This window comes from Geodermatophilus sp. SYSU D01180, assembly GCF_054050415.1.
Genome location: NZ_JBJGZH010000013.1, coordinates 55977 through 113213 on the forward strand (window position 1 = coordinate 55977; position 57237 = coordinate 113213).

Annotated in this window: 52 protein-coding genes and 1 tRNA gene (2 of these 53 running past the window's edge); 16 read left to right on the forward strand and 37 right to left on the reverse strand. The window is 75.1% G+C overall.

From position 1 onward, the window contains the following. Positions 1 to 254, forward strand: partial view of a PAQR family membrane homeostasis protein TrhA gene (trhA, locus tag ACI8AA_RS13600; RefSeq protein WP_457044942.1) — the final stretch only. Its footprint begins 562 nt before the window's first position; 254 of the gene's 816 nt are visible here — the last part of the coding sequence; its start codon lies beyond the left edge, outside the window; the stop codon is at positions 252 to 254. 103 nt (positions 255 to 357) lie between these two features. Here the strand turns inward: trhA and ACI8AA_RS13605 are convergent, their stop codons facing one another. From ACI8AA_RS13605 to ACI8AA_RS13620, 4 genes are read right to left on the reverse strand one after another with little or no spacing between them, the layout of a single operon-like run. Continuing rightward, complete coding sequence (locus ACI8AA_RS13605; RefSeq protein ID WP_457044943.1) at positions 358 to 1608, reverse strand: geranylgeranyl reductase family protein; 1251 nt, start codon at positions 1606 to 1608, stop codon at positions 358 to 360. A gap of 31 nt (positions 1609 to 1639) precedes the next feature. Further along, complete coding sequence (locus ACI8AA_RS13610; RefSeq protein ID WP_457044944.1) at positions 1640 to 2296, reverse strand: maleylpyruvate isomerase N-terminal domain-containing protein; 657 nt, start codon at positions 2294 to 2296, stop codon at positions 1640 to 1642. Between the two features lie 19 nt (positions 2297 to 2315). Further along, a complete protein-coding gene (locus ACI8AA_RS13615) occupies positions 2316 to 2918 on the reverse strand; it encodes a hypothetical protein (protein ID WP_457044945.1) in 603 nt (200 codons plus the stop codon). Between the two features lie 57 nt (positions 2919 to 2975). After that, positions 2976 to 4985, reverse strand: a complete 2010-nt coding sequence (locus tag ACI8AA_RS13620) for a thioredoxin domain-containing protein (RefSeq protein WP_457044946.1) — start codon at positions 4983 to 4985, stop codon at positions 2976 to 2978. A gap of 203 nt (positions 4986 to 5188) precedes the next feature. On the opposite strand from ACI8AA_RS13620, the gene ACI8AA_RS13625 reads away from it, so the two are divergent. Beyond that, a complete protein-coding gene (locus ACI8AA_RS13625) occupies positions 5189 to 5743 on the forward strand; it encodes an AMIN-like domain-containing (lipo)protein (RefSeq protein WP_457044947.1) in 555 nt (184 codons plus the stop codon). Positions 5744 to 5797: 54 nt separating this feature from the next. Here ACI8AA_RS13625 and ACI8AA_RS13630 read toward each other — a convergent pair whose 3' ends face one another. Both ACI8AA_RS13630 and mca read right to left on the reverse strand, forming a co-directional pair. After that, positions 5798 to 6160: a hypothetical protein gene (locus ACI8AA_RS13630; RefSeq protein ID WP_457044948.1), complete on the reverse strand. Its 363-nt coding sequence runs from the start codon at positions 6158 to 6160 to the stop codon at positions 5798 to 5800. After that, positions 6157 to 7044 (reverse strand): mycothiol conjugate amidase Mca, encoded by an 888-nt coding sequence (gene mca / locus ACI8AA_RS13635; protein ID WP_457044949.1) that lies wholly within the window; start codon positions 7042 to 7044, stop codon positions 6157 to 6159. The genes ACI8AA_RS13630 and mca overlap by 4 nt, the downstream gene beginning before the upstream one ends. Before the next feature lie 218 nt (positions 7045 to 7262). Between mca and greA the strand changes: the two genes are divergently transcribed. Beyond that, entirely contained in the window at positions 7263 to 7763 is a 501-nt protein-coding gene (greA, locus tag ACI8AA_RS13640) for a transcription elongation factor GreA (RefSeq protein WP_110907602.1), read from the forward strand. A 14-nt stretch (positions 7764 to 7777) separates the two neighbouring features. After that, positions 7778 to 8098, forward strand: coding sequence for an RNHCP domain-containing protein (locus tag ACI8AA_RS13645; protein ID WP_457044950.1), 321 nt, complete (start codon positions 7778 to 7780; stop codon positions 8096 to 8098). An 81-nt stretch (positions 8099 to 8179) separates the two neighbouring features. On the opposite strand, the gene ACI8AA_RS13650 is transcribed toward ACI8AA_RS13645, so the two are convergent. The 4 genes from ACI8AA_RS13650 to ilvA form a co-directional block, all read right to left on the reverse strand. After that, entirely contained in the window at positions 8180 to 10237 is a 2058-nt protein-coding gene (locus ACI8AA_RS13650) for a M3 family metallopeptidase (protein WP_457044951.1), read from the reverse strand. A gap of 163 nt (positions 10238 to 10400) precedes the next feature. Beyond that, positions 10401 to 11210, reverse strand: a complete 810-nt coding sequence (locus ACI8AA_RS13655) for an ABC transporter permease (protein WP_387987883.1) — start codon at positions 11208 to 11210, stop codon at positions 10401 to 10403. After that, positions 11207 to 12226, reverse strand: coding sequence for an ATP-binding cassette domain-containing protein (locus ACI8AA_RS13660; RefSeq protein ID WP_457044952.1), 1020 nt, complete (start codon positions 12224 to 12226; stop codon positions 11207 to 11209). The genes ACI8AA_RS13655 and ACI8AA_RS13660 overlap by 4 nt, the downstream gene beginning before the upstream one ends. Positions 12227 to 12433: 207 nt before the next feature. Further along, a complete protein-coding gene (ilvA, locus tag ACI8AA_RS13665; protein ID WP_457044953.1) occupies positions 12434 to 13648 on the reverse strand; it encodes a threonine ammonia-lyase in 1215 nt (404 codons plus the stop codon). Positions 13649 to 13733: 85 nt separating this feature from the next. Here ilvA and ACI8AA_RS13670 point away from each other — a divergent pair, with 85 nt between their 5' ends. The 3 genes from ACI8AA_RS13670 (at position 13734) to ACI8AA_RS13680 (ending at position 17922) form a co-directional block, all read left to right on the forward strand. After that, on the forward strand, positions 13734 to 15197 hold the full coding sequence (locus ACI8AA_RS13670) for a sigma 54-interacting transcriptional regulator (protein ID WP_456943295.1): 1464 nt from the start codon (positions 13734 to 13736) through the stop codon (positions 15195 to 15197). A 2-nt stretch (positions 15198 to 15199) separates the two neighbouring features. Continuing rightward, positions 15200 to 17188 (forward strand): hypothetical protein, encoded by a 1989-nt coding sequence (locus ACI8AA_RS13675; RefSeq protein ID WP_457044954.1) that lies wholly within the window; start codon positions 15200 to 15202, stop codon positions 17186 to 17188. A 260-nt stretch (positions 17189 to 17448) separates the two neighbouring features. Further along, entirely contained in the window at positions 17449 to 17922 is a 474-nt protein-coding gene (locus tag ACI8AA_RS13680; protein WP_457044955.1) for a GNAT family N-acetyltransferase, read from the forward strand. On the opposite strand, the gene ACI8AA_RS13685 is transcribed toward ACI8AA_RS13680, so the two are convergent. Then, positions 17870 to 19252, reverse strand: coding sequence for a DUF2252 domain-containing protein (locus ACI8AA_RS13685; protein WP_457044956.1), 1383 nt, complete (start codon positions 19250 to 19252; stop codon positions 17870 to 17872). The two genes, ACI8AA_RS13680 and ACI8AA_RS13685, sit on opposite strands and share 53 nt — an antisense overlap. Before the next feature lie 69 nt (positions 19253 to 19321). Here ACI8AA_RS13685 and ACI8AA_RS13690 point away from each other — a divergent pair, with 69 nt between their 5' ends. Together ACI8AA_RS13690 and ACI8AA_RS13695 are read left to right on the forward strand one after the other, a co-directional pair. Next, a complete protein-coding gene (locus ACI8AA_RS13690) occupies positions 19322 to 20335 on the forward strand; it encodes an SGNH/GDSL hydrolase family protein (protein WP_457044957.1) in 1014 nt (337 codons plus the stop codon). Positions 20336 to 20470: 135 nt separating this feature from the next. Further along, complete coding sequence (locus ACI8AA_RS13695; protein ID WP_457044958.1) at positions 20471 to 21691, forward strand: acetyl-CoA C-acetyltransferase; 1221 nt, start codon at positions 20471 to 20473, stop codon at positions 21689 to 21691. Positions 21692 to 21765: 74 nt separating this feature from the next. Here ACI8AA_RS13695 and ACI8AA_RS13700 read toward each other — a convergent pair whose 3' ends face one another. The 5 genes from ACI8AA_RS13700 to ACI8AA_RS13720 form a co-directional block, all read right to left on the reverse strand. After that, positions 21766 to 23022, reverse strand: coding sequence for an epoxide hydrolase family protein (locus ACI8AA_RS13700; RefSeq protein ID WP_457044959.1), 1257 nt, complete (start codon positions 23020 to 23022; stop codon positions 21766 to 21768). Positions 23023 to 23192: 170 nt separating this feature from the next. Beyond that, positions 23193 to 24119 carry a Bax inhibitor-1/YccA family protein gene (locus ACI8AA_RS13705; RefSeq protein WP_457044960.1) on the reverse strand — a complete coding sequence of 309 codons (927 nt, stop codon included), beginning with the start codon at positions 24117 to 24119 and terminating at the stop codon, positions 23193 to 23195. A 186-nt stretch (positions 24120 to 24305) separates the two neighbouring features. Further along, a complete protein-coding gene (locus ACI8AA_RS13710; RefSeq protein WP_457044961.1) occupies positions 24306 to 25916 on the reverse strand; it encodes a M28 family metallopeptidase in 1611 nt (536 codons plus the stop codon). A gap of 141 nt (positions 25917 to 26057) precedes the next feature. Next, positions 26058 to 26131 (reverse strand) — tRNA-Leu (locus tag ACI8AA_RS13715). A 65-nt stretch (positions 26132 to 26196) separates the two neighbouring features. Continuing rightward, positions 26197 to 26961, reverse strand: coding sequence for a uracil-DNA glycosylase (locus ACI8AA_RS13720; RefSeq protein ID WP_457044962.1), 765 nt, complete (start codon positions 26959 to 26961; stop codon positions 26197 to 26199). A gap of 63 nt (positions 26962 to 27024) precedes the next feature. On the opposite strand from ACI8AA_RS13720, the gene ACI8AA_RS13725 reads away from it, so the two are divergent. Then, positions 27025 to 27318 carry a DUF4235 domain-containing protein gene (locus ACI8AA_RS13725; RefSeq protein WP_456943306.1) on the forward strand — a complete coding sequence of 98 codons (294 nt, stop codon included), beginning with the start codon at positions 27025 to 27027 and terminating at the stop codon, positions 27316 to 27318. Between the two features lie 3 nt (positions 27319 to 27321). Here the strand turns inward: ACI8AA_RS13725 and ACI8AA_RS13730 are convergent, their stop codons facing one another. The 4 genes from ACI8AA_RS13730 to eno are packed head-to-tail and all read right to left on the reverse strand — an operon-like array spanning position 27322 to position 30668. Next, positions 27322 to 28272 (reverse strand): Ppx/GppA phosphatase family protein, encoded by a 951-nt coding sequence (locus ACI8AA_RS13730; RefSeq protein ID WP_457044963.1) that lies wholly within the window; start codon positions 28270 to 28272, stop codon positions 27322 to 27324. Continuing rightward, on the reverse strand, positions 28269 to 28799 hold the full coding sequence (locus ACI8AA_RS13735) for a DUF501 domain-containing protein (protein ID WP_457044964.1): 531 nt from the start codon (positions 28797 to 28799) through the stop codon (positions 28269 to 28271). Before ACI8AA_RS13735 ends, ACI8AA_RS13730 begins: the two co-directional genes overlap by 4 nt. A gap of 44 nt (positions 28800 to 28843) precedes the next feature. Then, entirely contained in the window at positions 28844 to 29383 is a 540-nt protein-coding gene (locus ACI8AA_RS13740) for an FtsB family cell division protein (protein ID WP_457044965.1), read from the reverse strand. Between the two features lie 4 nt (positions 29384 to 29387). Beyond that, complete coding sequence (eno, locus tag ACI8AA_RS13745; RefSeq protein WP_457044966.1) at positions 29388 to 30668, reverse strand: phosphopyruvate hydratase; 1281 nt, start codon at positions 30666 to 30668, stop codon at positions 29388 to 29390. A 156-nt stretch (positions 30669 to 30824) separates the two neighbouring features. Between eno and ACI8AA_RS13750 the strand changes: the two genes are divergently transcribed. The 3 genes from ACI8AA_RS13750 (at position 30825) to ACI8AA_RS13760 (ending at position 33215) form a co-directional block, all read left to right on the forward strand. Then, positions 30825 to 31502: a hypothetical protein gene (locus ACI8AA_RS13750; RefSeq protein ID WP_457044967.1), complete on the forward strand. Its 678-nt coding sequence runs from the start codon at positions 30825 to 30827 to the stop codon at positions 31500 to 31502. Between the two features lie 217 nt (positions 31503 to 31719). Beyond that, the gene (locus ACI8AA_RS13755; RefSeq protein ID WP_457044968.1) at positions 31720 to 33057 is read left to right on the forward strand and encodes a glycosyltransferase family 2 protein; all 1338 of its coding nucleotides are present in this window, start codon (positions 31720 to 31722) and stop codon (positions 33055 to 33057) included. After that, positions 33054 to 33215: a hypothetical protein gene (locus ACI8AA_RS13760; RefSeq protein WP_457044969.1), complete on the forward strand. Its 162-nt coding sequence runs from the start codon at positions 33054 to 33056 to the stop codon at positions 33213 to 33215. The genes ACI8AA_RS13755 and ACI8AA_RS13760 overlap by 4 nt, the downstream gene beginning before the upstream one ends. A 43-nt stretch (positions 33216 to 33258) precedes the next feature. Here the strand turns inward: ACI8AA_RS13760 and ACI8AA_RS13765 are convergent, their stop codons facing one another. Genes ACI8AA_RS13765 through mfd form a run of 3 tightly spaced genes read right to left on the reverse strand, consistent with a single transcriptional unit; the run spans position 33259 to position 38742 of the window. Next, positions 33259 to 34164 carry a MazG family protein gene (locus ACI8AA_RS13765; protein WP_457044970.1) on the reverse strand — a complete coding sequence of 302 codons (906 nt, stop codon included), beginning with the start codon at positions 34162 to 34164 and terminating at the stop codon, positions 33259 to 33261. Between the two features lie 4 nt (positions 34165 to 34168). Continuing rightward, the gene (locus ACI8AA_RS13770; protein WP_457044971.1) at positions 34169 to 35164 is read right to left on the reverse strand and encodes a peptidylprolyl isomerase; all 996 of its coding nucleotides are present in this window, start codon (positions 35162 to 35164) and stop codon (positions 34169 to 34171) included. Between the two features lie 47 nt (positions 35165 to 35211). Then, positions 35212 to 38742, reverse strand: coding sequence for a transcription-repair coupling factor (mfd, locus tag ACI8AA_RS13775; RefSeq protein WP_457044972.1), 3531 nt, complete (start codon positions 38740 to 38742; stop codon positions 35212 to 35214). 281 nt (positions 38743 to 39023) lie between these two features. Between mfd and ACI8AA_RS13780 the strand changes: the two genes are divergently transcribed. Further along, a complete protein-coding gene (locus ACI8AA_RS13780) occupies positions 39024 to 39914 on the forward strand; it encodes a WecB/TagA/CpsF family glycosyltransferase (protein ID WP_457044973.1) in 891 nt (296 codons plus the stop codon). Then, positions 39911 to 41107 (forward strand): glycosyltransferase, encoded by a 1197-nt coding sequence (locus ACI8AA_RS13785; protein ID WP_457044974.1) that lies wholly within the window; start codon positions 39911 to 39913, stop codon positions 41105 to 41107. The genes ACI8AA_RS13780 and ACI8AA_RS13785 overlap by 4 nt, the downstream gene beginning before the upstream one ends. Positions 41108 to 41159: 52 nt before the next feature. On the opposite strand, the gene ACI8AA_RS13790 is transcribed toward ACI8AA_RS13785, so the two are convergent. From ACI8AA_RS13790 to ACI8AA_RS13810, 5 genes are all read right to left on the reverse strand, one after another. Then, positions 41160 to 42056, reverse strand: coding sequence for a hypothetical protein (locus ACI8AA_RS13790; RefSeq protein WP_457044975.1), 897 nt, complete (start codon positions 42054 to 42056; stop codon positions 41160 to 41162). A gap of 2 nt (positions 42057 to 42058) precedes the next feature. Then, positions 42059 to 43396 carry an O-antigen ligase family protein gene (locus tag ACI8AA_RS13795; protein WP_457044976.1) on the reverse strand — a complete coding sequence of 446 codons (1338 nt, stop codon included), beginning with the start codon at positions 43394 to 43396 and terminating at the stop codon, positions 42059 to 42061. Between the two features lie 104 nt (positions 43397 to 43500). Then, positions 43501 to 44484 (reverse strand): glycosyltransferase family 2 protein, encoded by a 984-nt coding sequence (locus ACI8AA_RS13800; RefSeq protein WP_457044977.1) that lies wholly within the window; start codon positions 44482 to 44484, stop codon positions 43501 to 43503. A 2-nt stretch (positions 44485 to 44486) separates the two neighbouring features. Continuing rightward, positions 44487 to 45500, reverse strand: coding sequence for a glycosyltransferase (locus ACI8AA_RS13805; protein ID WP_457044978.1), 1014 nt, complete (start codon positions 45498 to 45500; stop codon positions 44487 to 44489). Then, a complete protein-coding gene (locus ACI8AA_RS13810) occupies positions 45497 to 46840 on the reverse strand; it encodes a hypothetical protein (protein ID WP_457044979.1) in 1344 nt (447 codons plus the stop codon). Before ACI8AA_RS13810 ends, ACI8AA_RS13805 begins: the two co-directional genes overlap by 4 nt. 188 nt (positions 46841 to 47028) lie before the next feature. On the opposite strand from ACI8AA_RS13810, the gene ACI8AA_RS13815 reads away from it, so the two are divergent. Further along, on the forward strand, positions 47029 to 48201 hold the full coding sequence (locus ACI8AA_RS13815; protein ID WP_457044980.1) for a glycosyltransferase: 1173 nt from the start codon (positions 47029 to 47031) through the stop codon (positions 48199 to 48201). On the opposite strand, the gene ACI8AA_RS13820 is transcribed toward ACI8AA_RS13815, so the two are convergent. The 9 genes from ACI8AA_RS13820 to ACI8AA_RS13860 form a co-directional block, all read right to left on the reverse strand. Further along, the gene (locus ACI8AA_RS13820; protein ID WP_457044981.1) at positions 48182 to 49414 is read right to left on the reverse strand and encodes a glycosyltransferase; all 1233 of its coding nucleotides are present in this window, start codon (positions 49412 to 49414) and stop codon (positions 48182 to 48184) included. The two genes, ACI8AA_RS13815 and ACI8AA_RS13820, sit on opposite strands and share 20 nt — an antisense overlap. Beyond that, the gene (locus ACI8AA_RS13825; RefSeq protein WP_457044982.1) at positions 49411 to 50934 is read right to left on the reverse strand and encodes a lipopolysaccharide biosynthesis protein; all 1524 of its coding nucleotides are present in this window, start codon (positions 50932 to 50934) and stop codon (positions 49411 to 49413) included. Before ACI8AA_RS13825 ends, ACI8AA_RS13820 begins: the two co-directional genes overlap by 4 nt. Before the next feature lie 2 nt (positions 50935 to 50936). Then, positions 50937 to 51536 (reverse strand): acyltransferase, encoded by a 600-nt coding sequence (locus ACI8AA_RS13830; protein WP_457044983.1) that lies wholly within the window; start codon positions 51534 to 51536, stop codon positions 50937 to 50939. Further along, positions 51529 to 52674: a DegT/DnrJ/EryC1/StrS family aminotransferase gene (locus ACI8AA_RS13835; protein ID WP_457044984.1), complete on the reverse strand. Its 1146-nt coding sequence runs from the start codon at positions 52672 to 52674 to the stop codon at positions 51529 to 51531. The genes ACI8AA_RS13830 and ACI8AA_RS13835 overlap by 8 nt, the downstream gene beginning before the upstream one ends. Next, positions 52671 to 53363: an acetyltransferase gene (locus ACI8AA_RS13840; RefSeq protein ID WP_457044985.1), complete on the reverse strand. Its 693-nt coding sequence runs from the start codon at positions 53361 to 53363 to the stop codon at positions 52671 to 52673. The genes ACI8AA_RS13835 and ACI8AA_RS13840 overlap by 4 nt, the downstream gene beginning before the upstream one ends. Next, the gene (locus ACI8AA_RS13845; protein WP_457044986.1) at positions 53360 to 54520 is read right to left on the reverse strand and encodes a DegT/DnrJ/EryC1/StrS family aminotransferase; all 1161 of its coding nucleotides are present in this window, start codon (positions 54518 to 54520) and stop codon (positions 53360 to 53362) included. The genes ACI8AA_RS13840 and ACI8AA_RS13845 overlap by 4 nt, the downstream gene beginning before the upstream one ends. Beyond that, positions 54517 to 55515: an NAD-dependent epimerase/dehydratase family protein gene (locus ACI8AA_RS13850; protein WP_457044987.1), complete on the reverse strand. Its 999-nt coding sequence runs from the start codon at positions 55513 to 55515 to the stop codon at positions 54517 to 54519. The genes ACI8AA_RS13845 and ACI8AA_RS13850 overlap by 4 nt, the downstream gene beginning before the upstream one ends. Beyond that, complete coding sequence (locus ACI8AA_RS13855) at positions 55512 to 56573, reverse strand: Gfo/Idh/MocA family protein (RefSeq protein WP_457044988.1); 1062 nt, start codon at positions 56571 to 56573, stop codon at positions 55512 to 55514. Before ACI8AA_RS13855 ends, ACI8AA_RS13850 begins: the two co-directional genes overlap by 4 nt. A 355-nt stretch (positions 56574 to 56928) precedes the next feature. Further along, positions 56929 to 57237, reverse strand: the end of a protein-coding gene (locus tag ACI8AA_RS13860) for a sugar transferase (RefSeq protein ID WP_457044989.1). 1050 nt of this gene lie beyond the right edge of the window; only the last 309 of its 1359 coding nucleotides appear in the window; its start codon lies off the right edge, out of view — the gene reads right to left on this strand; the stop codon is at positions 56929 to 56931.

Genomic DNA, 57237 nt, shown 5'->3' on the forward strand with positions numbered 1-57237 from the left:
ACGTGGGCCTGGGCTGGGTGGCCGTCTTCATCCTCACCGACATCCTGCACATCGCGGGCGTGACCTCGCTCGTGCTGCTGGCGGTGGGCGGCGTGCTCTACACCGTCGGGGGCGTGGCCTACGCGATCAAGAAGCCGAACCCGTGGCCGGGCGTCTTCGGGTACCACGAGGTCTTCCACGCGATGACCGTCGTGGCCGCGCTCTGCCACTACATCGCCGTCTACTTCGCGATGTACAACAGCCCCTTCGTCTGACCTCCGGTCAGACACCGCGGCCAGGTGCCGTGCTCCTGTGGCACCGAGCCCCTCCCCGTCCGACGGCGGGGACCCCTCCGGGGCCCGCTCCGCCGGACCCCGCTCAGGCGAACAGCGGGCGGTCGTCGAAGCGGCGGGAGACCCGGCCGGCCGCGCGCCAGGCGCGGGCGACGACGTCGCGGTCGGCGTCGGTGACCAGGTTGCCCATCACCCGCAGCGCCACGGTCATCAGCGCCCGCGACCGCATGCCGACCGGCCCCGCCGCGGGCAGCAGCCGCGGCAGCGTGAGCAGCCCCGCCAGACGGCGGGCGACGGAGAACGCCTCGCCGTAGTGCCGCCGCAGGGTGGCCGGCCACGCCTCCGACCAGTCCTGCTCGCCGAGCAGGCCGGCCAGCGTCCGCCCGGTCTCCAGGCCGTAGTCGATGCCCTCGCCGTTGAGCGGGTTCACGCAGCCGGCCGCGTCGCCGACCAGCGCCCAGTTCCGCCCGGCGACGCCGGACACCGCCCCGCCCATCGGCAGCAGCGCCGACGCCGGCGCGTGCACCGGGCCGTCCAGCCGCCAGTCCCCGCGGCGGGCGGTGGCGTACGTGTCGAGCAGCGCCCGGAGCTGCACCCCGGCCGGGCGGCGGGCGGTGGCCAGCGTGCCGACGCCGATGTTCACCTGCCCGGACGCCGCACCCAGGGGGAACACCCAGCCGTAGCCGGACAGCAACGCCCCCTCGGCGTCGCGCAGCTCCAGGTGCGAGGAGATCCACTCGTCGTCGCTGCGCCCGGAGGCGACGTAGCCGCGGGCGGCGACGCCGTAGGCGGTGTCGCGGTGCCACCGGCGGCCCAGCACCCGGCCCAGCGGCGAGCGGGCGCCGTCGGCGACCACCAGCCGCTGGCAGCGCACCGTCGTCCGCTCCCCCGCGACGTCGAGGACCACGCCGGTCACCCGGTCGCCGTCGCGCTCGACGTCGACCGCCCGCGCGCCGTCCAGCGGGGTGGCGCCGCCGGCCAGCGCGACCTCGCGGATGCGGGCGTCGAGCTCGGTGCGCGGCACCGCGCTGCCGTGGTCGGGGAAGGCGCCGCCCGGCCAGGGCAGCTCCCACACCTGGCCGAACCCGGCGGCGCGCAGGCCGCGGTTGCGGGCGCGGGCCCGGGCCCAGTCGCCCAGGCCCAGGTGGTCGAGCTCGGCGACCGCGCGGGGGGTCAGCCCGTCGCCGCAGGTCTTGTCCCGCGGGAAGACGGCGGCGTCGGCGAGCAGCACGTCGTGACCGGCGCGCGCGGCCCACGCGGCCGCCGCGGAGCCCGCCGGCCCGGCCCCCACCACGAGGACGTCGGTCGCGGCGGGGACGGCGGCAGCTGCTGGCACGCCGTCCAGTGTCCCTGAGGTGCGCGACGGGCTAGCCGAACAGGGGGAACCGGGTGGCGGCGTCGCCCAGTGCGGCGCGGTCGGCGTCGGTCAGCGGCTCCCGGCCGGTGCCGCGGCGGGCCGCCGTCGCGTCGTCCCACCCGGCCGGCAGCGGGCCGCCGAGCAGCCCCTCGAGCACCCGCCGCACCTCGGCCAGCAGCTCCGGTGCCGGCCCCGGCCGGTCCACGTGCGCCACCAGGTCGAGGTGGTGGACGGCGGCCTCGACGGCGAGCGTGGACAGCAGGTCGTCGACGCGGACGACCCAGCCCTGGGTGCCCACCAGCTCACCGGGCCCGACGCGTCCGGCCGCCACCCCGACCGCGGCCGCCGTCTGGGCGTAGAGCGGCGCCAGCCCGCGCAGGCCGTCCATCACGCTGGCCCGCACGCGGGTCCGCCACAGCGTGTCGTCGTCCTCGGCCGGCGCGGGCTGCCAGGCCCGCCAGTAGGCGACCGCGTCGGTGGTGGCGGGCCCCTCCGCCGGGGTGGCCAGCGCGACCAGGCCCCGGCGGGCGTCGTCGAGCAGGTGCTGGGCGAGGTCGAGGACCGTCCAGCCGGCGCAGCCGCTGGGCTGCCAGGACTCGGCGGGCGTCAGGTCGGCGACCAGCCCGCCGAGGGTGCCGTAGGCCGACCGCAGCAGTTCCAGGCTCACCCCGCCAGCCTGGCAGGGCTCACAGCTCCGGGCCGCGCGCCCGGACCTCCTCCACCGAGGCCATGGCGTCGCGCAGCTCGGTCAGCCAGGCGTCGGCGTGCTGCCCGACCAGGCGCACGGCCCAGACCAGGGCCTCCGAGCGGGAGCGGGCGACGCCGGCGTCGACCAGCGTGTCGAGCACCAGCCGCTCGGGCTGGCGCAGCCGGGTCATCACCGGCACCGAGGCGTTGGTGAACACCTCGCGGACGTCGCCGCACGCGGCGCCCCAGGCCACCGAGCGGCCGTAGCGCTCCTGGGCGGCGTCGGCGATGGCCATCCGCTGCCCGCGGGTGTCCTCGCGGAAGCGGGCGATGCGGCCGGCGCAGGCGGCGGTCGGGTCGCCCTCCCCGGCGTCGGGCTCGGCGAGCGGGCCGACGACGGTGATCTCATCCCGGTCGACGGTGATGTCGGCCGGCCCGGTGAACCAGCCGTCGGGCAGCCGCCCGGCGAACCAGCCGGCGACCTCGGCGCGGTCGACCGGCGGGGTGTCGCCCCCGCGGCCGCCCGGGCCGCGGCGGCGCCAGCCGGGGGCGCCCATGCGGGCGAAGGGTGAGTCGGCGAAGCGGTGGTGGTGTCCGTGCACGACGGCCTCCTCCGGTGCGGTGCTTACGTGATTACACGGTAAGACCGCACGGCGGTGTCAGGAAGAGGTCATCGCTGCGCTCAGAGCGGACACGTCGGTCACCGGCGCGGAGCAGACGAAGCCCCGGCACACGTAGGCGGCGGGGCGCCCGCCGACGACCGGCCGGGCGGCCAGCAGCGGCACCCCGGGGGCGTCGGGCTCCCCCACCACGACGACGGCGCCGGGGCTCGTCGACGCCCGCGCGGCCGCGGCGAGCGCGTCCCGCTCCGGCCCGGCCGGCCCGCTGACGGCGACCTCCAGCGGCCCGGCGAGCAGCGCCTCCCCCACCGCCGCGGCCCAGCCCGCCGCCCGTGGCGCGCGGCGCACCAGCACGCCGAGCTGCCCGGTCGCGGCCTCGCCGAGCTCGCGGTGCCTCGGCGACCCGGCCAGCGCCGCGTAGGTGACGAACGCCCCCGCGGCCGCGGCGACCCCGGCCGGCGTCGGCCCGTCGGCGGGGTCGAACGGGCGGTGCACCAGCGCCTCGGCGTCGGCGGCGGTGTCGTGCCACCCTTCGGCGTCGAGGAACTGCTCGGCGACGACGTCGAGCAGGTCGCCGGCCCACTCCAGCCACCGGCCCTCGCCGGTCGCCTGGTGCAGCGCCAGCAGCCCCTCGGCCAGGTCGCCGTGGTCCTCGAGCACCGCGGCCGGGGTCCCGGCGACGCCGTCCCGCGAGGCCCGCCGCAGCCGCCCGTCCACCCAGTGCACGTCCGCGAGGAGCTCCGCCGCGCGGCGGGCGGCGGCCACCGACGCGGGCGCGCCGGTGAGCACCCCGTGCTCGGCCAGCGCGGCGATCGCCAGCCCGTTCCAGGCGGTGACCACCTTGTCGTCGCGGGCCGGCTGCGGGCGCCGGGCGCGCGCGGCCAGCAGCCGCTCGCGCACGGAGGCGAGGCGGGCGGCGTCCCCGGGGTCGTCGCCGGGGTCGCGGAGCAGCTGCAGCGTGGAGGTGCCGTGCTCGAAGGTCCCGGCGTCGGTCACCGCGAACAGCTCCGCGGCCCAGCGGCCGTCGTCGTTCCCGAGCACCTCGGTGAGCTGGGCCGGCGTCCACACGTAGGTGAGGCCCTCGACGCCGTCGGTGTCGGCGTCCAGCGCGCTGGCGAAGCCGCCCTCGGGCGTGCCGAGGTCGCGGACGAGGAAGGCGGCGGTCGCGTCGGCCACGCGGCGCGCCCACTCCTCCCCGGTGGCCCGCCACAGGTGCAGGTACACGCGCAGGAGCAGCGCGTTGTCGTAGAGCATCTTCTCGAAGTGCGGCACCACCCAGCGCGCGTCGACCGAGTAGCGGGCGAAGCCGCCGGCCAGCTGGTCGTGGATGCCGCCGCGGGCCATCGCCTCCAGCGTGCGGCGGGCCACCTCCAGCGAGCGCGCGTCCCCGCTGCGGGCGGCGTGCCGCAGCAGGAACTCCAGCAGCATCGACGGCGGGAACTTCGGGGCGCCGCCGAACCCGCCGTGCCGGTCGTCGTGGTCGGCGGCCACCGCGGCCGCGGCGCCGTCGAGGTCGGCGGCCGACAGCGGCGTAGGCGGCCCGAGGTCCAGGCGCCGGGAGATGCCCTCGGCGATCCGGGTGCCGGCCTCCTCGAGCTGGTCGCGGCGCTGCGTCCAGGCCTCGGAGACGGCGGTGAGCACCTGGCGGAACGCGGGCATGCCGCCGGCCGGCCGCGGCGGGTAGTAGGTGCCGCAGTAGAACGGCCGCCCGTCCGGGGTGGTGAAGACCGTCATCGGCCAGCCGCCGGAGCCGGTGAGCGCCTGGGTGGCGGTCATGTAGACGCTGTCGACGTCGGGGCGCTCCTCGCGGTCGACCTTCACGCACACGAACCCGGCGTTCATCTGCGCCGCGGTCGCCTCGTCCTCGAACGACTCGTGCGCCATCACGTGGCACCAGTGGCAGGCGGCGTACCCGACGCTCACCAGCACCGGCACGTCCCGCTCGCGCGCCTCGGCGAAGGCCTCCTCCCCCCACTCGCGCCAGTCGACCGGGTTGTCCGCGTGCTGCAGCAGGTAGGGGCTGGTCGCGGCGGCGAGGCGGTTCGGCACGGTCCGGGGATACCCAACGTCACCCCGCGGCAACGGGAAGGCGATGTGCCACCTCGTGTCGCGTCCGGAGAGCCGTTTCCTGTCACTTCTGCACAGCGGAAGAAGCTCAGGATCGACGTCCGTCGGCGATCTGAGCCATGGCCTCCGCGCAGCCGTCGGCGCATCCTCACCTCGTCCGCATCCCCCTGACCCGGGAGCCCGCCATGAGCACCACCCGCACCCGCGCCGCCGTCGTCCTGGCCGCCGCCACGGCCGCCCTCGGCATCGCCCTGCCCGCCGCCTCCGCCGCCTCCTGCAGCACGGCGTGGGGCTCCCTGCCGGAGGCCGTCGCGGACCGCGGCGGCGGCACCCTCGACGACGTCCGCGCCGGCCGGCACGACTGCTACGACCGGCTGGTCCTGGACCTCGACGGGATCGACGCCGCCGACGTCGGCTTCGACGTCCGGTACGTGCCCCGGGTCGTGCAGGACGGCTCGGGCCGGCCCGTGCCCCTGCGCGGGGCCGCCGACCTGCAGGTCGTCGTGCACACCCCCGGGTACACCGACACCGGGGCGGCGACCTACGACCCGCGCACCGATGCCGAGGCCGTCGCCGTCGACGGCTACCGCACCTTCCGGCAGGTCGCCTACGCCGGCTCGTTCGAGGGCAGCAGCACCGTCGGGCTCGGCGTCCGCGCCCGCCTGCCGTTCCGCGTGCTGGTCCTCGACGGCCCCGGCGACGGCTCGCGCCTCGTCGTCGACGTGGCGCACACCTGGTGAGCACCGCGGCCGGGCCGGGGCTCCCCGGCCCGGCCGGGCGGCGGCCCGCCGGCGTCAGTGCGCCGGCGGGTCCGTCCGGTCGTCGCGCTCGGGGCCGTTCCGCTTGGGGCCCTCGATCGCGCGGGGCGCGCGGCGCAGGTCGTCGAGCAGGTCCTGACCGGGTCGGCGCGGCGGGTCGACCAGCTCCGCCGGGGTGTCGGGGACGACGACCTGCGGCTGGTCGTCCTCCGGCTCGAAGCTGCGCGGGATCCGCTTGAGGTGCCGGTTCATCGAGCGGACCAGCAGGAAGACGGCGACCAGCAGGACGAGGGTGAGGAACAGCCCCAGCGGGCCGGACTTGCCGACGTCCTCGGGCAACTGCTCCTCCGCGGCCAGGACCGCCCCGGCCAGCGCGCCGCCCACCAGCCCGGCGCTCACGGGACCGGCACCTCGCTGCGGATGCCGGCGAACAGGTCGTCCTCCGGCAGCGTCGAGTCCACCAGCGAGCGGGCCAGCTCGTAGTCCTCGGTCGGCCACACCCGCTGCTGCAGGTCCATCGGGCAGGCGAACCAGCGGCCGTTCGGGTCGATCTGGGTCGCGTGCGCGATCAGGGCGGCGTCGCGCACCGGGAAGTACTCGGCGCACGGGACGCGGGTGGTGACCCGGTGGCTCATGTCCCGCTCCGGGTCCCAGTTCGCCAGCCACTCGGCGTAGGGCGACTCGGCACCGGTCTCGAGCATCGCCTCGTGCAGCGCCCGCGTCCGGGTCAGCGTGAAGCCCATGTGGTAGTAGAGCTTGCTCGGCTGCCAGGGCTCGCCCAGCCGGGGGTAGCGCTCCGGGTCGCCGGCGGCCTCGAAGGCGTGCACCGAGACCTCGTGCGTCTTGATGTGGTCGGGGTGCGGGTAGCCGCCGCGCTCGTCGTAGGTGAGCACGACCTGCGGCCGGAACCGGCGGATCAGCTCCACCAGCGGCGCCGCCGCCTCCTCGGTGGGGACCAGCGCGAAGCAGCCCTCGGGCAGCGGCGGCAGCGGGTCGCCCTCGGGCAGGCCGGAGTCGACGAAGCCGAGGAACTCCTGCCGGACGCCGAGGATCTCCCGGGCGCGGGCCATCTCCTCGACGCGCAGCTGCGGCAGGCGCTCCCAGATCTCCGGGCGGTCCAGCGACGGGTTCAGCACCGAGCCGCGCTCGCCGCCGGTGCAGGTCGCCACCATCACCTCGACACCCTCGGCGACGTACTTCGCCATCGTGGCCGCGCCCTTGCTCGACTCGTCGTCGGGATGGGCGTGGACGGCGAGCAGGCGCAACGGGTCGGCGTCGGTCACCTCCCCAGTGTCCCCCGACGCGCCGACGGAACGCCGTCATCGGGTCCCCCGGAGGGCTGGATGTGGTGCCTGTCACGGTCCGTTCCGGTACCGTCCGCTCCCCGGCAGGGAGCGGATCGGGTCCTGCACGGGCCACCCGGCCGGTGTTAGCTTGGCCGGATCGACGTCGCCGCATCCCGACCGGGACGCGGCCCCCGAGCTGTGCAGGAGTACCCCGCGTGACCACCCCCACTGAGAACGAGCAGGGCATCTGGCTGACCCAGGAGGCCCACGACCGGCTGAAGGCCGAGCTCGACCAGTTGGTGGCCGGCCGGCCCGCCATGGCCGCCGAGATCAACGCCCGCCGCGAGGAGGGCGACCTCAAGGAGAACGGCGGCTACCACGCCGCCAAGGAGGAGCAGGGCAAGCAGGAGGGCCGGATCCGGCAGCTGACCGACCTGCTCCGCAAGGCGCGCGTCGGCGAGCCGCCGACGACGGCCACCACCGCCGAGCTCGGCACGGTCATCACCATCCGCTTCCAGGGCGACGACGAGACCGAGAAGTTCCTGCTCGGCTCCCGCGAGATCGCGGGCACCACCGACCTCGCCGTCTACTCGCCGGAGTCGGCGATGGGCTCGGCGATCCTCGGCGCGAAGCCGGGCACCTCGGTCACCTACCAGGCGCCCAACGGCCGCGACATCACCGTCGAGGTCGTCGCCGTCGAGCCGTTCGTCCCCTGACCGGGTCGCGTCCCGTGGCCCGCTCCCGGCGGGCGGAGAACACCGGCTTCGTCTGCGTGCACTGCGCCGCCGACGTCCCCGCGAACACCGACGGGCACTACCGCAACCACTGCCCGGTGTGCCTGTGGTCGCTGCACGTCGACGACCTGCCCGGCGACCGCGCGAGCGGGTGCCGGCAGCCGATGGAGCCGATCGGCCTGGTCGAGAAGTCCGGCAAGGGCTGGCAGGTGGTGCACCGCTGCACGGCGTGCGGCCACCGCCAGCCCAACCGGCTCGTCCGCGACGGCGACGCCCCCGACGACCTCGACCTGGTGCTCTCGCTCCCCTGGCTCTGACGCCTCACTGACGGCGTCCCTCGCGGGTCGCCGCTCCTGCAGGACCCGCAGTGCGCGCGGAACGTCGTCGGTCCTGTCCGGTCAGGCGGGGGCCAGCCCGCGGCGCCGGAGCAGGGGGGCCGGGTCGGCGTCGCGGCCGCGGACAGCGCGGAAGGCCTCCAGCGGGTCCACCGCCCCGCCGCGGGACAGCAGCCGCTCGCGGAAGACGTCGCCGTTCTCCCGCCGCAGGCCGCCGTTCTCGCGGAACCACTCGACGGTGTCGGCGTCGAGGACCTCCGACCAGATGTAGGAGTAGTAGCCCGCCGCGTAGGCGCCGGCGAAGACGTGCTGGAAGTACGTCGTCCGGTAGCGCGGCGGGACCAGGTCGGAGGCGACGCCGGCCGCCTCGAGAGCCCGCCGCTCGAACTCCGCCGGGTCGCCGACCTCGGTCTCCGGGGTGATCCGGTGCCAGGCCTGGTCCAGCAGCGTCGCGGCGAGGTACTCCAGCGTCGCGAAGCCCTCGCCCCACAGCCGCGCGGCGTCGAGCGCCTCGACGGCGGACGACGGCAGCGGCTCCCCCGTCTCGACGTGCCGCGCGTAGTGCGCGAGCACCTCCGGCCACAGCGCCCACATCTCGTTGACCTGGCTCGGGAACTCCACGAAGTCCCGCGGCACCGCGGTGCCGGCGAAGCGCGGGTAGGTCACCGCGGAGCTCAGCCCGTGCAGCGCGTGCCCGAACTCGTGGAAGAGCGTGTCGACCTCGTCGAGGGTGAGCAGCGTCGGCCGGCCCTCGGGCGCGCGGGCCACGTTGAGGTTGTTGACGACGACCGGCCGGGTGCCCAGCAGCCGCGACTGGGTGACGAACGAGCTCATCCACGCGCCGCCGCGCTTGCCCTCGCGTGCGAAGAAGTCGCCGAGGTAGAGGCCGACCGCCTCGCCGCCGGGACCGCTGACCTCCCACACCCGGACGTCGGGGTGGTAACCGGCGAGGTCCGGGCGCGGGGTGAACCGGAAGCCGTAGAGCAGCTCCGCGGCCCGGAAGACGCCGTCGACGAGCACCCGGTCCAGCTCGAACCAGGACCGCAGCGCCGCGGTGTCGACCGAGTACCGCTCGGCGCGCACCCGCTCGCTGTAGAACGCCCAGTCCCAGGGCGCGAGCTCGTCGACCCCGTCGCGGGCGGCGGCCTCGGCCAGCACCTCCGCCTCGGCCCGCGCGTTCGCCGTCGAGGGGCCGACCATCGAGCCGAGCATCGCGTCGACGGCGTCGGTGCTGCCGGCGGTCTGGTCGGCGAGCACCAGGTCGGCGTGGGTGGCGAAGCCGAGCAGCCGCGCCCGCCCGGCGCGCAGCCGGGCGATCCGCGCGGCGACCGGCCCGTTGTCGTGCTCCCCCGACGACGCGCGGGTCACCGACGCCTCGAACACCCGGCGGCGCAGTGCCCGGTCGCGCAGCTTGGCCAGCACCGGCTGGCCGGTGGGCAGCAGCAGCGGCAGCACGTACCCGTCGAGGCCGCGGTCGGCGGCGGCGCGGGCCGCGGCGGCGACCTCCTCCTCGGAGAGCCCGTCGAGCTCGGCGGCGTCGGCCACCCGGACGGCGGCGGCCTCGGTGGCCAGCTGCAGGTTCTGCCCGAACTGCGTGGACAGCTCGGACAGCTCCCGGTTGAGCTCCGACAGCCGGGCGCGGCCGGCCTCGTCGAGCCGGGCGCCGGCGAGCACCCGGTCGAGGTGGTGCCGCTCCACCAGCCGGACCGCCTCGGGGTCCAGCCCCGCGTCGTGCCGGGCGGCGTGGACGGCGTCGACGCGGGCGAACAGCGCGGGGTCCAGCCGCAGCGCGTCGGCGTGCGCGGCCTCCAGCGGCGCGAGCTCCCGCTCGATCTCCCGCAGCCGCGGCGTGGACAGCGACGACGACAGGTTGCCGAACACCGCCTCGGCCCGGCGCAGCAGCGCGCCGGAGCGCTCGAGGGCCTCGATCGTGTTCGCGAAGGTCGGCGGCTCGGGCGACCCGGTGATCGTGGCGATCTCGGCGCGCTGCTCGGCCATCCCGGCCAGCACCGCCTCGCGGCAGTGCTCGAGCGTGATGTCGGTGAACGGCGGCAGCCCGTACGGCAGCGGCGACTCGGCGGACAGCGGGTTGGACACGGAGGGGGCGGTCTCGGCGCTCATCGCCGTCCATCCTGCGCCGCCGCGCAGACCCGCGTACGCAGGTGGCCCGGAACCGATGCGGTTCCGGGCCACCCGGGTACGACGGTGACACCGCGGTCCCACCGGACCGCACCGCGACCACGTGCCGGCCCGGCGACGGCGGCTCCGCCGCCGGGACGGAGCCTCAGCGGCTGGCGGTGCGCTGGTAGAGGCGGACCGACAGCGGCACGAACACCGCGAGGATGACCGCCGTCCAGATCAGCGTGTAGAGCACCGGGTTCTGCAGCGGCCACGCGTCGGGCACCGGGTAGCCGGCGGGCACGTTGCCGAACAGCTCCCGCGCGGCCAGCGTCACCGACGAGACGGGGTTCCACTCGGCGAAGGTGCGCAGCACCGCCGGGAAGGTCTCCAGCGGCACGAACGTGTTGGCGATGAACGTCAGCGGGAAGATCACGATGAAGCTGGCGTTGTTCACCACCTCCGGCGTGCGGACCAGCAGCCCGACCACCGCCATCAGCCACGAGATCGCGTAGGCGAACACCAGCAGCACGAGGAACCCGCCCACCGCCTCGCCGATCGAGGAGTTGATCCGCCACCCGACCACCAGGCCGGTCAGCGCCATCACCGTGATCGAGATGACGTTGAGCCCGGAGTCGGCGATCGTGCGCCCGACCAGCACCGCCGACCGGGACATCGGCAGCGACCGGAACCGGTCGATCAGCCCCTTCTGCAGGTCCTCGGCGATGCTCGCGCCCGTGACGGTGGACCCGAAGACGACGGTCTGCGCGAAGATCCCCGGCAGCAGGAACTCCGCGTAGCTGATGCCCGGCGGCAGCCCGCCGATCGCGCCGCCGAACACGTAGCGGAACAGCACCACGAACATGATCGGCGACAGCGTCGCGAACACGATCAGGTCGGGCACCCGCTTGACCTTGATCAGGTTGCGCTTGGTGATGACGACGCTGTCGGACAGCGTCGCGGCCAGCGAGGTCATCGCACGCCTCCCGTGGGGACCGGCTCGGCCGGGGTCTCGTCGGTGGTGCCGGCGTCCGCGCTCCCGGCGGCCCTGTCGTCGGCGGCATGGCCGGTCAGCGCCAGGAACACGTCGTCGAGGTCCGGGCGGCGCAGCCCGACGTCGAAGATGTCGGCGGTGTGGCCGTCGAGCCGGCGCAGCGCGTCGGCCAGGACCTCCGCGCCACCGCTGACCGGGATGCTCAGCCGGCGCGCCTGCTCGTCGACGTGCGGCTCGTCCACCGCCAGCGGCCGCAGCCGCGCCACCATCTCCGGCAGGGCGCCCGCGTCGGTGACCGCGAACTCCAGCCGCTGCCCGCCGACCTGCGCCTTGAGCTCGTCGGCCGTGCCGCGCGCGATCGCCCGGCCGCGGTCGATGACCACCATCGAGTCGGCCAGCCGGTCGGCCTCCTCCAGGTACTGGGTGGTGAGCAGGATCGTCGTCCCGCCGCCGGCGAGGTCGGCGATGAACTCCCACATCGCCAGCCGGCTGCGCGGGTCGAGGCCGGTGGTGGGCTCGTCGAGGAAGAGCACCCGCGGCCGGGCGATGAGCGAGGCGGCGATGTCCAGCCGCCGGCGCATGCCCCCGGAGTAGGTCTTCGCCGGCCGGTTCGCGGCGTCGCTGAGGTCGAACCGCTCGAGCAGCTCCCCCGCCCGGACCCGCGACTCCCGCTTCCCCAGGCGGTACAGCCGGCCGACCATCTCCAGGTTCTCGAACCCGGTCAGGTACTCGTCGACCGCGGCGTACTGCCCGGTGAGCCCGATGACCGAGCGCACCCGGTCCGGCTCGCGGACGACGTCGACGCCGGCCACCTCCGCGCGCCCGCCGTCGGGCAGCAGCAGGGTGGTCAGGATGCGGACGACGGTGGTCTTCCCCGCGCCGTTCGGGCCCAGCAGGCCCAGCACCGTGCCTTCAGGGACGGCGAGGTCCACCCCCGCCAGTGCCGTGTTCGACCCGAAGCGCTTCTGCAGTCCCTCGACCAGGATCGCGTCGTTCATGACAGGGAAACTAGGTGTGAGCACCGACACTTCCCGAGCGCTTTTCGCGACCCGCGAACGAGCCGACGCCTGCTGTTCTCTCCCACGACACCTCTCCCTGTCCGACGGTCTCGGAGGACAGACCGCCGGACCAGGTGGGAGTCATCGGTGGCCCCCTGCAGGGGCCCGGCGCGAGCGTGCGAGGGGTGGGGGGCAGGGGGTCCTCCGTCAGGCCTCGGAGACGGCGAAACCGGCCTGCTCGAGCGCGCCGACGACGGTCCGCGCGTGGTCCGGGCCGCGGGTCTCGAGGACGACGAACACCTCGACCTGCCCGAGGTCCAGGCGGGTCGCCGTCCGCTCGTGCTCGACCTCGAGCACGTTCGCGCCGGCCTCGGCGAGGACGGCGAGCACCGCGGCCAGCGACCCCGGCCGGTCGGGCACGGCCAGCCGCAGCCGCAGGTACCGGCCGGCGGCGGCCATGCCGTGCTGGACGACCTTCATCATCAGCACCGGGTCGACGTTGCCGCCGGACACGACCGCGACCACCGGCGGGCGGAACGCCTCCGGCTCGGCCATCACGGCGGCGACCGCGGCCACCCCCGCCGGCTCCACGACCAGCTTGGCCCGCTCCAGGCAGAACAGCAGCGCGCGGGAGAGGTCCTCCTCCCCCACCGTGCGCACGTCGTCGACCAGGTCGCGGACGTGGGCGAGCGTGAGGTCGCTGGGCGCGCCGACGGCGATCCCGTCGGCCATCGTGGTGACCCCGGTCAGCGCCACCGGCCGCCCGGCGGCCAGCGACCCGGGGAACGCGGCGGCCCCGGCCGCCTGCACCGCCACGATGCGCGCCTCCGGCCGCCGGTCCCGCACCGCGGCGGCCACGCCGGACACCAGCCCGCCGCCGCCCGTGCAGACGACGACGGTGGCGACGTCCGGGCACTGCTCGAGGAGCTCCAGCCCGACCGTCCCCTGGCCGGCGATGACGTCGGGGTGGTCGAAGGGGTGGATGAACACCGCCCCGGTCGCCTCGGCGTGCTCGACGGCGGCCGCCAGCGCGGCGGTCAGGTCGGCCCCGACCAGCCGCGCGTCGGCGCCGTAGCCGCGGGTGGCGGCGACCTTGGGCAGCGGCGCGGACTCGGGCATGAACACCGTGGCGCGGACGCCGAGCATCCGGGCGGCCAGCGCCACCCCCTGCGCGTGGTTGCCGGCGCTGGCCGCGACCACCCCGCGGGCGCGCTCGTCGGCGGTCAGCCGGGACAGCCGCACGTAGGCGCCGCGGAACTTGAACGAGCCGGTGTGCTGCAGGTTCTCGCACTTGAGGTGCACCGGTCCGCCGACCCGCTCGGCCAGCGCCCGCGAGTGCTCCAGCGGCGTGCGCCGGGCGACCCCGTCGAGCAGCCCGGCGGCGGCGTCGACGTCGGCTCCGGTGACCAGCTCCGCTCCCATGCCGTGATCCTCGCAGGGCGGACGATCCCGTCCGGGCCGACGCAGCCGCTCCCGCATCCTCCCTGGTCGTCGTACCGTGGCTGAGGTGACGGACGTCGCCCCAGCGCAGACCCCACCCGCACCCACGACCCTCGGCGAGCTCCGTGCCAGCGGAGCCGTCGCCCGGCCGGTCAAGGCCGAGATCCGCGCCAACCTGCTCGCCCGCCTGGGCGCCGGCGAGCCCACCCTCCCGGGCATCGTCGGCTTCGAGGACACCGTCGTCCCCGAGGTCGAGCGGGCCCTCATCGCCGGCCACGACCTCGTCCTGCTGGGCGAGCGCGGGCAGGGCAAGACCCGCCTCATCCGCACCCTCGTCGGCCTGCTCGACGAGTGGACGCCGGTCCTCGTCGGCAGCGAGCTCAACGAGCACCCGCTGCACCCGATCAGCGTGTGGGCGCACCGCCAGATCGCCGAGCACGGCGACGACACCCCGGTCGGCTGGCTCCACCGCAGCGAGCGCTTCGGCGAGAAGCTGGCCACCCCCGACACCAGCGTGGGCGACCTCATCGGCGACGTCGACCCGATCAAGGTGGCCGAGGGCCGCACCCTGGGCGACCCGGAGACGGTCCACTACGGCCTGGTCCCGCGCACCAACCGCGGCATCTTCAGCGTCAACGAGCTGCCCGACCTCGCCGAGCGGATCCAGGTCGCGCTGCTCAACGTGCTCGAGGAGCGCGACATCCAGATCCGCGGCTACCGGGTGCGGCTGCCCCTGGACCTGCTGCTCGTGGCCAGCGCCAACCCGGAGGACTACACCAACCGCGGGCGGATCATCACCCCGCTCAAGGACCGCTTCGGCGCCGAGGTGCGCACCCACTACCCGATCGAGCTGGCCGACGAGATCCGGCTGCTCGAGCAGGAGGCGCGCACCAGCGGGCTGGGCGCGCCCAGCGGGCACGACGCGTTCGACGCCCCCGTCGTCCCCCAGCACCTGGTCGAGATCATCGCCCGGTTCACCCGGCTGGTCCGCGAGTCCAGCCACGTCGACCAGCGCTCCGGCGTCAGCGCCCGGTTCGCGATCGCCGGGCTGGAGACCGTCGCCGCCTCCGCCGTCCGCCGGGCCGCGATCGCCGGGGAGACCCGGCCGGTGGCCCGGGTGGTCGACCTGCCGGGCGTCGTCCCGGCCAGCCGCGGCAAGGTCGAGTTCGCCGACGCCGGCAGCGACCCCGACGACGACCGGGAGCTGGAGGTGCTGGAGCACCTGCTGCGGCAGGCGACCGCGCAGACCTTCCGGGCCCGCTGCGGCGGGCTGGACCTGACCGGCCTGCAGGAGCACTTCACCGGTGGCGAGACCGTCGAGTCCGGCGAGCTGGTGCCGGGCGCGGCGCTGCTGGGCCAGCTGGGCACCATCCCGCGGCTGGCCGAGCTGCTCGGCCGCCTCGGCGTGCCGGAGGGCGAGGAGTCCGCCGAGCAGGCGGCCGCCGCGGTCGAGTTCGCCCTCGAGGGGCTCTACCTCACCCGCCGGCTGGCCAAGGACACCGACGGCACCCGCACGGTGTACGGGGCCTGACGGTGGTCCGCCCACGCCCCGGCAAGGGGTACCGGTACGGCCGCTGGCGGGGCGGGCCGGACCCGCTGGCCCCGCCCTACGACCTGGGCAGCGCCGTCGACGAGATCGGCGACTCGGTGCTCGGCGGCAGCGGCGTCCGCGAGGCGCTGCGGGAGCTGCTGCGCCGCGGCATGGACGGCCGCCGCGGCCTCGACGAGCTGCGCCGCTCGGTGCGGGACCGGCTGCGGCAGGCCCGCACCGCCGGCCGGATGGACGGCACGCTGCAGGAGGTCCGCGAGCTGCTCGACCGGGCGCTCGCGGCCGAGCGCCGGGAGCTGTTCCCCGACCCCGACGACCTGGCCCGGCTCAAGGAGGCCGAGCTGGACGCGCTGCCGCAGGACACCGCGGGCGCCGTCCGCGCGCTCAAGGAGTACGACTGGGCCTCGCCCGAGGCCCGGCAGACCTACGACCATATCCAGGACCTGCTGCGGCGGGAGGTGCTCGACAGCTCCTTCGCCAACATGAAGCAGGCGCTGCAGAACGCCACCGAGCAGGACGTGCAGGCGGTCAAGGACATGGTCGCCGACCTGTCCCAGCTGGTGGACGCGCACAACCGCGGTGAGGACACCGAGGAGCGCTTCCGCGAGTTCATGGACAAGCACGGCCAGTTCTTCCCCGACGACCCGCAGTCGGTGGACGAGCTGATCGACTCCCTCGCCCGCCGCGCGGCCGCGCAGGAGCGCATGATGGCCGGCCTCTCGCCCGAGCAGCGGGCCGAGCTGGCCGACCTCATGGCGCAGACCATGTCCGACCTGGGTCTGGCCAGCGAGATGGCCCACCTGCAGGACGCGCTGCGCCAGGCCCGCCCCGACCTGCCGTGGGGCCAGCGCGGGCAGGTGCCCGACGGCGAGCAGGGCCTGGGCCTCGGCGACGCCACCAGCGCCGTCGCGGAGCTGGCCGACCTCGAGGCGCTGTCCAACCAGCTCTCGCAGGGCTACGCCGGCGCCTCGCTGGCCGACGTCGACGAGGAGCTGCTCGAGCAGGCGCTGGGCCGGGAGGCCGTCGACGACCTCGCGGCGCTGCGGCAGATGGAGCGCGAGCTGGAGCGGCAGGGCTACCTCAACCGCTCCGACGGCAAGCTGGAGCTCTCGCCGAAGGCGGTGCGCCGGCTGGGCGCCACCGCGCTGCGGCGGGTGTTCGCCAAGCTCGACGCCACCGGCCGCGGCGAGCACGACGTCGCCGACGCCGGCGCCGCCGGGGAGCTCACCGGCAGCTCGCGGGAGTGGCAGTTCGGCGACGAGCAGCCGCTCGACGTCGTCCGCACGGTGCGCAACGCGGTCCTGCGCACCGCCGGCGACCCCCACGCGGACGGCGAGCGCCGCGTCCGCATCGCCGTCGAGGACTTCGAGGTGGTCGAGACCGAGCGGCGCACCGGGGCCGCGGTCGCGCTGCTGGTCGACCTGTCCTACTCGATGGCGCTGCGCGGCACGTGGGGCGCGGCCAAGTCGACGGCGATGGCGCTGCACTCGCTGGTGACCACGCGGTTCCCGCAGGACGCGATCCAGATCATCGGGTTCTCGTCGGTGGCGCAGGTGCTCAAGCCCGAGACGCTGGCCGAGCTGTCGGTGGACACCCTGCAGGGCACCAACCTGCAGCACGGGCTGATCCTCGCCCGCCGGTTCCTGGCCCGGCACCGGGACGCCGAGCCGGTGGTCCTGGTGGTCACCGACGGGGAGCCGACGGCGCACCTGGAGGAGGACGGCACGCCGTACTTCTGCTGGCCACCGATGCCCGAGACGATCGCGCGGACCGTCGCCGAGGTGGAGCGGGTGGCCCGGTCCGGCGCGACGCTCAACGTGTTCGCGCTCGACCCCGAGCCGGGGCTGGTGCACTTCGTCCACGACATCACCGCGCGCGCCGGCGGCCGGGTCTTCACGCCCGACAGCGAGCGGCTCGGCGAGTACGTCGTCGCGGACTACCTGCGCACCCGCCGGGGCCGCCGGGCGCGCTGAGCCGGGCCGGGGAGGCAGTCCGTGCCCGGTTGGCGTGGGGTCGTGCCCCGACTCCTCCGCGCCGGCCTGCCCGCCGCGGCCGGCGCCCCGCTGGTCGGCTGCGGAGATGGGGACGGCGGCGGCGCCTCGGCGTCGCCGCCGTCATCCGCGGCGCCCGAGGCGGCGGCGTCCTGCGCCGTGACCGGAGGGCAGGGGCCGGCGCCGTCGCGCGTCGGCGCCCACCACGAGCGGGACTGCGGCTCCGGGGCCGCCCCCACGCGGTGACCGTCACGGTCGAGGAGGTCGGCCTCGACGTCGTCCTGCCGCTGCGCAGCGCCGTCCTGCGCGACGGCGGGCCGGCCGCGATGCCCGGCGACGACGACCCCGCGACCGTGCACCTCGCCGCCCGGACCGCCGACGGGCGGGTGGTCGGCGTCGTCCGGCTGTCCCCCGCGCCCTGCCCGTGGCAGCCGGCCCGGGCGCCGTGGCAGCTGCGCGGCATGGCCACCGCCCCGGCCGTGCGGGGCGCCGGGGCCGGCCGCGCGCTGGTCGCGGCGGGCCGGGAGCTGCTCGCCGCGCGGGGCGCGGACCTGCTGTGGTGCAACGCCCGCGTCCCCGCGGCCGGCTTCTACGAGCGGATGGGCTTCCGCGTGGTGACCGAGCCGTTCGACGTCGCGGGCATCGGCCCGCACGTCGGCATGCTCACCGCGCTCGGCCCTCGGGGAGCCGGAGCGGCTGGGCGCCGCTCGAGCTGATCCCGGGGATGCGCCCGGCGCGGAAGGCGTCGACGAACAGCCGGTGGTCCTCCTGCGTCTGCCGCGCGTAGGAGTGCGCGAAGTCGACCAGGTCGGCGACGAACTCCTCGCGCCGGCCGCCGACCATCGCCGACACCGCCTCCTCGGTCTGGAAGTCGACCAGCGTGTGGTCGCTGTCGACGTCGCCGACGCAGTGCATCTTCGCCGTCGCCCGGCCCAGCTGGGCCACGACCGGGGCGATCTCCTCGGGCTCGGTCAGGTCGTCCCAGTCCAGGTCCACCTCGTAGGGCGAGAGCTCCTGGACGACGAACCCCACGCCGTCGATCTCGGTGTGCCCGAGGAACTGCGAGGCGTTGGCCTGCAGCGCCCGCTGGCTGACCGCGGTGCGGTGCCCGTGGTGCTCGAAGTAGGAGCGGATCCGCTCGTCGCGGACGATCCGGCTGGGCGCGGCCACGTTGCCCTGCTTGAGCGACAGGACGACGTCGTTCTCCAGCGCCTGGTCGTAGCCCTCCAGCAGCACGTTGTAGGCGGGCAGGCCGGCGCTGCCGATGCCGAACCCACCGGTGCCGATGACGTCCTTGACGTCGTAGGCGACGTCGCGGCGGCGCACCGGCGGGACGACGGTCTCCCGCCAGCGGTCCAGCGCGGCGAGCACCCGGTCGCGCTCGGCGTCGTCGAGCCGGCGGGTGCGGCCGCCGTCGGCGAACCGCCGCCGGTAGTCCTCGACGACGGTCATCCGGTCCAGCAGCGAGGACCGGGTGCGGGTGGTCGTCTCCAGGATCGCCTGGCGGACGGCGCCCTCGGTGTTCGCGACCGTCAGCGCGAACGACCGGTCGTCGTCGGAGCGGCGGAACGCCTCCACCTGGTCCAGGTAGGCGCCGAGGTAGGTGCCGACCAGCTCGCCGATGACGTCGTCGCCGAGCGCCTTGCTCCACGCCAGCAGCGCGAAGCTGGCGGCGAACCGGCGCAGGTCCCAGGTGACCGAGCCGACGTAGGCCTCGTCGAAGTCGTTGACGTCGAACACGATCCGCCCGGCGCCGTCCATGTAGGTGCCGAAGTTCTCCGCGTGCAGGTCGCCCTGGATCCACACCCGGCTGGTCCGCTCGTCGCACCAGGGGTCCTCGAAGCGGTCCACGTCGGCGTAGAAGAGGCAGGCGCTGCCGCGGTAGAACGCGAAGGGGTCGGCGGCCATCTTGCGGAACTTGGTCCGGAAGGCGTCGGCGTCGGCGGCCATCAGCTCGGAGAAGGCCTCGACCAGGACGTCGACGATCAGCTGCGAGCGGTCACCGGGGGCTCCTCCGGAGGCCACCCGGTGGGGGGATTCGGGCACGGGGGGCACCGTAGAGGCCGACTAGCCTGCAGGACAGACGGTTGCGCGGCGCGACGAACGGGGGTGGCGGTGACGAGGGCGAGCAGGGCGCGACGGCTGGCGGCCGGCGCCGCCTACGGCGGCGGCGGGCTGGGCCTGGCCGGGGCCGGGCTGCTCGCCCTGCTGCGCCTCCAGGCCCTCGCGGCCCGCCGCCGGGTCGAGGCGCGGGCGTCGAAGCAGGACCCGCCGCCCGGCGACGGCGTCTACGGCCGGGGCCGCGGCAAGCCGATCGTGTTCACCGTGCTCGGCGACTCCAGCGCCGTCGGCCTGGGCGTCACGCGCGCCACCGAGACCCCGGGCGTGCTGCTCGCCGCCGCGCTGACCGAGCTCGCCGAGCGCCCCGTGCGGCTGGTCCGGCTGGCCGTCTCGGGCGCCGAGTCCTGCGAGCTGGACCCGCAGGTCGAGGCCGCGCTCGAGCAGCGGCCCGACGTCGCGCTGATCATGATCGGCGCCAACGACGTCACCACCCGCACCCGGCCGTCGGTGTCGGTGCGCCACCTGGCCGACGCGGTGCGGCGGCTGCGCGAGGCGGGCGCGCAGGTCGTCGTCGGCACCTGCCCCGACCTCGGGACGATCCGGCCGATCGGGCAGCCGCTGCGGCTGCTGGCCCGGCGGTGGAGCCGGCAGCTGGCCGCGGCGCAGACGATCGCCGTCGTCGAGGCCGGCGGTCGGACGGTGTCGCTCGGCTCGGTGCTCGGGCCGAGCTTCGCGCAGGACCGCTCGCTGTTCAGCGTCGACGAGTTCCACCCCAGCGCGGCCGGCTACGCGCAGGCCGCCGCGGTCATCCTCCCCGCGCTCGCCGACGCGATCGGCGTCTGGCCGGCCCGGGCCGAGCGCGGGCGCCTGCGCCGCACCTCGGTGCGCCCGGTGGCCCAGGCCGCGGCGCGGGCCGCCGGACGCCCGGGCACCGAGGTGCGGGCCACCGAGGTCCGCGGCTCGGGCACCGGGCCGCTGGGCCCCTGGGCGCGGCTGCTGCGCCGCCGGCCCAGCGAGCTGCCCACGCCCGAGGAGGCCGGCGAGGCCAGGGAGGCGTCGGTCGGCTGAGCGCCGGGTGACCCGCAACACAACGGCGCCCTGTTCCTGGCGCACCCGCGACCGGCCGCGTACCCGGGGGTAGTTTCCGGGGTGACCCGACACCCGGCACCCCCCGGCCGGGAGCACCTCACCGTGGAGGACCCCATGCCCGAAGCCGTCATCGTCGCGACCGCGCGCTCCCCCATCGGGCGTGCGTTCAAGGGGTCGCTCAAGGACCTGCGTCCCGACGACCTGACCGCCACCATCGTCCGCGCGGCGCTGGACAAGGTCCCCGCCCTGGACCCGACCGACATCGACGACCTGATCCTCGGCTGTGGTCTGCCCGGCGGCGAGCAGGGCCACAACATGGGCCGCGTCGTCAGCGTGCTCCTCGGCATGGACCACCTGCCGGGCACCACGATCACCCGCTACTGCTCGTCGTCGCTGCAGACGACCCGCATGGCCATGCACGCGATCAAGGCCGGCGAGGGCGACGTCTTCATCTCCGCCGGCGTCGAGATGGTCTCCCGCTTCGTGAAGGGCAACAGCGACTCGCTGCCCGACACCCACAACCCGGTCTTCACCGACGCCGAGGCGCGTGTGGCCAAGACCGCCGAGAGCGGCGCCGACTCGTGGACCGACCCGCGGGACAACGGCGAGATCCCCGACGTCTACATCGCCATGGGGCAGACCGCCGAGAACCTGGCGCTGCTCAAGGACGTCTCCCGCCAGGAGATGGACGAGTTCGCCGTCCGCAGCCAGAACCTGGCGGAGAAGGCGATCGCCGAGGGCTTCTGGGAGCGGGAGATCACCCCGGTCACCACCCCCGACGGCACCGTCGTCAGCAAGGACGACGGCCCGCGGCCCGGCACCACCCTCGAGGGCATCTCCGGCCTCAAGCCGGTCTTCCGCCCCGACGGCCGGGTCACCGCCGGCAACGCCTGCCCGCTCAACGACGGCGCCGCCGCGGTCGTCGTCATGAGCGACACCAAGGCCCGCGACCTCGGCCTCACCCCGCTGGCCCGCATCGTCTCCACCGCGGTCACCGGGCTGTCGCCGGAGATCATGGGCTACGGCCCGGTCGACGCCTCGAAGCTCGCGCTGCAGCGGGCGGGCATGACCATCGACGACATCGACCTCGTCGAGATCAACGAGGCCTTCGCCGCGCAGGTCATCCCGAGCTACCGGGACCTGGGCATCGACATCGACAAGCTGAACGTGCACGGCGGCGCGATCGCCGTCGGCCACCCCTTCGGCATGACCGGCGCCCGCATCACCGGCACGCTGCTCAACGGCCTGCAGACGAAGGACGGCACCTTCGGCCTGGAGACCATGTGCGTCGGCGGCGGCATGGGCATGGCGATGGTGCTGGAGCGCCTCTCCTGACCTGAGCTCCCGGCACGCCGCGGCGGCCCGGTCCCCTGGCGGGGACCGGGCCGCCGCCGTCTCCGGGGACGGGATCAGCCGCGCAGCGGCCGGAACGCCGCGCGGACCTCGGCCGCGAACAGCTCGGGCTCCTCCCAGGCGGCGAAGTGCCCGCCGCGGTCGACCTCGTTGAAGTAGGTGAGGGTCGGGTAGCTCTGCTCGGCCCAGCTGCGCGGTGTCCGCCAGATCTCACCGGGGAACGTGGTGAAGCCGACCGGGACCGAGACCTCCGGTCGGGGCCGGTCCGCCGCGGCCGCCCGGGCGGCCACTCCGAAGTCCTCCCAGTAGGACCGGGCGGCGGAGGCGCCGGTGCCGGTCAGCCAGTACGTCGTGATGTTGTCGAGCAGGTGGTCCCGCGTGAGGTTGCCCGCGGGCTGCCCGTCCACGAAGGCGCGGGCGATCTTGTAGTAGCTGTCGGTGTCGTGGTCGAGCATCCAGGCGGCCAGGGCGACGGGTGAGTCCAGGAGGGCGTACCCGATCGTCTGCGGCCGGGTGGCCTGCTGCAGGAAGTACGAGAAGCCGCTCGCCTGGAACGTCGCGATCGCGTCGAGCGCCGCACGCTCCTCGGCGGTGTCGCCGGGCAGCGGGCCCGCCAGTGCGGTGACGAGCAGGTTGAGGTGGATGCCGAGCAGGCCCTCGGGAGCCTGGCGGCCCATCGCGTCGGTCACGCCGGCGCCCACGTCGCCGCCCTGTGCGACGTAGCGGGTGTAGCCGAGGCGGCGCATCAGCTCCGCCCAGGCCCGTCCGACGTGGGGGGAGTCCCACCCGAGCTCCCGCGGCTCGGCGGAGAAGCCGTAGCCGGGCAGGGACGGCAGCACGAGGTGGAAGGCGTCCTCGGCGCGGCCACCGTGCGCCGTCGGGTCGGTGAGCGGGCCGACGGTCTCGAGCAGCTCGACGACCGAGCCCGGCCAGCCGTGCGTCATGACCAGCGGCAGCGCGTCCTCGTGCGGCGAGCGCACGTGCAGGAAGTGGATCTCCACCCCGTCGATCTCGGTCGTGAACTGCGGGAGCGCGTTGATCCGCACCTCGCACGCGCGCCAGTCGTAGTCGGTGAGCCAGTGGCGCACGAGGGCCTGCACCGTCGCGAGCTGCACGCCCTGCGAGCGGTCCCCGACCAGCTCCGCGGAGGGCCAGCGGGTGCCGGCGATGCGCCGGCGCAGGTCGAGCAGCTCCGCCTCGGGGACGGCGATGCGGAACGGGCGGATGGCGGTGGGATCGGTCCCGGCGGCGGTCCGGGGCTGGGGCACGGCCCCGGGGACGGAGACGGTGGTCGGGTCGGTGGGAGCGGACATCCGGACCTCCTGGCGCGGGCTGGGGGCGGACCCGCTCGCGGGCCCTCCACCGACCCCAGCGGTGGCCTCCCGGCGGCACATCGTCCGTGGCGGACGATCCGGCGTCCGGGCCCGGAGACGCCGGTGGCCCGGCCCCCGAGGGGGACCGGGCCACCGGTGGGTGGTGCGGGTCAGTTGTCCTGGAAGTAGGACAGCAGCCGCAGGATCTCCAGGTACAGCCAGACGATCGTGACGAGCAGGCCGAAGGCGACGTACCAGGCGAACTTGGCCGGGGCGCCGCGGCGGATCGCCTGGTCGGCCATGTCGAAGTCGAGCAGCAGCGAGAAGGCCGCCACACCGATCACGACGAGGCTGAAGACGATGGCCAGCGGGCCGCCGTCACGCAGGCCCAGGCCGCCCGGGACGAAGAACGACGCGATCAGGTTGACCAGGACCAGGGCCAGGACGCCGAACAGGGCGCCGACGATCCAGCGGGTCAGCTTGGGGGTGACCCGGATGGCGCCGGTCTTGTAGACGACGAGCATGCCGGCGAAGACACCGAAGGTGCCGATCACCGCCTGGACGACGATCCCGGGGTAGACCGAGTTGAAGGCCTCGCTGATGGCGCCGAGCGCGACACCGTAGAGCGCGCCGTAGGCCAGGGTCGCCGCCGGGTTGGCGATCTGCTTGAAGCTGATCACCAGGCCCAGGACGAAGGCCACGAGCACCGCGGGCAGCGCCAGGCCCCACGCGGCCTGGCCGGGCAGCGCCCAGACGGCGGCCGCGGCCAGGACGGTGACCAGGAACGACAGGCCCGTCTTCTGGACGACGTCGTCCATCGTCATGTAGCGGGTGGCCGGCGGGCCGTACGGGCCGGCGGGGGCCGGGGCACCGTAGCCCTGCGGCGCGCCGTAGCCCTGCGGGGCGCCGTAACCCTGGGGCGCGCCGTACTGCTGCCCGTAGGGCTGGCCGTACTGCTGCTGACCGGGAGCGGCGTAGCCCTGCTGGCCGTACTGCTGGCCGGAGCCGGGAGCGCCGTAGCCCTGGCCGTACGGCTGGCCACCGCCGGACGCGGCGTTGGCGAAGCCCCGGCCGAAGACCGGGTTGGAGCTGGGCATCGTCATCTCCTCGAGGTGACTGGTCGGTCGGTGGGCTGCTACCTCGCACCCCACTCGGTTCCTACAACGCCGCAGGTGGCCTGCGCGTTCCTGACCCTGCCAGTACCCCCGACCGGGTGGGAAGACGCGCCGGGGGCGCGACACCGTGCGGTGCCGCGCCCCCGGGTCGTGCTGGGGAGGTGGAGGTCAGATCTCGTCCCCGCCGTGACCGTGGTCGTGGTCGTGGTCCGGCGAGAGGCCGCCGCCGCCGGCCTTCTGCTCCGGGGTCACCCGGAACTGGCGGTCGGTCGGGTCCTCCTCGAACGTGCCACCCGGCACCGGCTGGCCGGCCACGCCGTTCACACGGGACGTGTCGTAGCCCAGCGTCAGCACCGAGTAGGCGATGGCGTCGGAGTTCGTCTCCAGCGCCTTCGGGTCGACGTTGTCGATCGTGTCCCCGACCTGGTGGTAGTTGCGGTCGTAGGCGACCCCGGCCGTCCCGCCGTACAGCGGCACCTGGTACGCCTGCTTCTCGACCTCGGCGCCGGTGAACAGGCCTCCGGAGGGGATCTCCGCCTCGATGAACGCCTGGTAGTCGCTGCGGCCGCTGAACTCGCTGCCCTCGTACCACAGGCCCTGCGCCTCGAAGTAGTCCTCGAGGACGTACTCGATCTGGGCCGAGCCGTCGGGGACCTCCACCGGCGCCTCGAAGTCCGACTGGTCGCCGTCGTAGATGAACCGGGCGAAGTTCGGCGAGCCGACCATGTCGAAGTTCAGGTACAGGCCGATCCGGTCCCTCTCGGACTGCGTCAGGCTGGTCACGTAGTGCTCGGAGCCGAGCAGGCCGAGCTCCTCGGCACCCCACCAGGCGAACCGGATGGTGTTCGCCGGCTTGACCTTGGTGATGTTCTCGGCGACCTCGAGGATGGCCGCGCTGCCGGAGCCGTTGTCGTTGATGCCCGGGCCCGCGAGCACGGAGTCGAGGTGGGCGCCGGCCATGACGACGTTGTCCGACGTGCGGCCGGGCAGCTCGGCGACGACGTTGTAGGTGTCGCGGATCTCGCTCTCCGCGTCGATGGTCAGGTCGACGGTCGTGCCCGCGGCGGCGAGCTCCTGGCCCAGGGCCGTGGGGACGCCGATGACCGGGATGCCGATGCCCGGGGCGCCCAGGGTGCCGTTGAGAGGGCCGCCCGTGTTGTTGAAGACGATGACCGCGGAGGCCCCGGCGGCCTCGGCGTTGTCCGCCTTGACGGCGAAGGCGCAGCCGCCCCGCTGGACGAGGGCCACCGTGCCTGCTGCGAAGCCGGTGAAGTCAGCGGCCTCGCAGCCGCTGCCGAGTCCCGTGCCGGCGAGGTCGACCGGGGTGACGACGCCGTTGTCGACCGTGCCGGGGCCGGTGTAGGTCATCGGCGCGTAGTCGGTGCCCACCGTGTACGTCGTCGCGGTCGGCGTGACGCGGCTGAACGAGCTCTCGCCCAGCCGGAAGAACGGGAACTCGAACCGCTGGACGTCGACGGTGTACCCGACGGCCTCCAGTCGGTCCTCGACGTAGGCCACAGAGGCGTCGTAGCCCGAGGTGCCCGAGGCGCGGTTGCCGCCGTTGGCGTCCGCGATGTCCTGGAACGCCTCGAGGTGCTCCGTGACGCCCTCGAGCGTGACGCACTCGGTCAGCTTGGCGACGGTGTTGTTGTTGCGGGTCTCGCAGCCGCCGGCGGCACCGGCGGGCAGCGCAGCGACCACGCTCCCGGCCAGCGCGAGCGCGCCGGCGCTGCCGATCACGGCGAGCCGTGACCGGCGGGACGGGTGGGCCTGGGTCATGGACGACTTCCCCTCGACGTCGGGTGTGAGCTCCGTTGCTCACGGGGTGTCACCCTGCCAACACGGTCACGGGGGACGTCAAGCCCTGGATTTCTTCTCGGTCCTGCGGTAAGAGGCCGGAAGAACTGCAGGTCCGGACGGTGCCCCCGGTGGGACTCGAACCCACACTGCGACCCTTTTAAGGGGCCTGCCTCTGCCGATTGGGCCACGGGGGCGGGCGCGCGGCGGGCGGCTGCCCGGCGCCGCCCAGCCTAGGGTGGCCCTCCCGCCGCGCTCCGGCTCAGCCGGTCCCGGCGAGCTCCGTGGCCCGGGACAGGACGGCGTCCAGCATCGGCTCGGTCAGCCGGCCGGTGAAGGTGTTCTGCTGGCTGACGTGGTAGCTGCCGAGCAGGGTCAGCGGCCCGCGCGGCCCCTCCAGTGCCACCTCCACGCCGTGCCCGAACGCCGGCCGCGGGCGGGGCAGCGCGTACCCCGCCTCGGCGATGACCGGCCACAGCGCCGTCCAACCGAACCCGCCGAGGACGACGACCACCCGCAGGTCGGGCAGCAGCGCCAGCTCGCGGGCCAGCCACGGCGAGCACGTGTCGCGCTCGGCCGGCGTCGGCGCGTTGTCCGGGGGTGCGCAGCGGACCGCCGCGGCCACCCGCACGCCGGTGAGCTCCAGGCCGTCCCCGACGTGCGTCGACGTCGGCTGGCTGGCCAGGCCCGCCCGCCACAGCGCGGCGAAGATCCAGTCGCCGCTGCGGTCGCCGGTGAAGACCCGCCCGGTGCGGTTGCCGCCGTGCGCGGCCGGCGCCAGCCCGACGACGGCGATCCGCGCGTCGGCGGGGCCCAGGCCGGGCACCGGGCGGCCCCAGTAGTCCTGGTCGCGGAAGGAGGCCCGCTTGACCCGGGCGACCTCCTCGCGCCAGGTCACCAGCCGCGGGCAGGCGCGGCAGCCGGAGACGCGGGCGTCCAGGACGGCGAGGTCGCGGGCCGCACGCGCCGACCGGGCGACCCCCGCCGGCGACCGCGTGACCGGGAACCCCTGCGCGTCGACCGCCACGCGCCCAGTGGACCACCCGCCCGGGGACGCGCGGGCCGCGGGGGCGACAGGCATGATCACCCCATGGCCCGCAAGCAGAAGGCGCCGCTGACCTGGAAGCTCCTCGGCACGGGGACGGCCACCGTGTCGGGGATCGCCGTCCGCAAGCTCACCGACGCCGCCTGGTACGCGGCCCGCGGCACGACCCCGCCGAAGAACCCGGCCGCGCCGGGCGTCTCCTGGCCGGACGCGCTGGCCTGGGCCGCGTTCTCCGGGCTGGCGGTCGCGGCCGGCCGGCTGCTGGCCGCTCGCGGCGCGGCCACGGCCTACCAGCAGCTGACCGGCAAGCTCCCGCCCGGCGTCAACGAGGCCGGCTGACGCTCACCCCCGGGCGAGCCGCAGCGCGATGCCGTCGAGGATGTCGTGCTCGCTGACGACGACCTCGTCGAGCGCGAACGCGTCCATGACCACCCGCAGCACCAGCGCGCCGGCGCCGATGACGTCGACCCGCCCCGGGTGCATGACGGGGTGGGCCGCCCGGCGCTCGCGGGTGGCGGTGAGCAACCCGGCGGTGACCGAGCGGACCGCCGAGACCGGGATCCGCGAGCCGTGGATGGCCTCGGCGTCGTAGGCGGGCAGCCGCAGCGCGAGCGCGGCCACCGTGGTCACCGAGCCGGCCAGGCCGACCAGCGTGACCGCCTCCTCCACCGGCACCGCCGCGGCCACCTCCGCCAGCGCCGCGCGGATGTCGGCCTCGCTGGCGCCGATCTCGTCCGCCGTCGGCGGGTCGCCGTGCAGGTGCCGCTCGGTCAGCCGCACGCAGCCGACGTCGACGGAGCGGGCGGCGCGCACCCCGGCGGCGTCGCCGAGGACGAACTCCGTCGACCCGCCGCCGATGTCGACCACCAGGTAGGGCGGGCGCGGCGGCGGGCCGCCGTGCGCGGCGGCCGCGGCGGCAAGGGAGGCGGTGGCACCGAGGAAGGACAGCCGCGCCTCCTCGTCGCCCGGGACGACGTCCGGCGCCCGGCCGAGGGTGGCCAGCACCATCGCCTCGAAGTCCTCGCGGTTGGCGGCGTCGCGGGTGGCGCTGGTGGCCACCATCCGCACCGCGGTGGCGCCGAGGTCGCGGGCCTGCGCGGCGTACTCGGCGAGCACCACGCGGGTGCGTTCGATCGCCTCGGGCGCGAGCCGGCCGGTGGCGTCCACGCCCTGGCCCAGCCGCACGACCTCCATGCGGCGCAGCAGGTCGGTGTGCGCGCCCTCGGGCGGCACGTCGGCGACCAGCAGGCGGATGGAGTTGGTGCCGCAGTCGATCGCGGCCACCCGGGTCACGGCCGCTCCTCCGGCTGGGCGCAGGGGCCGGCGACCCACCACTCCCCCATCCCGGCCACCGCGCGGTCGCCGATCGGGTTGACGCCGGGCCCCGCGGCCAGCGCGTGGCCGGCCAGGGCGTGCAGGCACTTGACCCGGTCGGGCATGCCGCCGGCGGTGTTGCGGGTGGGCAGCTCGTCGAGCGCGTCGCGCTCGGCCAGGTAGGCCTCGTGCGCGGCCCGGTAGGCCGCGGCGAGACCGGCGTCGGTGCCGAGGTCGTCCTGCCACTCGCGCATGCGCCCGGTGGACTCCAGCCGGCTCGCGGCCGCCGACGCCCGCGGGCAGGTCAGGTAGTACAGCGTGGGGAACGGCGTGCCGTCCTCCAGCCGCGGCGAGGTCTGGACGACGTCGGGCTGTCCGCACGGGCAGCGGTGCGCGACCGCCCGCACGGCGCGTGGCGGCCGGCCCAGCTGCCGGGCGACGACCTCGCGCTCCTCCGGCGTGATCGGCTCGTGCACCCGGCGTCCCGGGGTGGTCGGGGTGGTCACCAGGGAAGTCTGCGGCAGCCGGTCGGCGGGCCCGACGGCGCCCCTCAGCCGTCGGCGTCGGCCACCGAGCCGAGCAACTCCTCGTACCAGGGCCGCGGCGCGGCGTCGACGGCGTCGGGCAGCGTGCCGGCGTCGCCCTCGGCCGCCTCGCCGTCGACCACGACGACCAGCCGGTCGCCGGGCAGCACGTAGGCCAGCCGCTCGCGGGCCTCGCGGGCGGTCCACGCCGGGTCGGCCTGGCGCTCGAGCTCGGCCTGCAGCTCGGCGATGCGCTCGTCGTAGGCGGTGCTCTCCGCGGCCAGCCGGGCGATCTCGGCGCGGCCGTCCAGCCACTGCCGGACCGGCCCGGCCAGGGTCAGCGACAGCAGCAGGAGCAGCCCGACGAACACCACGGTCCGGCCGGTGAACAGCGGCCGGCGCGCCGCCGCGGGACGCGCGGGCGTCCGCGGCGGCGTGCGCCGGCCGGGGCGGCGGGCCTCGGGACGACTGCCGGCGCCCGACCGCGTCCCGGCCGGGACCGGCCGGGACGCGGCGTGCGACAGCGGGCGGCCGGTCGAGCGCCGCCGCCCCGAACCGGCGCTCATCGGGTCAGGAGGTCCGCAGGCGCGGGAAGGCCGCCGCGCCGGCGTAGCGCGCGGCGTCGTCGAGCTCCTCCTCGATGCGCAGCAGCTGGTTGTACTTGGCCACCCGCTCGCTGCGCGCCGGGGCACCGGTCTTGATCTGCCCGCAGTCGGTGGCGACGGCGAGGTCGGCGATCGTGGTGTCCTCGGTCTCGCCGGAGCGGTGGCTCATCATGCAGCGGTAGCCGTTGCGGTGCGCCAGGTTCACGGCGTCGAGGGTCTCGGTGAGCGTGCCGATCTGGTTGACCTTCACCAGCAGCGCGTTCGCGGCCTTCCGCTCGATCCCGTCGGCGAGGCGGGCCGGGTTGGTGACGAACAGGTCGTCGCCGACCAGCTGCACGCGCTCGCCGAGCGCGGCGGTCAGCGCGATCCAGCCGTCCCAGTCCTCCTCCGACAGCGGGTCCTCGATCGAGACGATCGGGTAGGCGTCGACCAGCTCGCGGTAGTAGTCGGTGAGGAACTCCGCCGACCGGGTCTGGCCCTCGAACTCGTAGCCGCCGTCGCTGTGGAACTCGGTGGCGGCCACGTCGAGCGCGAGCCCGATGTCGGTGCCGAGCGCGTAGCCGGCCTTCTCCACCGCCTCGGCGATGAGGTCGAGCGCGGCGCGGTTGGTCGGCAGGTCGGGGGCGAAGCCGCCCTCGTCGCCGAGGCCGGTGGACAGGCCCCGGCCCTTCAGCACCGACTTCAGCGCGTGGTAGGTCTCCGTGCCGACGGCGAGGGCCTCGGCGAAGGTCGCCGCGCCGATCGGGGCGATCATGAACTCCTGCACGTCGACGTTGCTGTCGGCGTGGGCGCCGCCGTTGAGGATGTTCATCATCGGCACCGGCAGCAGGTGCGACGACGGCCCGCCCACGTAGCGGAACAGCGGCAGGCCGGTGGACTCGGCGGCGGCGCGGGCGACGGCGAGGCTGACGCCGAGGATCGCGTTGGCGCCCAGCCGCGACTTGTCCGGCGTGCCGTCGAGGTCGAGCAGGCGCTGGTCGACCAGCCGCTGCTCGGTGGCCTCGTAGCCGACCAGCTCGGGGCCGATGACGTCGAGGACGCCGTCGACGGCCCGGGTGACGCCCTTGCCGCCGTAGCGGTCGCCGCCGTCGCGCAGCTCCACCGCCTCGAAGGCGCCGGTGGAGGCGCCGCTCGGGACCGCGGCGCGCGCGATCGTCCCGTCGTCGAGGGCGACCTCGACCTCCACGGTGGGGTTACCGCGCGAGTCCAGGATCTCCCGCGCGCCTACGGCATCGATGCTCGGCACGGGCAGCAGCCTAGCGAGGTGGGCGGGGCTCCCCCGGGACGCGTGGTCCCGGGACTCCTGTCACGGAGCGGTCACGGTGCGGCCTCGGCGGAACCGATCCGGCGATAACCTCCTCGTGGGCGGCGTCTCCCCACGTCCGCGCCGTCGGAGGACCCGATGACCGAGCGCCAGCAGCAGCGACCCCCCAGGCACGGCGCCGGAGCCGCGCCGCCCCCACCTCCCGAGGACGCGGACGACGGGACGGGTCCGTCGATCCTCGGGTTCCCGCCGGATCCCGCCGAGGACGACGTCGAGGACGTGGAGTCGGTCCCGGACCGCGCGGAGGTGGCCGGGGTGGCGCTCGGCCCCGGACCGCTGGTCTACGTGCGGCACCCCGATCTCGTCGGCGGGGTGCTCCTGCTACTGGCCGGCGTGGCCGACGCGGCGAGCGTGTGGCTGCCGTGGGACCGGGACGAGGCGACCACCGGGCTGCACCTGGTGGCGCGGTCCGTCGGCGCGGCCCGCGAGGGGGTCGCCGAGCTCGCGCGCACCGGCCTGTGGCAGCCGGCGGCGGTGGCGGCGGGCGGCGCCGTGCTCGTCGTCCTCGGGCTGCTGCTGCTCCGTCCCGCGCGCGGCCACCGGGTGTCCGGGGTGCTGGCGCTGGCGGTCGCGCTGGCCGTGGCCGCCGCGGTCGTCGCCCGGCTGGTGGACGCCGGCTGGGACGTGTACCGGCTCGGGCCCGGCGTCTGGTGCGCCGTCGCGGTCGCCGGGCTGGGCGTGCTCGGCGCGCTGAAGGCCATGCTCACCGCGCCGCGGGTCACCACCGCGCCGGCGGGGCAGCTCCTCGTCAGCTAGGGCCGGCCGACGCCGCCGATGCCGCCGGCCGCGTCGAGCTCGGCGGTGCCGTTCTCTTCGCGCTGCGTCACCACCGGCTCCAGCGCCTCACCCGTGGAAGACGGTGCACGCCCCGATGGGGTGAGGCGTCATCCCGGACCGGGGTCCCCCGAGCCCGCCCCGCCGCACACTCGGCCAGCACCCGCAGGTCCGCGGGTGCGCGAGGAGGGGGACCTGCGTGACCGCCAGCCCGACGCTCGAGCGGCTCGACGTTGTTGACGTCCGGGCCGACGAGCCTCAGGTGCACGCCGTCAGGCTCGACGCGGTGACCGCGCCGGGGACCGTCCTGTCCCGCGAGCCCTACGTCACCGTCCTCGTGCCCGCGCACGACGAGGCCGATCAGATCGCCGCCACTCTCGATGGCCTGCGCCGGCAGACGCTCCCACCGGCGCGCGTGGTCGTCGTCGCGGACAACTGCTCCGACGAGACCGTGGCGATCGCCCGGGCGGCGGGTGCCGAGGTGTTCGAGACCGTCGGCAACACCGACAAGAAGGCCGGCGCGCTCAACCAGGCGTGGTCGCTGCGCTTCCGACGGGTGGCCGCGGGCGAGCGCCGCGGAGAGGAACGCCGGGCGGCCGACCGACGGACCCACACCAGCGACACCGCCGGGCCCGAGCGTCGCACGGGCAGCCGACGTGCAGCAGGCGACCGCAGGAACGGCGTGGATGACCGCCGCGCTGCACCCACCGGCCGGCCCGACGCCGCCGACGACGATCTGGTGCTCGTCCAGGACGCCGACTCCTCACTGGACGGGGGCTTCCTCGAGGGGGCCGCGCACCACGTGCTGAAGGACGACCGGATGGGCGCGGTGGGCGGCACGTTCCGCGGCGACCCCGGCGGCGGCCTCGTCGGGCACCTGCAGCGCAACGAGTACGCCCGCTACGCCCGTGACGTGCGCCGACTGCAGGGGAAGTGCCTCGTGGTCACCGGCACCGCGGCGATGTTCCGCGCGGCCACGCTGCGCCGGATCTCCGAGGCGCGCCGGGACGGCCGGGTCCCGCGCGGCGACGGCCGCGGCGGCATCTACGACACCACCGTCCTCACCGAGGACAACGAACTGACCTTCGCGATCCTGCACCTGGGTTACCAGGTGCTCAGTCCGAAGGAGTGCACGCTCACCACCGAGGTCATGCCGACCTGGCGGGCGCTGTGGAACCAGCGGCTGCGATGGAAGCGCGGCGCGATCGAGAACTGCGTCCAGTACGGGGTCACCCGCGTCACCTGGCGCTACTGGGGCCGGCAGCTACTGACCCTCGCTGGCGTCGTGGTGACCTTCCTCTACCTCGGGTCGGTGGCCGCGGCGATGGTCAGCACCGGCCACCTCAACGTGCAGCCGTTCTGGCTCGCGGTCACCGGGATCTTCGTCGTCGAGCGGGTCGTCACGGTCCGCGACCGCGGTTGGAGACACATGCTGGCAGCGGCGACGATGTACGAACTCCTCTACGACGTCTTCCTCCAGCTCGTCCACGCCAAGGCCTACCTCGACGCAGCACTCCGGCGTGAGAGGAGGTGGTGAAGATCTACGACAACCCGGCAGCTCCACTCGCAGCGGGCGGCACCGGCTCGGTGCTCGCCTACACCGGCTTCGGGAGCATCTGGCTGGCTCTCGCGGCCTTCGCGATGATCGCGGTCGGCACGGCGCTTCTGCGCATCGTCCCGCGCAAGCAGAGGTGATCCCCGGGACCCGGTGGCGACGGCGACACCGGGTCCCGGCACCTCAGTGCCGCTCCCGGCGCACGGCTTCGGCGTCGAGCTCGCCGGCGTAGCGGCGGACCGCCTCGCGCAGCGCGTCCTCGGCGTCCCAGCCGCGCTGCGCGGCCGCGGCGACGACGGCCAGCAGCCGCTCGCCCAGCTCCTCCGGCGACGTCGAGCCCAGCTCGGCCGGCTCCGGCGTCGGGAGCCCGGCCCGCGCGGCCCGCCGCACCAGCGCCGTCGCCCACGCGGTGGCCGGCTGCGAGCGCGAGACGCCCTCGGTGGGCGAGCGCCGCTGCTTCTCCGCCTTCTTGATCTCCTCCCAGCCCGCCTCGACGCCGGCGACGTCGCGGGGGCCGGCGTCGCCGAAGACGTGCGGGTGCCGGCGGACCAGCTTCTCGACCAGCTCGCGGGCCACGTCGTCGACGTCGAACCGCCGGTCCGGGCCGGCCTCGGCGGCGACGCGGGCGTGGAAGACGACCTGCAGCAGCACGTCGCCGAGCTCCTCGCGCATGGCGACCGGGTCGTCGTCGACGATGGCGTCGTAGGCCTCGTGCGCCTCCTCGAGCAGGTAGCCGCGCAGCGAGGAGTGCGTCTGCTCGGCGTCCCAGGGGCAGCCGCCGGGCGAGCGCAGCCGGTCCATCACCGCGACGACGTCGAGCAGGTGGGCGCCGGGCGGCTCGGGGGCACCGTCGACGACCGGCCGCCCGGCCACCTCCTCCCCCGGGGCTGCCAGGCAGGCGACGTCGCCGTCCAGGCCGGCCGCGTCGGCGGCGTCGGCGACCTGCCACCCGGCGGCGCGCAGCGCGTCCGCGGTGGCCGCGGCGCCGGGCAGCGCCGCGATCCGGCGCCCGGCCAGCGCGGCCCAGCCGGCCGGCCCGAGCAGGCCGGGCAGCCGCGGGCTGACCGTGACGACGACGGCCGGGGGCACCGGGTCAGCCCTCGCCGGTGGTGGGGGCGGCGGCGCCGGCGTCGTCGAGCAGGTCGACGACGCCGCCCTCGGCCTCCTGCACCACGTCCTGGTCGCCGAACTCGCCGTAGCGCGGGTTGACGGTGACGCCGACGTCGTCACGGACCTCGTCGACCACCGCCGCCCCGGCCTCCTCGGCGCCCTGCGCGGCCTCGTCCTCCAGCTGCGGGCGGACCTCCTCGAACGACGGCGTCGTCCGCTGCCCGACGAAGGCGACCACCACGCCCGGCACGTCGCCGACGGTGACGCTGAAGCCGGTGTTCGGCGGGGCGGCGGCCACGCCCTCGGCCAGCGGCGCGGGGACGTCGGCGGTGCCGGTCGGCTGCAGCGCGGGCAGGGTGATCTCGCCCGGGTACCGGGCCGCGACCGCCGGGTACGTGGCCGGCGCGGCGGCCAGCTCGGCGACGACGGCGTCGGCGGTGGCCTGGTCCGGGACGACGAAATAGCCGAGCTCCACCTGCTCCAGGCCGGCGCGGACCTCCTCGTACCGGGCACGCAGCGCGGCCTCGTCGGTCCCGGGGTCCTCCCCGGCGGCGACGCCGAGCTCCCGGCGCAGCAGCTGCTGGCGGGCGCTCTCCTGGATGTCCTCGCGCGAGTAGCCCTGCGAGGCGGCCTGCGCGTACAGCTCCTCCTCGTCGCGGCCGGCCAGTGCCGTCTCGATGAACTCGCCGACCTGGGCGTCGGTGACCTCGACGTCGCTGCGCCCGGCCGCCTCGGCGTAGAGCTCCTCGCGCACGAGCAGGGTGAGCACCTGGCGGGTGTAGTCCGCGCCGCCGCCCCCGACGGCCTCGGCGATCGCGGGGTCGGCCAGCCGCTCGTCGACGGCGGACTGCAGCTCGGCCACGGTCACCTGCTCGTCCCCGACGTAGGCGGCGACGGTCGGCGAGGTCCGGCAGCCGGTCACCGTGACGGCGGCGGCCACGAGCCCGAGGGCGACGGCGGCGGGACGGCGGGTGCGCACCCGGGCAGGCTGCCACAACACGTGTGGCGCCCGTCGCAGGCGGCGCCTCAGGCGGCGACCGGCTGGTCGACGACCGCCTTCAGCAGCGAGTGCAGGTGCTCGAGCAGCGCGACGTCGCGCAGGGGGGTGCGCCGGTCGGGGCCGACCGGGACCTTGAGCGACACCGTCTGGACGGCGGACTTGTACGTGGCGCCGTCGGCCAGCCGGGCCAGCCGCATCTGCTGCGACTCCCGCAGCGGCACCGGCGACACCCGGATCGCGCGGCCCTGCAGCGACACCTCGGTGATGCCCAGCGCCCGCATCGCGGCGCGGAAGCGGGCGACCGCGAGCAGGTTGAGCACCGGCGCCGGCGGGGCGCCGTACCGGTCGGTGAGCTCGTCGAGCACCGCCTGCGCCTGGTCGTCGTCCTGCACCGAGGCGACCTTGCGGTAGGCCTCCATGCGCAGCCGCTCGCCGGGCACGTAGTCGTGCGGCAGGTGCGCGTCGACCGGCAGGTCCACCCGCACCTCGAGCGGCTCGGCCGGCGCCTCCTCGCCGCCGACCTGCGCCTTGTAGTCGGCCACCGCCTCGCCGACCAGCCGCACGTAGAGGTCGAAGCCGACCCCGGCGATGTGCCCGGACTGCTCGCCGCCGAGCAGGTTGCCCGCGCCGCGGATCTCCAGGTCCTTCATCGCCACGGCCATGCCGGCGCCGAGGTCGGTGTTGTGCGCGATCGTCGTCAGCCGGTCGACCGAGGTCTCGGTCAGCGGCCGCGAGGGGTCGTAGGTGAAGTAGGCGTAGGCGCGCTCACGGCCACGGCCCACGCGGCCGCGGATCTGGTGCAGCTGGGACAGGCCGAAGGTGTCGGCGCGGTCGACGATCAGGGTGTTGGCGTTGGGGATGTCCAGGCCCGACTCGACGATCGTCGTCGCGATCAGGACGTCGTACTCCTTCTCCCAGAAGCCGACCATGATCCGCTCGAGCTCGTGCTCCTTCATCTGGCCGTGGCCGACTGCCACGCGGGCCTCGGGCACCAGCCGGCGGATCTTCGCCGCGGCCTTGTCGATCGACTGCACCCGGTTGTGGATGACGAAGACCTGGCCGTCGCGCAGCAGCTCCCGGCGGATCGCGGCGGCCATCTGCTTGTCGTCCCACGCGCCCACGTAGGTGAGCACCGGGTGGCGCTCCTCCGGGGGCGTGAGGATCGTCGACATCTCGCGGATGCCGGTCAGGCTCATCTCCAGCGTGCGCGGGATCGGGGTGGCCGACATCGACAGGACGTCGACCGCCGTCCGCATCGTCTTCAGGTACTCCTTGTGCTCGACGCCGAAGCGCTGCTCCTCGTCGACGACGACCAGCCCGAGGTCCTTGAACCGGGTGGTCGGCTGCAGCAGCCGGTGGGTGCCGACCAGCACGTCGACCTCGCCGGCCGCGAGCTGGCGCAGCGTCTGCGCGCTCTCGGCGTCGGACTGGAAGCGGGACAGCACCTTCACCGTCACCGGGAACTGGGCCATCCGCTCGGAGAAGGTCTTGAAGTGCTGGTTGGCCAGCAGCGTCGTCGGCACCAGGACGGCGACCTGCTTGCCGTCCTGCACGGCCTTGAACGCGGCGCGGACGGCGATCTCGGTCTTCCCGTAGCCGACGTCGCCGCAGATGATCCGGTCCATCGGGACCGGGTGCTGCATGTCCGCCTTGACCTCGTCGATCGCGGCGAGCTGGTCGGGGGTCTCCTGGAACGGGAAGGCGTCCTCGAGCTCGCGCTGCCAGACGGTGTCGGGGCCGAAGGCGTGCCCCGAGGTCGCCATGCGCGCCGAGTACAGCCGGATGAGCTCCGCGGCGATCTGCTTGACCGCCCGGCGCGCCTGGCCCTTGGTCTTCTGCCAGTCGGCGCCGCCGAGCTTGGACAGCGCCGGCTGCTCGCCACCGACGTAGCGGGTGAGCTGGTCCAGGGAGTCGGTGGGCACGAACAGCCGGTCCGGCGGCTGGTTCCGCTTGCTCGGCGCGTACTCGACGATCAGGTAGTCGCGCTGGCCGCCGTGCACGGTGCGGCTGACCATCTCGACGTAGCGGCCGATGCCGTGCTGCTCGTGGACGACGAGGTCGCCGGGCTGCAGCTGCACCAGGTCGACGGCGTTGCGGCGGCGCGCGGGCATCTTCACCGCGTCGCGCATGGTGGTGCCGCGCTGACCGGTGAGGTCGTGCTCGGTGACCAGCGCCAGCCCCACGCCGGGCAGCGCGAAGCCGGACTCCAGGTTGCCCTGGGTGATCGAGGTCAGGCTCTCCTCGGGCGCGGACTCGATGCCGGGCACCAGCCGCACGCCGAGGTCGGCGGCCCCCAGCTGCTCGGCCGCACGCTGGGCCGGGCCGGGGCCGGCGAAGGTGACGACGACCCGCCAGCCGTCGCGGTTCCAGCCGCGCAGCGTCTCGACGGCGCGGTCCAGGTCGCCGGAGAAGCGCTCGACGGTGCCCGCCTGCAGGGTCACCGACGACTCGTCCTCGACGTCGAGGGTGAACGCGCCGGTGGTCCACCACGGCAGGCCGCGGCCGCGGGCGGCGGCCTCGACGTCGGCCAGCTCGCGGAACGACGACGCGCCCAGGTCCAGCGGCGCCTCGCCGGCCTCCGCGGCGGTGGCCCAGGACGCGGCGAGGAACTCCTCGGCGGTGCGCACCAGGTCGGCGGCCCGGCTGCGGACCCGCTCGGGGTCGGCGACGAGCACGTGCGTGCCGGCGGGCAGCAGGTCGGTGAGCAGCTGCAGCCGGCCCTCGACCAGCGCGGGGGTCAGCGACTCCATGCCCTCGACGGCGATGCCCTCGGCGAGCTTGCCGAGCAGCTCGGCCAGGCCCGGGTGCTCCGCGGCGAGCTCGGCGGCGCGGGCGCGGACGGCGTCGGTGAGCAGCAGCTCGCGGCACGGCGGGGCCCACAGCCGCTCGGGTCGCTCGTCGAGAGAGCGCTGGTCGGCGGCGGAGAAGTAGCGCAGCTCGTCGACCTCGTCGCCCCAGAACTCCACGCGGACGGGGTGCGGCTCGGTGGGCGGGAAGACGTCGAGCAGGCCGCCGCGGACGGCGAACTCGCCGCGCTTCTCGACCAGCTCCACGCGGGTGTAGGCGGCGTCGGCCAGCGCGCGGGCGACGTCGTCGAGCTCGGCGGTGTCCCCCGCCTTCAGCTCCACGGGCACGAGGTCGCCGAGGCCGGGGGCCAGCGGCTGCAGCACGCTGCGCACCGGGGCGACCAGCACGTCGATGCCGGTCTCGCCGGGGTGGGTCAGCTCGCGCAGCACGGCGAGGCGGCGGCCGACGGTGTCCGCCCGCGGGGACAGCCGCTCGTGCGGCAGCGTCTCCCAGGAGGGGAAGGTCTCGACGCGGCGGTCGGGCAGGAAACAGCGCAGCAGGTCCGCGGCGGCGTCGGCGTCCCGCTCGCCGGCGGTGACCAGCAGCACCGGGACGCCGGCGCCCGGCTCGCGCGCGGCCAGGGCGGCGGCGACGAGCGGCTGCACCGGCGGCGGCGCGGTCACGGCGAGCTCGGCGGACCCGGCCGCGGCCACCACGCGCGCGACGCCGGGATCGGTGAGGACGACGTCGAGCACGCCGCGCAGACTCACGTGGGTCTTCCTCCGGGATCGGTCGGCCCGCAGCGATGCCGCCGAATGCGGCGCAGGCCTCGTCCAGGCTAGCCCTCGCGGAGACGGCTCGTCGGTGACACGGAACTCGCGGCACTCGTTCACGCACAGTGACATTGGGCAGGACCATTGATCCTGGCCAGGGGCACAGAGACGCAACCGCCGACCCAGATCGTCACTCCATGTAATGACACGCGATTGCGAGTCCTGCCCGTGTAGGTGGAACGACACCACCCGTGGACCGGGCGACAGTCTTCGGCGCCATGACGAGCGTGTCCGTCCCACCACCCCGGCACGACCTGGACGTCCCCCCGGAAGTCCTCCCCGAGACCACCCGCCTGGCCGTGCGCTGCTGCACGGTGTTCGGCACGAGGATCGCCGCCCTCACCGAGTCCGCCGTGGCCGAGCACGTCGTGGCCTCGTGGGACCACGGACACGGCGGGTGGATCGTGACCGTCAACGTGGACATCCTGCGCGTGGCGGCCCGAGACCCCGATCTGGGCCGGCTGGTGGCGGCTGCCGACCTCGCCGTGGCCGACGGCATGCCGCTGGTGTGGGCCTCACGACTCGCGGGTGCCCCCCTGCCGGAGCGGGTCACCGGGGCGTCGCTGGTCGAGACGCTGGCCGAGGCGGCCGCCCTGACGGGGCGCTCGGTCTTCCTGGTCGGCGGCGATCCGGGAGTGCCCGAGGCCGCCGCGGCCGCGCTCGTCGAGCAGTTCCCCGCACTGGTCGTGGCGGGCACCGCCTCCCCGCCCTACGGCTTCGACCGGGACGAGCACCAGGTCCTCGGGCTCGTCGAGCGGATCGCGGCGGCGCGCCCGGACCTGGTTCTGGTGGGGTTGGGCTTCCCCAAGCAGGAGCGGATCATCGACCGGCTCCGGCCGCTGCTGCCTGAGGCCTGGCTGCTCGGCTGCGGGGCGGGCATCCCCTTTGCCGCCGGCCAGTTCCGCCGTGCGCCCGACGCGGTGCAGCGGATGGGCGGGGAATGGGTGCACCGCCTCGTCTTGGAGCCCCGGAGGCTGGCCCGCAGATACCTGGTCGACGACCTGCCGTTCGCCCTGGACCTGCTCAGCCGCGCGGTCGCGTTCCGGTTCGCCACCCGCCCGGTGCAGACGGTCGCGACGGTCGCGGAGAAGCGGATGGCCTGGACGTGAGGCGCCGGCCGGCACCTGCCACCGGCGGTGGCGCCGACTACGTATGCTTCGCAGCGCAGGACTGGTGGTACCACAACCAGGCCCACTCGGACTTCCAGCTCATGCGCTCGGTGGCCCAGGACCGTCGGGTGCTCGTGGTGAACAGCATCGGCATGCGCATGCCGCGGCCCGGGGCGAGCACCCACGTCACCCGGCGACTGGTCCGCAAGCTGCGCAGCGTGGCCCGGCTGGTCCGCCGCCCGCTGCCCGACCTGCCCGGCTTCCACGTGGTCTCCCCGCTGCCGCTGCCGTTCTACGGCTCGCCATGGGCTCGGCGGCTGGGCGCCCGGGTGGTCCGGGCCCAGGTGCGCGCGACGATGTGGTGGCTGGGGATCCGCGAGCCGGTGGTGGTGGTGACGGTGCCGACCGCGTGGGACGTCGTCCGGCCGATGCGCCGCCGGTCCCTGGTCTTCAACCGGTCAGACCGGCACTCCGCCTTCCCCGAGGCCGACACCGCGGTGATCCAGGCGATGGAGACCGATCTCCTCGACGAGGCCGACCACGTCCTGTACGTCAGCCGCGCCCTCATGCAGGAGGAGTCGGTCCGCACCGGTGCGCGCGGGCTCTTCCTCGACCACGGGGTCGACGTCGGCCACTTCCGCCGGCGCCCGTCCGCGGAGTGGCCCGCCGACATCCGGGACATCCCGGGCCCGCGGGTCGGCTTCTACGGCGCGCTCGACGACTTCGTCGTCGACTTCGACCTGATCGAGCGGTTGGCCGCCGAGCTGCCCGACGTCTCCCTCGTGCTGATCGGGGACGCCAACCACCCCATGGGCCGCTTCGACCGGTACCCGAACGTCCACTGGCTGGGCCGCCGGCCGTACGAGTCGATCCCCGCCTACGGCTCGGCGTTCGACGTCGCGATCATGCCGTGGCAGGACAACGGGTGGATCCACTCGGCGAACCCGGTGAAGCTCAAGGAGTACCTCGCCCTGGGGCTTCCGGTGGTGAGCACCGACTTCGCCGAGCTGGCCGACTACCGCGACCGGGTCCGGATCGCGTCGGCGGAGGGCTTCGTCGACGCCGTCCGGCAGACCCTCGCCCACCGCGGTCCCGCGACCCCGGACCGGCTGCGCGAATCGGTGTTGGACGACTCGTGGGACGCGCGGGCCGCGGAGCTAGTGGCCCGCGCCGAGGCCACCAGCTCCGCCTGACCCCCGTACCGCCCGGTCGTCCCGGCGGCCGGGCGTCGGGACGACCGGCCGCTCAGTGGCGGGGGTGGGCCCCCGCCGGCTCGGGCAGGCGCCCGGCCGCCCGGATGGGCAGGTCGCCGTCGCGCACAGCCCCCGGCCCCACCGGTCCGGCGCCCTCCGGTGCCCGGGCCCCGTCCACCTGCGCAGACGCCGGTTCCACGCCCTCGACCGTGGTGTGTCCCGCCGTCTCGTCGACCGGGACGGTCTCGCCTTCCCCGACGGCCTGGTGCCGGCCCTGCCGACGGCCCCTGCCCCGACCTCCGCCGCGGCCCTCGTCGGGCCGCAGGGCGGCGCGGCCCTCCGCGATCGAGATAGCGGCGAAGAGCAGGATCACGCCGGCGCCCACGACTCCGACCAGCGAACGGATGGTCCCCGAGAGGACGACGCTCCCCGGAGTTGGGTCGGCCACCGCCAGTGGGGTGATGAGGGCGCTGTCGTCGGCGCCGTAGACCCGCTGCAGCGCGACGAGTTCGGCCTCCATGCGCTCGCTCACCAGGGCCAGCGTCTGCTCCGCCTCGGCGGAGCTCGTGCCGGTTCCCACGATGTCGACGATCTGCGCCGAGGTCGGCGACGGGCCGATCGTGTAGTCCGCGTCCGCCCCCTGGGCTACCAGCGCATCACGGACGGTACCGCCGCTCATCCGGGCCGACAGGACCTGTCCGACGGTGCCCTCGTTGGCGAACCGCAGGTAGGGGTTGTTGCGGTTGACCGCGGCGAGGGACGGGTCGCGCTCGATCTGCGCGTCCGTCGGCGGGGGCGCCGGGTTGACCAGCACGTAGGAGGCGTGCGCCTCGTAGTCGCGCGGCATGACCAGCAGCAACCACGCGCCGGCGGCACTGGTGAGCGTCACCACCAGGGCGGTGACGAGCCAGTGCCTCCGGATGGAGCGCAGGATGGCGAAGAGGTCCACGGTCAGTCTCCGATCGCTTCGTGGACGGCGGGCGAGTGTCCGTGCGGCTCTCGGCGGGACAGCACCCAGCACGCACCCGCGCACCCGGTGACCAGCGCCTGCAGACCGACGAACATGTTGAACGAGAAGGCGTCGAAGGTCGCTGCGCAGACCGCGCCGGCCAGCGCGGCGCCAGCCAGCGCGCCGGCGAGGGCGCGCAGCACGGGATCCTCCGAGCGCAGCCGCGCGCCGAGCGCCGTCAGCACCGGGACGACAAGGTAGACGAGCAGCCCGGTGATCCCGATGAGACCCAACTCGATCGCGCTCTTCAGGAACTGGTTGTCCAGGACCGCCAGGAGGTCGGCCGGCAGGTACGTGCCACCACCGGACCCGAACCAGGGATGCTCGGCGACCAGGCGCGCGACCCTGGGGTAGTCATCGAGACGGCTGGAGACCGACGTGTCGGCGCTGCCGGCGCCGATGAACTCCGCGAGCGTCCGCAGGTAGCCCGGCCGGGCGATCCCGATCGCGAAGGCGCTCGCCGGCAGCAGCACCAGCGCGGTGACCCGCGCCCGAGCCGGTAGGCCGAGCACCAGCACCACCGACGACACGAGTGCCGCCAGCACCGCGGACCGTGACACCGAAGCGGGGATGGCCAGGCCGATCAGCAGGACGGGGAGCCAGCGCGCTAGGCCGCTGCGCGGCCGGTCGTGGACGGCGAGCACGATGGCCAGGGGCAGCATCATGCCGGCGACCACGCCGAGCTCGATGGGGTGCATCGCGGTGCCGAAGACCCTCTGGAGGGCTCCGCGGGCCTGCCAGACGCTCAGCGAGCCGTCGACGGTAAAACCCGGCAGGGAGCTGCGGATCAGACCACTGAGGTCGATGGTCAGTATCCACTGCAGTAGCGCGACGAAGCCGCAGAAGGCGGCACCGTAGACAGTCATCCGGAGGACGGTCAGCAGGTCGGCCAGGCGTCCGAGCCCCTCGGCGGCCACGAGGACGACACCCGCGGTGCCGGCGAGCATCATGATCCAACGGTCGGCGGCCAACTGCTGCGTGCCGTCCAGGCCGCGGAAGGGCGTCAGGGACCAGCACACCAGACCGGTGAGGGTGAAGTACGCAATCGCCCCTCGCGTCGGATGGCGGACCTGGAGCGGGTCGTGCGCGCCCATCAACGTCGAGGCGACCCACAGCAGGAAGAGCGCGAGGGCGATCAGCCCGGCCACGTAGCCCTGGCCGCCCACGATCCGCAGGACGAGGTCCGAGGGGAAGACGAAGAGTGTGACAGCGTAGGCGCCCAACAGCAGCGTGGCTTGCCGCTCCCGCACCTCGAGCGGCGACCACCGCGTCACGGTCACGTGAGCACGCCGTCCGCGGAACATCCCGGCGCGCACTCCTGGCCGCGGAAGTGCTGCCGTGGAGGACGCGGACCGCGAGATCGCGCGCGCGACCACCGGGCGGCTCACGTGCTCCTCCGAGGGACGGCTGTTGGGGGCGGCGTGCGCCCGCCGCCCGGCAGCCGGCCCCGGACCCGCCTGGACAGCAGAGCGGCGAGTGCCCGGCGGTGGCCCGGCTCGCCCAGCCGCAGGGTGCAGTGCAGCAACGACACCGCCCACTGCGCAGCCGCGCCCCGCCGGCCGTGCCACTTGTGGGCGTAGCGGACCCGGTTGACCACGAGGAGCGCCACGAGGTCGGGTGACTGTCCCGACCCGCCGCCACGGTGACGGGCAACGGCCGTCGGCGTGAACCAGACCGAGGCCCCCACCTCCCGGAGCCGGCGCAGGTAGTCGACCTCCTCGGAGTAGAGGAAGAACCGGCTGTCCCAGTGCCCGACCCGGGCCACCGCCACGCTGCGGAGGAGGACGACCGCGCCGGTGGCCCACTCGACGGGGTGCTCGGTCGTGTAGGCGGCCGGATCGCGGACCAGCTCGGCCGACCAGGCGGGCCGCGCGGGCAGGAGGTCGCCGAGCAGCGCCTCACCCAGGGCCCGCCGCACCGTCGGTTCCCGTCGCAGCGAAGGCGACCGCTGCCCGTCGTCGTCGAGCAACTGAGGCACCACCGCTGCGGCGCCGGTGCGCTCGCCGCACGCAGCCAGCTCGGCGAGCGAGCCCGGGGCCAGCGTGAGGTCGGGGTTGAGGACCGCCACCCAGCGGGCGGGAGGCATGCAGTCCAAGGCCAGGTTGATGGCCCCGGCGTAACCGAGGTTCGCTCCCGTTCGCAGCAGACGTGTGGCCGGCCGGCCCTCGAGGACGCCGGCCACGTCGTCGTCGGACGCGTTGTCCACGACGAGCACCTCGGCCCGCAGGCCGGCCAGCGCAGCCGGGACCGAGTCCAGCAGTCCCGGCAGGTCGCGGGCGCTGCGGTAGGTGACGACGACCAGGACGCAGTCGAGCCGGGAGACCGGTGCGGGGCCGCCCTCCACCGCCGCGGTCGAGAGCGCGCTCACGCTCATCCGCTCCCGCCGTCCTGTCGTGGTCTTCCCACCGGGTCCGCGGCATCGGTGCCGCACGGGAGCCCGGCGGCCCCGTCCTCGCGTAAGTTACGGGCCCGGTCGGGCTCCGTCACCAGGTTCTCCCCCGGCCCTCCCGATCGAAGAGCACGACTCCGTGCGGAGGCCGCGAGGAACTTGGCGCGGTCCAACGCCTCCCGGCCCAGGACCGCGCGTACCGCCGTCTTGGCGGTCGACCGGCCCGCCTCCCGGACGGCGCGGCCGGGGCCGCCGGCCAGCGTGTCCGCCGCGAGCGCACGCCAGCCGGGGTCGGGCAGTCCGGCGGGCAGTCCTGGGAAGGCGCCGACGTGCGCCGAGGGGCGCGTGCGGCGGCCCCGCACCCGGTTGCTGACGTTGCCGCCGTGCACCACCTGCAGCCAGCCCGGGGCGCCCCGGAGGACGACGGCGGGCATGTGGTCGGCCAGCCCGGTGTGCCAGTCCGCCCAGCAGGTCACCGGGTCGTCCCAGGTCTCGCGCACCGAGCAGAAGGCGTTGTAGCGGTCGACGCGGCGGTAGAGCCGCTCCCCGCGCACGATGAGGCCGTCACCGACGTACAGCGCCGCCCGCCCCGCCGGCACCTCGGCGTCGTGCAACCGGGCGACGAAGTCCCGCGCCAGACCGTCGTCGTTGTCGAGGTTGGTGGTCAGCAGGTCCCCCGGCCGGTCGCCGGCCGCCGCCCGGAGGTCGGCCAGCAGGTCCGCGCGGGGCACCACTTCCCGGAACAGCGGGGTGAACGACCCCTGCCGCTCGTGGTCGCGGACCCAGTCGAGCAGCCACTCGGGGCTGGCCGGGTCGAAGTACACCAGCCAGGAGAAGTCCCGGCAGGTCTGGCCGAGCACCGAGGGCACGCAGTGCCGCTCGAAGAGCCCTACCCGGTCGCGTAGCCAGTTCTCCTTGGCCCGGACGAGGCTCTCGTGGCCAGCGGAGGGGAGGTTGAAGCGGGTCAGCAGCACGTGGGTGCCGGGTGGCGTCACGGCCGGTCCCCGTCGAGGGGGATGCGGTAGACGTGCCAGCTGTACTCCTCGGCGAAGGTGTCCTGGAGGACGCCGTCGGTCACCGGCAGCGACCGGTCCTCGAACAGGACCTCGGCCTGCCGGCCGTCGACGCCGGGCGGGAGACGCAGGGTGCGCTCCCCGGGCCCCTGACTGCCGTCGACCATCGCGATCAGGTAGGCCGACCCGTCGTGGACCTTGAGCATGGTGTCGGTCGCCGGCCCCGCGTCCCACTCGTAGGACTGGGTGTTGAGCACCGGGGCGAGCTGGTGGACGACCCTGTTGACCTCGGCGGCGGCCGCGACCTGCTCGGCGCCGCAGAAGTCGTCCTGCACCTGGGACAGGCGGATGACGTTGCTCCCCTGACAGGGCCCGGTCAGGGACTGGTTGAACCAGACGATGCCCCGGGCCTCGTGGATCAGCGAGCTCATCACCGCGCCCTGCAGCTGGCCGGGCTCGATGTTCGCGGTGAACGGCCCCTCGCCCGGGCCGCCGTTGAGCAGCTCCACGAACTGCCAGATCGCCTGCAGCCGGCCGTCGGCGGCGTCGCGCTGACGCAGGGAGTCGACGACCGCGCCATAGCTGGATGCGGTCCGGCAGGTGTCCTCCCCGACCGGCGTCAGGTAGACCGAGCCACGGAAGGGCTGCAGGTCGCAGAACGGGATCGAGTACCAGTACATGTCCACCGAGACGATGTCGCTGTAGCCGTTCACGTAGGCCTCGGCGTCGGCCTCGGACATGTCGGTGCTGACGACGCTCTGGGTGAAGTTGGCGTAGGCCGGCCGGCCGGCGGGCAGATCCTCCCGCAGCTGCGCGAGGTGCGCCCGGCCCTCCTCGGCGGTGAAGCGGCCGTCGACCTCGTCGTCGAGAAAGGCCGCGGGCCAGTGGGCGCCGTCCTCGGGAAAGGTCTCGTTGAGCCGCGACCCCATCCAGAAGACGCCGTTGTCGGCGAACAGGCTGTAGGGCGTCGCGGCGTCCATCCCGATGTAGGTGTTGATCCCGACGCCCCTGTCGTACTGCACCTCCGCGTCGGAGGAGATGCCGTCGTACCAGGCGACCACCGGGAAGAAGGCGGGATCGGTCCAGCCCGCGGCGGCCGCGGCGGGGAAGCGGGACCAGTAGTCGGGGCCGCCCTCCCAGGGGATCCGCGGGAGGTCGAGCAGGGCGACGTCGCCACGCGGGGGGACGGTGCCGCCGGCCCCGCCCGGAGGAGCTGCACCGTCCGCGCCGTCGGTCGCGTCCCTGCCCGTGCCGACCGGCGCGCTCCCGTCCCGCACGACGACCACCATGAAGGCCAGGACCACGACCAGCAGCGCGCCCACGCCCGCCCACACCGTCCGTCGGCGCGGGCGGCGCCTTCCTCCGGATGGCCGGAGGTCGCGGGCCGGCGTCGGCTCCGCGGTGTCGGTCCCTGTTGGTCCGGTCCGTGGTGCGCTCACGTCCCCTCCCCCTGGTGTGCGCCGTTACTGTCCTGCGCCATGGCCGCCGTGAACCCGTCCCCCGGAGGACCGTGACGCCGCCCGCCGAGAGGGCCGTCGTCTACTTCCCGGGCGTCGGCTGGGACGAGGTCGCCGGCACCGACCGACAGTTGGCCGGGGAGCTCGCACGGTGCCGTCCGGTGCTGTGGATCGACCCGCCCGTGCCGCTGCAGCAATGGCTGCGGGCCCACGGCCTGCGCGGCCTGCTCCGCCCGGTCCAGCTCACCCGCCGGTCGCCGTCCCTGCACACCGTCCGCACCGTCGGCCCGCCGTGGCCCAATCGACGTCTGACCTGGCGCCTGTCGTCCTGGCGCGCCGGCCGGGCGGCGCGGGCCGCCGTCCGGCGCAGCGGCACGATCCCCGCGGTGGAGGTCGTCGCCACCCCGCAGCCCCGACCCAGTCTGGGCGGTACGCGGGTCTACTACGCCACCGACGACTTCGCCGCGGGAGCCGAGCTCATGGGCATCGACCGCGCCCGGCTCACGAGGTGGGAGAGCCGCCAGCTCGCCGACGCGCGGGTGCGGCTGGCCATCTCGCCGGTGCTCGCCCGACGATGGTCGGCGGCCGGGCACGCGGGACTGGTCCTGGCCAACGGCTGCGACCCCGACCTGCGCCGGCGCGTGGCCGCGGCGCCTCGACCGCCGGAGGTGCACATCACCGGTCCCGTGGCCGGCGTGGTCGGCCAGTTGTCCGCCCGTCTGGACCTCGCGCTGCTGGAGGCCGTGGTCGATGCCGGGCTGTCGCTGCTGCTGGTCGGGCCGGTGGACCCCCCCTTCGAGCCGGAGCGGGTGGGCCGGCTGCTGGCCCGAGACGGCGTGCAGTGGGTCGGACGTCGGCCGGCCGACCAGCTCGCCGGCTACCTCGGTCTCATGGACGTCGGCCTGACGCCCTACCGGCTGAGCGAGTTCAACCAGGCGAGCATCCCGCTCAAGACGCTGGAGTACCTCGCCGCCGGCGTCCCGGTGGTGAGTACGCCGCTGTCGGCGCTGGACCTGCTCCCGGCGGGTGTGGTGACCACCGCCGGCGACCCGGCCGGCTTCGCCGCGGCCGCACGGGACCTGGCCACCGCTGGACCGCCGGCCGGCTGGTTGGACCGCAGCCTCGCCGTCGCCCGGGACAACAGCTGGGCGGCGCGGGCCCGGGTGCTGTTCGCGGCAGCCGACGGGTCCGTCGACCTGCCGCCCGTCAGGCCGGCTGGGCATTGAAGTCGTCCCGCGCGACGTCACCGCGGAGCCGCTGCACGCGGCGCCGCCCCTTGTGCCCGAGCACCGCGGCGGTGCTCCGGAGCCCCTCGGCGAGGGTGCGGCCGCGGCCGGCCGGGGTCCTCAGCGCCTCCCGGTAGACCTCGACCTGCACCTCCGCGGCACGCTCGAGACCGAACCGGCCGACGACCAGTTCCCGTCCGTACCGGCCGAGGACCTCGCGGCGGTCGGGATCGTCGAGCAGTGCTGCGAGCACCGCCCCGAGGTGCTCCGCGGCCTGCTCCGGCGTGCGATCACCGACCCCGTACCAGCCGCGCTCGAGGAACGGGCCGACAGCGTCCGGGGTCAGCAGCTCGAAGAACCCCCGCTCACCCTGGACGACCAGCGGCTTGGCGAAAGCCAGGGCGCGCAGCGCCGAGCCGCCCATGCCGAGGCAGACGTCGGCGGCGTCGTAGGCGCCACGGGGGTCGTCGAGCCGGCCGGTCAGCAGGACCGCCTCGCGTCCCGCGACCCGGTTGGCCACCTCGGCGGCGGCACGGACCTCCTCGGCCGCCGGCCCGTCACCGACCACGACGAGGCGGACGGCGCGGCTGCGGGCCAGCGTGCCGACGGCCCGGACGGCGGTGAGCAGGCCCTCCCGCTTGAGCTCGTGGGCCAGCCGCCCGACCACCACCACCTGGGCGGTGCCCGGCGGGACCGGGTACGCGGCGCGGAACTCCGCGGCGGCGACGCCGGGCCGATCGGCCCGCGTGTCGACGGGCGGCTCGATCAGCCGGACCGGTCCCCGGCGGGTGCGCGCGGCGCGGTCGGCCAAGCGCTGCGTGCCCACGACGAGCGGCATGGACGACGGGAGGAACGGCGGCACGGCCATCGACATGACGGTGGCGACGGCGGCGACCTCGGGGAGCAGCGCCCGGACCGCGACCGCCTCGAGCGCCGGTGGCCACTCGTAGCCGTGCAGGACGTCGATGCCGCGCGCGCGGACGAGCCGGGCGAGATCCCGGGTCACCGTGGGTGAGGGGTGGAAGGGCGCGGTCGTCGAGGGGACGTGCTCGAGGCCCATCGCGAGGGCCCGGGGCAGGAGGTCGCCGTCGGGCGCGTAGAGCAGGACGTCGTGCCCGAGGTCGCGGACGGCGGCCGCAATCTGCAGTGCGTTGAGCTGGCTGCCGCCGACCTCCATCGTGTGGGGGTACACCACGATCCGCAGCGGCCTCATCGGACGGGGCTCCCCGTCGCGGCGGCTGCTGGGGCGGCCAGCTCGGCCCGCTCCGGTGGCGGCGTCGAGGGCGACCGCCCCAGGTCCGTACGCAGGATCGCCAGCCCGGCGCGGGACCGGTACAGCAGCAGCACACCGACAGCGGCCGTCAGGAGGCCGGCGGCGGCGAGGGCAGGGAGTTCCGCGCCGACCACGCGGCCGATCTGCCAGGCGGCGGCGAAGAGGACGGCCGCGACGCCGGTGGCCGGGCCGACCCGGGACAGCAGGGCCCGCGGGCGCACGTCCTCGCGACGGACCGCGGTGAGGTAGGCCGGCAGCACGATCAGGGCCGCGACCAGGACCTGAGCAGCGGCCGCGCCCTCCGCTCCGGCGGCGCGTGCGCCGAGCATGGTGGCGGGCACCAGCATGGCCAGCCACAGCACCTGGGCGACCAGGACCACCCGCGTCCGGGCCAGCACGACGAGGAAGTCGTAGTGCAGCTCGAACAGGATGCGGAGCGCCGCCAGGGCGGCCAGCCAGGGCAGGACCTCGGCGGCCGGCGTCCACACCGTGCCGTAGAGCAGGCGCACGAGTGGCTCTGCGGCCCCGCCCAGCAGAGCGCACACCGGGAACGTCACCGCGGCCAGCAGACCCGCGCTGGTGAGGAAGACCGACCGCATGGCCGCGGGGTCGTGGTGCAGTCGGGCCAGGGCGGCCGGCGCCACCGCCCGGACGGGCTGGGAGAACACGCTGACGGGCCAGTTCGACAGGTTCACGGCGAGCACGTAGAACCCCAGGGGCACCGGTCCGAGGACGGCCCCGACGACCAGCCGGTCGACGTTGGTGACCGCGAAGACGACGATGCTCGAGCCCGCGAGCGGCAGTCCGAAGCCGAGCAGGGCGCGGACCCGCGCGCGGTCGAAGCCGAACCGCAGACCCGACGGGGCGAACGCCGCGAGCAGGACGGCGCCGGCGACCGAGCCCGTCAGCTGCCCCACGGCCAGGCTCATCGCCCCCATCCCGGCCACGGCGCAGCCGAGCGAGACGAGGGCGCCGCCCCAGGTGGTCACCTGGTCGGCGGCGAGCTTGCGGTCCTGGCGGAAGCCGCGCTGCAGCAGCGCCGCGGGGACAGCGACCAGACCGTTGACGAGGACGCAGACGCACAGCAGCCGGACCACCGGCGTGGCCTCGGGCTGGCCCATCACCGTGCTGAACGCCGGCGCGGCCATCCAGCAGCCGGCGTAGACGACCGCGCTCGAGGCCACCGACAGCGTCGCGATGGTCGGCGCGATCTCCCGGGGGTCACCGGGCCACCGGACGATGGCGAGGCTGACACCCAGTTCGTTGAAGCTCAGGACAGCGAGCAGCGCCACGAGGGCGACCGCGAACGTGCCGAACTCCTCCGGCCCGAGGATCCGCGCCAGGACGACCCCGATCGCCAGCGTGCTCAGCTTGCCGATCGCCGTGCTGGCCACGCTCCAGCCGAGGGCACGGCCCGCCCGGGAGAGGAGCGAGCCGTCCTCGCTGACGCGCAGCCCCATGGTCAGGCGCCCGTCTCCGCCGGCACGGGGACGGTCGTGGTCAGCGCGCCGTCCGTGCCGCGCTCGTGGGCGGTCCCGCAGGCCGGGCACGTGAGGTCGTCGTCGAGCCGCTCGCCGCAGGCGCACACCCAGCCGCGCTGCCGCGCGGGGTTGCCGGCGACGAAGGCGTGCGCGGGGACGTCACGGGTCACCACCGAACCGGCGGCGGCGAAGGCGTGCCGTCCGATGCGGGTGCCGCAGACGACGACCGTGCCGGCGCCGAGGGTGACGCCGTCCTCGACCACCGTGGGCAACAGCGCGTCGGGGCCCTTCTTCACGTGCGCGCGGGGCCGCAGGTCGTTGGTGAAGACGACGCCGGGGCCGAGGAACACGTCGTCGCCGACCTCGACGCCGTCGAAGACCAGGACGCCGTTCTTCACGGTGACCCGGTCCCCGAGCCGGGCGCCGCCCTCGACGAAGGCGTGGTCGCAGACGTTGCAGTCGGCGCCGACCCGGGCGCCGGGCAGCACGTGCGCCCATGCCCAGATCCGGGTGCCGGGACCGACGTCGTCGCTCTCGCACAGCCCGAGCGGGTGGACGCGCACCCCGGCCGGCTCAGCCACGGAGGGCCACCGATCGGCGGAGCGCGTCGGCGACCCGCTGCTGCTGGGCGGCGGTGATGCCGGGGAACAGCGGCAGCGACAGGATCTCGCCGGCCGCCCGCTCGGCCACCGGGAAGTCACCGGGCCCGTACCCGTGAGGGGCGAGCGCGCCGGTCAGGTGCACGGGGACCGGGTAGTGGATCCCGGCGCCGATGCCGTCCGCGTTCAGGTCCGCCAGGACCGCGTCGCGGTCCGGTACCCGGACGACGTAGAGGTGCCAGACGTGCTCGTTGCCGGGTGCGACGCGGGGCAGCCGGATGCCCGGGACGCCGTCGAGCAGGCCGGCGTAGCGCTGCGCGGCGGCGACGCGCTCGGCGTTCCACTCGGCCAGCCGCCGCAGCTTGGCCCGCAGGACCACCGCCTGCAGCGTGTCGAGGCGGGAATTGAAGCCCAGCACGGGGTGCTGGTACTTGACCTCGCTGCCGTGGTTGGCCAGCAGCCGCACCGCGCGGGCGATCCCGGCGTCGTCGGTGGTCACCGCGCCGGCGTCCCCGAAGGCGCCGAGGTTCTTGCCCGGGTAGAAACTCGTGCCCGCCGCGCTCCCCCACCCGCCCATCGGCACGCCGCGGTGGGTGGCGCCCTGCGCCTGGGCTGCGTCCTCGACCACCACTAGGCCGTGCCGCTCGGCCACCGCGGCGATCTCCGCCATCGGCGCCATCTGGCCGAACAGGTGCACCGGGAGCACCGCGCGCACCTCGCGGGCGACGGCCTCGAGCCCCGCCGGGTCGAGCAGCAGGTGCTCCTCGTCCACGTCGACCGGCAGCGGCCGCGCCCCGGCGCGCAGCACCGCCTCCGCGCTGGCCACGAAGGTGTTGGCCGGCACCGCCACGGCGTCCCCGGCGCCGAGCCCGCAGGCGCGCAGCGCGAACTCGAGCGCGTCGGTGCCGTTGCCCACGCCCACGCAGTGCGCGCGCCCGGTGAACGCGGCGAACTCCTCCTCGAAGGCGGCCACGTCCGGGCCCTGGATGAACGCGGTCTCGGCCAGCACGCGTGCGAAGCCCTCGGCGACCTCGTCCGCGATGCGGTCGCGCTGGATGCCGAGGTCGACGAGCGGCACGGGACCGGCCCCGGTGACCGCGGGGACGTCGAGGGTCGTCACAGGGAGGCCTCCAGGAGCGCTGCGGGGATGGGCAGGGGGCGGGCCGGGTTGCCGGCCCAGGTCTGGCCGGGCGGGACGTCGCGGACGACGACGCTGCCCATGCCGACGAGCGCTCCGGCACCGACCCGGCGGTTCTCGCGGACGAGAGCGCCCGAGCCGAGGTACGCGGCGGCGCCGACCGAGACGCCGCCGGCGAGCCGGACGCCGGCGCCGAAGGTGGCCGCGTCGCCGACCTCGTCGTCGTGGGTGAGGACGACGTGCGGCATGACGTACACGTGCCGGCCGAGGGTCACCGCGGCGGTCAGCACCACGCCGGCGTGCAGCACCGAGCCGGCGCCCACCGTGCTGTCCGGCGAGACGCTGGCCAGCGGGTGCACCACGGTGGCCCAGACCTCGCCGGGCAGACCCAGCCGGTCGACCAGCCGCTGCCGGGAGGCCGGGGCGCCGGGGTTGCCGACACAGGCCAGGAGGGCCGCACCCCGGGCGGCGTGCTCGCCCGCGGCCGAGGTCGGCCCGAGGACCGGGACGCCGTCGACCGCGGTGCCCTCCCGTGCCGGGTCGTCGTCGAGGAACCCGGCGACAGTGACCGGCTCCCCCGCCGCCGTCGGGCAGGCGCGCAGCAGCTGGACGGCCTCGCGGGCGGCACCGCCCGAGCCGAGGACGACCAGGGGCCGCGCCGCCGTGCTCACCGCAACGCCGTGAGGAGGGCGTCGACGACACGGTCCTGGCCGGCCTCGGTCAGCTGGTGGAACAGCGGCAGGACCAGGCTGTCGGCGGTGAGCCGCTCGGTGACCGGCAGAGTCGTCCGCGGCCGGTCGGCGTAGGCCGGCTCGAGGTGGGCGGCCATGATGCCGCGGCGACAGGAGACGCCGGCCGCACTCATCCGCTCGAGGACGGTGTCCCGTCCGACGGAGGCGTCCTCGGGCAGCAGCACCCAGCAGGACTGGAAGTTCGTCGTCCCCCACGGCGGGTCGGCGACCATGCGCAGGCCCGGCACGTCGACCAGCAGCTCGCGGTACCGAGATGCCAGCTCCCGCCGCCGCGCGACCATCGCGTCCAGCCGGGTCAGCTGCACCTGCCCGATCGCGGCCTGCACGTCGGTCATCCGGAAGTTGAACCCGGGCTCGAGGTACTGCTCGGGCGCGACCCGGCCGGTGGCGTGCCGGTCGGCGGCGCTGACGCTCATCCCGTGCTCGCGCAGCCGCCGCGCGCGGGCGGCGACCTCGGGCGAGGTGGTGGTCAGCATGCCGCCCTCCCCGGTGGTCACCAGCTTGCGCGGGTGGAAGGAGAAGGCGGCGAGGTGCGCGCCGGCGCCCACCGGCCGGCCGTGCAGGGTGCTGCCGATGGCGCAGGCGGCGTCCTCCACCACCGCGATCCTGCGCGGCGCGAGCAGCGCCTCCAGCGCCGGGACGTCGGCGGGGACCCCCGCCTGGTGGACGACGACGACCGCGCGGGTGCGCGGCGTCAGCACGGCCTCCACCGTGGCCGCGGTCAGGTTGCCGGTGACCACGTCGACGTCGGCGAAGACCGGCTCGGCGCCCACGTAGCGGGCGGCGTTGGCGGTGGCGATGAAGGAGAACGACGGGACGACGACCTCGTCGCCGGGCCCGACGCCGAGCAGGTGCAGCGCCAGGTGCAGCGCCGTCGTGCAGTTGGAGACGGCGACCGCCTCGGGGACCCCGACCCGGCGGGCGAAGGCCTCCTCGAACGCCTTGACCCGCGGCCCCTGCGCCACCCAGCCCGACGCCACCGCCTCCGCGGCGGCCGCGGCCTCCTCCTCGCCCAGCCACGGCTTCATCACCGGGATGGTCGGCAGCGCCGGAACGGACGTGTCGACGACGCTCATGCCAGCGACTCCTGCGCCGGCGCCCGCTCGCCCCGCCACCACCCGACCAGTCCGCGCAGGCCCTCGTCGAGACCGATCTGCGCAGTCCAGCCCAGCTGCTCCCGGGCCCCGGTGACGTCGGCCAGCCGCCGGGTGACGGCGTTGACCTTCCGAGCCTCCCCGTGCACCGGCGTCAGGTCCGACCCCATCGCCGCCAGCAGCCGGTCGGCGAGCTCGCGCAGGCTGGTCTCGGCGCCCGAGGCGATGTTGAAGACGGTGTCGGTCACGTCGGCCCGCGCGGCCAGCAGGTTGGCGCGGGCGATGTCCTCGACGTGCACGAAGTCCATCGTCTGCAGGCCGTCGCCGAGGATCAGCGGCGGCTCACCGGCAGCGATGCGCTCCATCCAGCGGATGAGCACCTCGGTGTAGACGCCGTACACGTCCATCCGCGGGCCGTAGACGTTGAAGTAGCGCAGCGCGACCGAGTCCAGGTCGTACATGGCCTTGAAGCTGCGCAGCATGCCCTCGTTGAAGGCCTTGGCCGCCCCGTAGAACGTGTCGTTGTTGTACGGGTGGTGCCGCTCGGTGGTCGGGAACTCCTCCGCCAGGCCGTAGACCGACGCCGACGAGGAGGCGACCACCTTGGCGACGCCGTGCTCGGCGGCCGCCTCGAGCACCGTGAACGTGCCGTCGACCAGCGACTCCAGCGCCAGCCGCGGCTGCTCGGCGCACTGGGTGATCCGCAGCGCGGCGAGGTGGAAGACCAGGTCCCTCCCGCGGGTCAGCTCGTGCACCAGCGCGACGTCGCGGATGTCGCCCTCGACCACGCGGACGACGTCGCCGCCGCGCTCCAGGGCCCGGTCGAGGTTGGCCAGCCGGCCGCGGACCAGGTTGTCGAGGACGACGACCTCCGCGGCACCGGCGTCGACGAGCTGGTCGACGACGTGCGACCCGATCGTGCCCGCGCCGCCGGTGACCAGCGCCCGGCTGCCGGCGAGCTCGACCCCCGCGCTCACGCGGCCACCTCCGCGGTGACCTGCTCGACGGGGACCGCGACCCCGCCGCTGCGCAGGCTGGCGCTGGCCGCCTCCAGCATCGCCAGCACCCGCAGGCCCGAGCGGCCGTCGGTGAGCGGGGGCCGCCCCTCGCTGATCGCCGCGGCGAACTCGCTCATCATCGTGCGCAGGGCCTCTCTCTCGGGCAGGGCCGGGGCGACCATGTCCCCGATCCGGTAGGACACCCGCGTCTGGTTGCGGGCCTCGACGCCCAGTTCCGTGGGGTCGCGGGTCTCGATGGAGCGGTCGTAGACCGCCAGCCGCTGGGTCGGGTTGAGGTCGTCCCAGACGACGGTGCGTCGTGAGCCCCCGACGATCGTCGTGCGGACCTTCGTCGGCGACAGCCAGTTGACGTGTACGTGCGCGAGCACCCCCGAGTTGAGCTCGATCGCCAGGTGGGCGACGCAGACCTGCCCGCAGCCGAGGGGATCGGCGCCGTGCGCGGCGACGCTCACCGGCGTGACGCCGTCGGGCAGCAGCGAGTCGAGGATCGACAGGTCGTGCGGGGCGAGGTCCCAGACGACGTCGACGTCGGCCTGCACCAGCCCGAGGTTGATCCGCACCGAGTCCAGGTACTGCAGGACGCCGAGGTCGCCGCCGCGCACCAGCTCGCGCAGGTGGGAGACGGCCGGCGTGTAGCAGTAGGTGTGGTCGAGCATGAGGACCAGCCCGGCGTCCTCGGCGGTCCGCACGAGCTTGGCGCCGTCGGTCAGGCTCGCCGCCAGCGGCTTCTCGACCAGCACGTGCTTGCCCGCCGCGAGCGCGGCCATGGCGATGCCGGCGTGCGTGGCGGCCGGGGTGGCGACCGCCACCGCGGCGACCGCCGGGTCGGCCAGCACGGCGTCGAGGTCGGCGGTGACCCGGACGGTGCTGTAGTCCCCGAGGACCGCGTGCGCCCGGTTCACGTCCAGGTCGCACAGGTACTCGAGGCGCAGCCCGGGGGTCGCCTGAGCGTTGCGCACCAGGTTGGGCCCCCAGTAGCCCGCGCCGATGACGGCGATGCCGATCGGTGTCGTCACTGCCTTCTCCCCGTGTCCTCCGCGACTGGTCGCGAGCCGCGCCAGTCTCGTGTGCATCCGCCTGCCGTGGAGTTCGTCGCGTCGCGGCGGTTCCGGACCAGCGAGGGAGCGGTTCCGGCCACCGGCCGTCGGTCGTCCACCTCACCGGACCGGTCAGGGCCTCGTCGGCGGCGTCCCTGGGGACGGCGACGGTGACCGTCCAGGTGGTCCCCGTCGTCGACGGGTGCGCGCCCGGGCCTGGCGACCGGCGGCGTGGGCTTCCGGAGCCGCATCGCGGGCACTGCCGTGCCCTCGGGTCCGGACGAGGTCGTCAGGACGGGCGCGACGCGCCCGGTCTCCGTCAGGATGGTGCCCATCAGTACGCCCCCAGGGGCCGGGTCACGGCGGCGACGGTCTTCCAGAGGATCTGCAGGTCCAGGGCGAGCGACCAGTTCTCGACGTAGCGGAGGTCCAGCCGCACCGCCTCGTCCCAGGTGAGGTCGCTGCGTCCCGAGACCTGCCAGAGGCCGGTCAACCCCGGCTTCACCAGGAGACGCCGGGCGACCGAGTCGTCGTAGACCGCGACCTCGGCGGGCAACGGCGGCCGGGGGCCGACCAGTGACATCTGACCGCGCAGGACGTTGATCAGCTGCGGCACCTCGTCGACGGAGTAGCGACGCAGCAC

What these genes read in the sequence shown, in the direction of transcription:
- ilvA (WP_457044953.1), bottom strand. Translation starts at nt 13,648, where the DNA reads ATGGGAGCGGAGCTGGTCACCGGAGCCGACGTCGACGCCGCCGCCGGG.
- ACI8AA_RS13700 (WP_457044959.1), bottom strand. Translation starts at nt 23,022, where the DNA reads ATGTCCGCTCCCACCGACCCGACCACCGTCTCCGTCCCCGGGGCCGTG.
- ACI8AA_RS13650 (WP_457044951.1), bottom strand. Translation starts at nt 10,237, where the DNA reads ATGAGCGCCGAGACCGCCCCCTCCGTGTCCAACCCGCTGTCCGCCGAG.
- ACI8AA_RS13710 (WP_457044961.1), bottom strand. Translation starts at nt 25,916, where the DNA reads ATGACCCAGGCCCACCCGTCCCGCCGGTCACGGCTCGCCGTGATCGGC.
- ACI8AA_RS13780 (WP_457044973.1), top strand. Translation starts at nt 39,024, where the DNA reads ATGACGAGCGTGTCCGTCCCACCACCCCGGCACGACCTGGACGTCCCC.
- ACI8AA_RS13750 (WP_457044967.1), top strand. Translation starts at nt 30,825, where the DNA reads ATGACCGAGCGCCAGCAGCAGCGACCCCCCAGGCACGGCGCCGGAGCC.
- ACI8AA_RS13695 (WP_457044958.1), top strand. Translation starts at nt 20,471, where the DNA reads ATGCCCGAAGCCGTCATCGTCGCGACCGCGCGCTCCCCCATCGGGCGT.
- ACI8AA_RS13705 (WP_457044960.1), bottom strand. Translation starts at nt 24,119, where the DNA reads ATGCCCAGCTCCAACCCGGTCTTCGGCCGGGGCTTCGCCAACGCCGCG.
- ACI8AA_RS13845 (WP_457044986.1), bottom strand. Translation starts at nt 54,520, where the DNA reads ATGAGCGTCGTCGACACGTCCGTTCCGGCGCTGCCGACCATCCCGGTG.
- ACI8AA_RS13725 (WP_456943306.1), top strand. Translation starts at nt 27,025, where the DNA reads ATGGCCCGCAAGCAGAAGGCGCCGCTGACCTGGAAGCTCCTCGGCACG.
- ACI8AA_RS13660 (WP_457044952.1), bottom strand. Translation starts at nt 12,226, where the DNA reads ATGAACGACGCGATCCTGGTCGAGGGACTGCAGAAGCGCTTCGGGTCG.
- ACI8AA_RS13740 (WP_457044965.1), bottom strand. Translation starts at nt 29,383, where the DNA reads ATGAGCGCCGGTTCGGGGCGGCGGCGCTCGACCGGCCGCCCGCTGTCG.
- ACI8AA_RS13655 (WP_387987883.1), bottom strand. Translation starts at nt 11,210, where the DNA reads ATGACCTCGCTGGCCGCGACGCTGTCCGACAGCGTCGTCATCACCAAG.
- ACI8AA_RS13625 (WP_457044947.1), top strand. Translation starts at nt 5,189, where the DNA reads ATGAGCACCACCCGCACCCGCGCCGCCGTCGTCCTGGCCGCCGCCACG.
- ACI8AA_RS13825 (WP_457044982.1), bottom strand. Translation starts at nt 50,934, where the DNA reads ATGGGGCTGCGCGTCAGCGAGGACGGCTCGCTCCTCTCCCGGGCGGGC.
- ACI8AA_RS13820 (WP_457044981.1), bottom strand. Translation starts at nt 49,414, where the DNA reads ATGAGGCCGCTGCGGATCGTGGTGTACCCCCACACGATGGAGGTCGGC.